Source organism: Streptomyces sp. NPDC096132 (genome assembly GCF_044763345.1).
GTDB lineage: Bacteria > Actinomycetota > Actinomycetes > Streptomycetales > Streptomycetaceae > Streptomyces.
The window spans coordinates 260,506-318,176 of record NZ_JBIWGA010000002.1 but is presented as its reverse complement, the minus strand read 5'-3'; the positions used below and the strand labels follow the sequence as shown (position 1 = coordinate 318,176).

General features: G+C 71.0%; 48 protein-coding genes and 1 tRNA gene (1 of these 49 running past the window's edge). 26 read left to right on the top strand and 23 right to left on the bottom strand.

Going from position 1 to position 57,671, the window contains the following annotated elements; genetic code table 11:
• The 3 genes from pepN to ACIRF9_RS05805 all read left to right on the top strand — a co-directional run.
• Positions 1–2,399: the 3' portion of an aminopeptidase N gene (gene pepN, locus ACIRF9_RS05815; RefSeq protein WP_403816884.1), read on the top strand. It extends 118 nt beyond the left edge of the window; 2,399 of the gene's 2,517 nt are visible here — the last part of the coding sequence; the start codon falls outside the window, past its left edge; it ends in the stop codon at positions 2,397–2,399.
• Positions 2,400–2,538: 139 nt separating this feature from the next.
• Entirely contained in the window at positions 2,539–3,897 is a 1,359-nt protein-coding gene (locus ACIRF9_RS05810; RefSeq protein ID WP_403816881.1) for a pyridoxal phosphate-dependent decarboxylase family protein, read from the top strand.
• Entirely contained in the window at positions 3,894–5,333 is a 1,440-nt protein-coding gene (locus tag ACIRF9_RS05805; protein WP_403816878.1) for a lysine N(6)-hydroxylase/L-ornithine N(5)-oxygenase family protein, read from the top strand. Before ACIRF9_RS05810 ends, ACIRF9_RS05805 begins: the two co-directional genes overlap by 4 nt.
• 27 nt (positions 5,334–5,360) lie before the next feature.
• Here ACIRF9_RS05805 and ACIRF9_RS05800 read toward each other — a convergent pair whose 3' ends face one another.
• Entirely contained in the window at positions 5,361–7,175 is a 1,815-nt protein-coding gene (locus ACIRF9_RS05800) for a bifunctional metallophosphatase/5'-nucleotidase (RefSeq protein ID WP_403816876.1), read from the bottom strand.
• Between the two features lie 163 nt (positions 7,176–7,338).
• Between ACIRF9_RS05800 and ACIRF9_RS05795 the strand changes: the two genes are divergently transcribed.
• Complete coding sequence (locus tag ACIRF9_RS05795) at positions 7,339–8,043, top strand: SIMPL domain-containing protein (protein WP_403816873.1); 705 nt, start codon at positions 7,339–7,341, stop codon at positions 8,041–8,043.
• A gap of 172 nt (positions 8,044–8,215) precedes the next feature.
• Positions 8,216–9,652 carry a pyruvate kinase gene (pyk, locus tag ACIRF9_RS05790; RefSeq protein ID WP_403816871.1) on the top strand — a complete coding sequence of 479 codons (1,437 nt, stop codon included), beginning with the start codon at positions 8,216–8,218 and terminating at the stop codon, positions 9,650–9,652.
• A 10-nt stretch (positions 9,653–9,662) separates the two neighbouring features.
• Here the strand turns inward: pyk and ACIRF9_RS05785 are convergent, their stop codons facing one another.
• Together ACIRF9_RS05785 and ACIRF9_RS05780 are read right to left on the bottom strand one after the other, a co-directional pair.
• Entirely contained in the window at positions 9,663–10,430 is a 768-nt protein-coding gene (locus tag ACIRF9_RS05785) for a helix-turn-helix domain-containing protein (RefSeq protein ID WP_403816869.1), read from the bottom strand.
• A gap of 106 nt (positions 10,431–10,536) precedes the next feature.
• A tRNA-Leu gene (locus ACIRF9_RS05780) sits at positions 10,537–10,609 on the bottom strand.
• 101 nt (positions 10,610–10,710) lie between these two features.
• On the opposite strand from ACIRF9_RS05780, the gene ACIRF9_RS05775 reads away from it, so the two are divergent.
• On the top strand, positions 10,711–11,367 hold the full coding sequence (locus ACIRF9_RS05775) for an ANTAR domain-containing response regulator (protein WP_390655926.1): 657 nt from the start codon (positions 10,711–10,713) through the stop codon (positions 11,365–11,367).
• A 77-nt stretch (positions 11,368–11,444) separates the two neighbouring features.
• On the opposite strand, the gene ACIRF9_RS05770 is transcribed toward ACIRF9_RS05775, so the two are convergent.
• The 9 genes from ACIRF9_RS05770 to ACIRF9_RS05730 form a co-directional block, all read right to left on the bottom strand.
• Positions 11,445–12,161 carry an ABC transporter ATP-binding protein gene (locus ACIRF9_RS05770; RefSeq protein WP_403816865.1) on the bottom strand — a complete coding sequence of 239 codons (717 nt, stop codon included), beginning with the start codon at positions 12,159–12,161 and terminating at the stop codon, positions 11,445–11,447.
• A complete protein-coding gene (locus ACIRF9_RS05765; protein WP_403816862.1) occupies positions 12,158–13,054 on the bottom strand; it encodes an ABC transporter ATP-binding protein in 897 nt (298 codons plus the stop codon). Before ACIRF9_RS05765 ends, ACIRF9_RS05770 begins: the two co-directional genes overlap by 4 nt.
• 5 nt (positions 13,055–13,059) lie before the next feature.
• Positions 13,060–14,883, bottom strand: coding sequence for a branched-chain amino acid ABC transporter permease (locus ACIRF9_RS05760; RefSeq protein WP_403816859.1), 1,824 nt, complete (start codon positions 14,881–14,883; stop codon positions 13,060–13,062).
• A gap of 5 nt (positions 14,884–14,888) precedes the next feature.
• Positions 14,889–15,821: a branched-chain amino acid ABC transporter permease gene (locus tag ACIRF9_RS05755; RefSeq protein ID WP_403816856.1), complete on the bottom strand. Its 933-nt coding sequence runs from the start codon at positions 15,819–15,821 to the stop codon at positions 14,889–14,891.
• Between the two features lie 112 nt (positions 15,822–15,933).
• Positions 15,934–17,163 carry a branched-chain amino acid ABC transporter substrate-binding protein gene (locus ACIRF9_RS05750; protein ID WP_403816853.1) on the bottom strand — a complete coding sequence of 410 codons (1,230 nt, stop codon included), beginning with the start codon at positions 17,161–17,163 and terminating at the stop codon, positions 15,934–15,936.
• A gap of 287 nt (positions 17,164–17,450) precedes the next feature.
• Positions 17,451–18,176 (bottom strand): Tat pathway signal sequence domain protein, encoded by a 726-nt coding sequence (locus tag ACIRF9_RS05745; RefSeq protein ID WP_403816851.1) that lies wholly within the window; start codon positions 18,174–18,176, stop codon positions 17,451–17,453.
• Positions 18,173–18,580, bottom strand: coding sequence for a hypothetical protein (locus tag ACIRF9_RS05740; protein ID WP_403816848.1), 408 nt, complete (start codon positions 18,578–18,580; stop codon positions 18,173–18,175). Before ACIRF9_RS05740 ends, ACIRF9_RS05745 begins: the two co-directional genes overlap by 4 nt.
• 85 nt (positions 18,581–18,665) lie before the next feature.
• Positions 18,666–19,130, bottom strand: coding sequence for a hotdog fold thioesterase (locus ACIRF9_RS05735; protein ID WP_403816846.1), 465 nt, complete (start codon positions 19,128–19,130; stop codon positions 18,666–18,668).
• A 48-nt stretch (positions 19,131–19,178) separates the two neighbouring features.
• Entirely contained in the window at positions 19,179–21,458 is a 2,280-nt protein-coding gene (locus ACIRF9_RS05730) for an FdhF/YdeP family oxidoreductase (RefSeq protein WP_403816844.1), read from the bottom strand.
• A 222-nt stretch (positions 21,459–21,680) separates the two neighbouring features.
• On the opposite strand from ACIRF9_RS05730, the gene polA reads away from it, so the two are divergent.
• A complete protein-coding gene (gene polA, locus ACIRF9_RS05725) occupies positions 21,681–24,407 on the top strand; it encodes a DNA polymerase I (RefSeq protein WP_403816841.1) in 2,727 nt (908 codons plus the stop codon).
• Positions 24,408–24,598: 191 nt separating this feature from the next.
• A complete protein-coding gene (locus ACIRF9_RS05720) occupies positions 24,599–25,021 on the top strand; it encodes a hypothetical protein (RefSeq protein ID WP_403816839.1) in 423 nt (140 codons plus the stop codon).
• On the opposite strand, the gene ACIRF9_RS05715 is transcribed toward ACIRF9_RS05720, so the two are convergent.
• Positions 24,987–25,853 carry a DUF4184 family protein gene (locus ACIRF9_RS05715; RefSeq protein ID WP_403816837.1) on the bottom strand — a complete coding sequence of 289 codons (867 nt, stop codon included), beginning with the start codon at positions 25,851–25,853 and terminating at the stop codon, positions 24,987–24,989. The genes ACIRF9_RS05720 and ACIRF9_RS05715 overlap by 35 nt on opposite strands.
• A gap of 336 nt (positions 25,854–26,189) precedes the next feature.
• On the opposite strand from ACIRF9_RS05715, the gene ACIRF9_RS05710 reads away from it, so the two are divergent.
• The 3 genes from ACIRF9_RS05710 to ACIRF9_RS05700 all read left to right on the top strand — a co-directional run bounded on the left by ACIRF9_RS05710 (position 26,190) and on the right by ACIRF9_RS05700 (position 29,219).
• Positions 26,190–27,932, top strand: a complete 1,743-nt coding sequence (locus tag ACIRF9_RS05710) for a lytic murein transglycosylase (RefSeq protein WP_403816834.1) — start codon at positions 26,190–26,192, stop codon at positions 27,930–27,932.
• A 138-nt stretch (positions 27,933–28,070) separates the two neighbouring features.
• Positions 28,071–28,205 carry an SPW_0924 family protein gene (locus ACIRF9_RS05705; RefSeq protein ID WP_403816832.1) on the top strand — a complete coding sequence of 45 codons (135 nt, stop codon included), beginning with the start codon at positions 28,071–28,073 and terminating at the stop codon, positions 28,203–28,205.
• A 21-nt stretch (positions 28,206–28,226) separates the two neighbouring features.
• Positions 28,227–29,219: a DUF3068 domain-containing protein gene (locus tag ACIRF9_RS05700; RefSeq protein WP_403816829.1), complete on the top strand. Its 993-nt coding sequence runs from the start codon at positions 28,227–28,229 to the stop codon at positions 29,217–29,219.
• Here the strand turns inward: ACIRF9_RS05700 and hrpB are convergent.
• Together hrpB and ACIRF9_RS05690 are read right to left on the bottom strand one after the other, a co-directional pair.
• Positions 29,209–31,767, bottom strand: a complete 2,559-nt coding sequence (hrpB, locus tag ACIRF9_RS05695) for an ATP-dependent helicase HrpB (protein ID WP_403817942.1) — start codon at positions 31,765–31,767, stop codon at positions 29,209–29,211. The two genes, ACIRF9_RS05700 and hrpB, sit on opposite strands and share 11 nt — an antisense overlap.
• 68 nt (positions 31,768–31,835) lie before the next feature.
• Entirely contained in the window at positions 31,836–32,672 is an 837-nt protein-coding gene (locus tag ACIRF9_RS05690) for a class I SAM-dependent methyltransferase (protein WP_403817939.1), read from the bottom strand.
• Between the two features lie 376 nt (positions 32,673–33,048).
• Here ACIRF9_RS05690 and rpsA point away from each other — a divergent pair, with 376 nt between their 5' ends.
• The 5 genes from rpsA (at position 33,049) to ACIRF9_RS05665 (ending at position 38,559) form a co-directional block, all read left to right on the top strand.
• Positions 33,049–34,539 (top strand): 30S ribosomal protein S1, encoded by a 1,491-nt coding sequence (gene rpsA / locus ACIRF9_RS05685; protein WP_201838872.1) that lies wholly within the window; start codon positions 33,049–33,051, stop codon positions 34,537–34,539.
• A gap of 342 nt (positions 34,540–34,881) precedes the next feature.
• Positions 34,882–36,408 carry a flavin monoamine oxidase family protein gene (locus ACIRF9_RS05680; RefSeq protein WP_403816825.1) on the top strand — a complete coding sequence of 509 codons (1,527 nt, stop codon included), beginning with the start codon at positions 34,882–34,884 and terminating at the stop codon, positions 36,406–36,408.
• A gap of 112 nt (positions 36,409–36,520) precedes the next feature.
• Entirely contained in the window at positions 36,521–37,459 is a 939-nt protein-coding gene (locus ACIRF9_RS05675) for a PAC2 family protein (RefSeq protein WP_403816823.1), read from the top strand.
• Positions 37,460–37,522: 63 nt separating this feature from the next.
• Entirely contained in the window at positions 37,523–38,128 is a 606-nt protein-coding gene (coaE, locus tag ACIRF9_RS05670) for a dephospho-CoA kinase (RefSeq protein ID WP_403816821.1), read from the top strand.
• A gap of 50 nt (positions 38,129–38,178) precedes the next feature.
• The gene (locus ACIRF9_RS05665; protein ID WP_403816818.1) at positions 38,179–38,559 is read left to right on the top strand and encodes a tetratricopeptide repeat protein; all 381 of its coding nucleotides are present in this window, start codon (positions 38,179–38,181) and stop codon (positions 38,557–38,559) included.
• Positions 38,560–38,619: 60 nt separating this feature from the next.
• Here the strand turns inward: ACIRF9_RS05665 and ACIRF9_RS05660 are convergent, their stop codons facing one another.
• Positions 38,620–38,928, bottom strand: coding sequence for a DUF6343 family protein (locus ACIRF9_RS05660; protein ID WP_403816816.1), 309 nt, complete (start codon positions 38,926–38,928; stop codon positions 38,620–38,622).
• Positions 38,929–39,180: 252 nt separating this feature from the next.
• On the opposite strand from ACIRF9_RS05660, the gene ACIRF9_RS05655 reads away from it, so the two are divergent.
• From ACIRF9_RS05655 to pip, 3 genes are all read left to right on the top strand, one after another.
• The gene (locus tag ACIRF9_RS05655; protein ID WP_403816813.1) at positions 39,181–39,864 is read left to right on the top strand and encodes a class I SAM-dependent methyltransferase; all 684 of its coding nucleotides are present in this window, start codon (positions 39,181–39,183) and stop codon (positions 39,862–39,864) included.
• A gap of 161 nt (positions 39,865–40,025) precedes the next feature.
• Positions 40,026–40,823: a uracil-DNA glycosylase gene (locus ACIRF9_RS05650; protein WP_403817936.1), complete on the top strand. Its 798-nt coding sequence runs from the start codon at positions 40,026–40,028 to the stop codon at positions 40,821–40,823.
• Positions 40,824–41,121: 298 nt separating this feature from the next.
• Entirely contained in the window at positions 41,122–42,087 is a 966-nt protein-coding gene (pip, locus tag ACIRF9_RS05645) for a prolyl aminopeptidase (protein ID WP_403816811.1), read from the top strand.
• Between the two features lie 75 nt (positions 42,088–42,162).
• On the opposite strand, the gene ACIRF9_RS05640 is transcribed toward pip, so the two are convergent.
• Together ACIRF9_RS05640 and ACIRF9_RS05635 are read right to left on the bottom strand one after the other, a co-directional pair.
• On the bottom strand, positions 42,163–43,647 hold the full coding sequence (locus ACIRF9_RS05640; protein WP_403816809.1) for a LamG domain-containing protein: 1,485 nt from the start codon (positions 43,645–43,647) through the stop codon (positions 42,163–42,165).
• A gap of 40 nt (positions 43,648–43,687) precedes the next feature.
• On the bottom strand, positions 43,688–44,386 hold the full coding sequence (locus ACIRF9_RS05635) for a GntR family transcriptional regulator (RefSeq protein ID WP_403816807.1): 699 nt from the start codon (positions 44,384–44,386) through the stop codon (positions 43,688–43,690).
• Positions 44,387–44,571: 185 nt separating this feature from the next.
• On the opposite strand from ACIRF9_RS05635, the gene ACIRF9_RS05630 reads away from it, so the two are divergent.
• Both ACIRF9_RS05630 and ACIRF9_RS05625 read left to right on the top strand, forming a co-directional pair.
• Positions 44,572–46,053, top strand: coding sequence for an NCS1 family nucleobase:cation symporter-1 (locus ACIRF9_RS05630; RefSeq protein WP_403816805.1), 1,482 nt, complete (start codon positions 44,572–44,574; stop codon positions 46,051–46,053).
• 14 nt (positions 46,054–46,067) lie between these two features.
• Positions 46,068–46,781: an aspartate/glutamate racemase family protein gene (locus tag ACIRF9_RS05625; RefSeq protein ID WP_403817934.1), complete on the top strand. Its 714-nt coding sequence runs from the start codon at positions 46,068–46,070 to the stop codon at positions 46,779–46,781.
• A gap of 8 nt (positions 46,782–46,789) precedes the next feature.
• On the opposite strand, the gene ACIRF9_RS05620 is transcribed toward ACIRF9_RS05625, so the two are convergent.
• On the bottom strand, positions 46,790–47,224 hold the full coding sequence (locus ACIRF9_RS05620) for a hypothetical protein (RefSeq protein ID WP_403816803.1): 435 nt from the start codon (positions 47,222–47,224) through the stop codon (positions 46,790–46,792).
• Between the two features lie 170 nt (positions 47,225–47,394).
• Here ACIRF9_RS05620 and ACIRF9_RS05615 point away from each other — a divergent pair, with 170 nt between their 5' ends.
• The 3 genes from ACIRF9_RS05615 (at position 47,395) to ACIRF9_RS05605 (ending at position 51,354) form a co-directional block, all read left to right on the top strand.
• A complete protein-coding gene (locus ACIRF9_RS05615) occupies positions 47,395–48,195 on the top strand; it encodes a nucleotidyltransferase domain-containing protein (RefSeq protein WP_403816799.1) in 801 nt (266 codons plus the stop codon).
• 41 nt (positions 48,196–48,236) lie between these two features.
• Positions 48,237–48,968 (top strand): hypothetical protein, encoded by a 732-nt coding sequence (locus ACIRF9_RS05610; protein WP_403816796.1) that lies wholly within the window; start codon positions 48,237–48,239, stop codon positions 48,966–48,968.
• 511 nt (positions 48,969–49,479) lie between these two features.
• A complete protein-coding gene (locus ACIRF9_RS05605) occupies positions 49,480–51,354 on the top strand; it encodes an FUSC family protein (RefSeq protein WP_403816793.1) in 1,875 nt (624 codons plus the stop codon).
• Positions 51,355–51,371: 17 nt separating this feature from the next.
• Here ACIRF9_RS05605 and ACIRF9_RS05600 read toward each other — a convergent pair whose 3' ends face one another.
• On the bottom strand, positions 51,372–52,316 hold the full coding sequence (locus ACIRF9_RS05600; RefSeq protein ID WP_403816790.1) for an endonuclease/exonuclease/phosphatase family protein: 945 nt from the start codon (positions 52,314–52,316) through the stop codon (positions 51,372–51,374).
• A 124-nt stretch (positions 52,317–52,440) separates the two neighbouring features.
• Between ACIRF9_RS05600 and ACIRF9_RS05595 the strand changes: the two genes are divergently transcribed.
• Positions 52,441–53,820, top strand: a complete 1,380-nt coding sequence (locus ACIRF9_RS05595) for an amidohydrolase (protein ID WP_403816787.1) — start codon at positions 52,441–52,443, stop codon at positions 53,818–53,820.
• 184 nt (positions 53,821–54,004) lie between these two features.
• Entirely contained in the window at positions 54,005–54,181 is a 177-nt protein-coding gene (locus ACIRF9_RS05590) for a hypothetical protein (RefSeq protein WP_099054132.1), read from the top strand.
• 4 nt (positions 54,182–54,185) lie between these two features.
• Here the strand turns inward: ACIRF9_RS05590 and ACIRF9_RS05585 are convergent, their stop codons facing one another.
• The 3 genes from ACIRF9_RS05585 to ACIRF9_RS05575 form a co-directional block, all read right to left on the bottom strand.
• A complete protein-coding gene (locus tag ACIRF9_RS05585; protein WP_403817931.1) occupies positions 54,186–56,084 on the bottom strand; it encodes an ABC transporter ATP-binding protein in 1,899 nt (632 codons plus the stop codon).
• Positions 56,085–56,352: 268 nt separating this feature from the next.
• Positions 56,353–56,793, bottom strand: a complete 441-nt coding sequence (locus tag ACIRF9_RS05580) for a hypothetical protein (RefSeq protein WP_403816784.1) — start codon at positions 56,791–56,793, stop codon at positions 56,353–56,355.
• Positions 56,790–57,311 (bottom strand): hypothetical protein, encoded by a 522-nt coding sequence (locus tag ACIRF9_RS05575; protein WP_403816782.1) that lies wholly within the window; start codon positions 57,309–57,311, stop codon positions 56,790–56,792. Before ACIRF9_RS05575 ends, ACIRF9_RS05580 begins: the two co-directional genes overlap by 4 nt.
• Between the last annotated feature and the right edge of the window lie 360 nt (positions 57,312–57,671).

Here is a 57,671-nt window from a genome sequence, read left to right as displayed (position 1 = left end):
TCAGGTTCACCGCGCGCGCCGATGGGGACACCTTCGTCGAGATCAAGCCCGCAGAGCTGCGCTCCGTCACCCTCGACGGACAGCCGATCGACGCCGAGAACCTGGACGAGAACCGGCTCGCCCTGAAGAACCTCGCCGCGGGAGAACACGAACTGCGCGTCGACGCCACGATGCGCTACTCCCGCACCGGCGAGGGCATGCACCGGTTCACCGACCCCAGCGACGGCGAAACGTACCTCTACACCCAGCTGTTCATGGACGACGTCCAGCGCGTCTTCGCCGCCTTCGACCAGCCCGACCTCAAGGCCGTCTTCGAACTCACCGTCCAGGCCCCCGAAACCTGGACCGTCCTCGCCAACGGCATCACCGAACACCTCGGCGAGGGCCGCTGGCAGGCCGCCCCCACCCCCCTCATCTCCACCTACCTCGTCGCCGTCGCCGCCGGCCCCTGGCACTCCGTACGCACCGAACACCGCGGCCTGCCCTTCGGCATCCACTGCCGCCGCTCCCTCGCCCCCCACCTCGACGCCGACGCCGACGAACTCCTCGACATCACGCGCGCGTGCTTCGACCGCTACCACGAGAAGTTCGAGGAGCCCTACCCCTTCGACTCCTACGACCAGGCGTTCGTCCCCGAGTTCAACGCCGGCGCCATGGAGAACCCCGGACTCGTCACCTTCCGCGACGAGTTCGTCTACCGCTCCGCCGTCACCGACACCGAACGCCAGACCCGCGCCATGGTCATCGCCCACGAGATGGCCCACATGTGGTTCGGCGACCTCGTCACCCTGCGCTGGTGGGACGACATCTGGCTCAACGAGTCCTTCGCCGAGTACATGGGCTACCAGACCCTCAACGAAGTCCACCCCGGGGGGTCTGGGGGGGAACCCCCCAGATGGAGGGGCACCGACACCTGGACCGACTTCGGCGTCGTCCGCAAGGCCTGGGGCTACGACGCCGACCAGCGCCCCTCCACCCACCCCGTCGCCCCCGAAGCCGTCCCCGACACCGCCTCCGCACTCCTCAACTTCGACGGCATCTCCTACGCCAAGGGCGCCTCCGCACTGCGCCAGCTCGTCACCTGGCTCGGCGAGAAGGACTTCCTCGCCGGCATCAACACCCACTTCGCCCGGCACAAGTTCGGCAACGCCGCCCTCGCCGACTTCATCGACTCCCTCGCCACCACCACCGAACGCGACGTCCACGCCTGGGCCGACGCCTGGCTGCGCACCACCGGCGTCGACACCCTCACCCCCGTCGTCACCGGCGACAACGGCGACCACCACCTCACCGTCGAACGCACCGGCAGCCGCCCCCACCGCATCGCCGTCGGCGTCTACGACCAGGACCCCGCCGACGACGGCGGCCACCTCGTCCTGCGCGAACGCCTCCACCTCGACATCCCCCAGAACGAACCCCTGCCCCTCGGTAAGCGCCCCACCCTGCTCCTCCTCAACGACCGCGACCTCACCTACGCCAAGGTCCGCTTCGACCCCCGATCCTTCCAGGGCGTCGTCTCCAGCCTCCGCGGCCTGCCCGACCCGCTCACCCGGGCCGTCGTCTGGAACGCCCTGCGCGACGCCGTCCGCGACGGCGAACTCGCCCCCGCCGCCTACCTGGACGCCGCCCGCGCCCACCTCCCGCACGAGACCGACCTCGCCCTCGTCCAGGGCGTCCTCGCCTTCGCCTCCGCCCACGTGGCCAACCGCTACATCGCCGCCGGGGAACGCCCCGCCGCCCTCGCCACCCTCACCTCCCTGTGCCGCGACCTCATCCGCCGCACCGAGGACGGCGACCACCCCGGCCTGCGCCTGATCGCAGTACGCCACTTCATCAACGTCGCCGCCCACCCCGACACCATCGCTGCCTGGCTCGCCGACGGCATCGTCCCCGGCGGACCCGAACTCGACCCCGACCTGCGCTGGCGCGTCCTCGCCCGGCTCGCCGTCCTCGGCGCCACCGACGAGGCCGCCATCGCCGCCGAACTGGAACGCGACCCCTCCGCCACCGGCCAGGAGGGCGCCGCCCGCTGCCGCGCCGCCCTGCCCGACCCCGAGGCCAAGGCGACGGCCTGGGCGGCGATGTTCGCCTCCGACGACCTCTCCAACTACCTCTTCACCGCCACCGCCCAGGGCTTCTGGCAGCCCGAACAGGCCGACCTGGTCCGCGCGTACGTCCCCCGCTTCTACGAGGACGCCGTCGCCGTCGCCGCCCGCCGCGGCCCCGCCATCGCCGACGCCGCCGGCCACTGGGCCTTCCCCGCCCACGCCATCGACCCCGAAGCCCTCCACCTCGGCGAGACCTGCCTGCGCGACGCCGACCCGATCCCGTCACTGCGACGCAAGCTGACCGACCAACTCGACGACCTGCGGCGCGCCTTGAAGGTACGGGAGGCGTAAATCAGCCTGCCCGGGTGCGGCAGCCCCAGCCGCCGCACCCGCCCCCGGTCCCACTTTCGGGTCCAATTCCCCCTGCTCCAGGGCGTGTCCCCACAGTCCTCGACAAACTGGGACTCCCGCGCCCCGCAGGAGGAGTCCCATGAGCACCCCGCCGCTCGCCTCAGGCCCCGAAGGCACGGGCGCCCTACGGCCGTTGCTCACCGCCGTCCTCGACGCGCTGGACGCGGGCGCACAGGCACGCGGCGGCCCCCTCCCGGCCGGCGGACCGGAAACGGTCGCCGCCCGCCTCAGGGCCGCCGTCGGCGACGTACTCCCCGAACACGGCGACCCGCACGCCCTGCCCGCCCTCGTCCGCGCCCTTGCCGAAGGCGCCGCCGACCCCGCGCACCCCCGATGCGCCGCCCACCTGCACTGCCCACCCCTCGCCGTCGCCACCGCCGCCGACCTCGCCGTCAGTGCCCTCAACCCCTCGATGGACTCCTGGGACCAGGCCCCGGCCGCCTCCGAACTGGAGACACTGGTCACCACCGCACTGGCCCGGCTCGCAGGCCACACCGACGCCCTCGTCACCACCGGCGGCACCGAAGCCAACCAACTCGCCCTCCTCCTCGCCCGCGAGACCCACGGCCCCACCCTCCGCCTCCTCTGCGGCGCAGGCGCCCACCACTCTCTGACCCGCGCCGCCTGGCTCCTCGGCCTGCCCGAACCCGTCGTCCTCCCCGCCCCCACCGGCCTCCTCGACCCCACCACCCTCGACGACGCCCTCACCACCCTCCCCGGCCCCCACCTCGTGGCCGCCACCGCGGGCACCACCGACGCCGGACTCATCGACCCCCTCCCCGACATCGCCGCCCTCTGCCACGCCCACGGCGCCCGCCTGCACATCGACGCCGCCTACGGAGGCGGACTGCTGTTCAGCGACCGGCAACGCCCCAAGCTGACCGGCCTCGACGCCGCCCACACCGTCACCCTCGACCTGCACAAACTCGGCTGGCAACCCGTCGCCGCCGGCCTCCTCACCGTCCGCGACCCCGCCGACCTCACCGCCCTCCACCAACACGCCGACTACCTCAACGCCGACGACGACACCGAAGCCGGCCTCCCCGACCTCCTCGGCCGCTCCCTGCGCACCACCCGCCGACCCGACGTCCTCAAGATCGCCGTCACCCTCAAAACCCTCGGCCGCCACGGCCTCGGCACCCTCGTCGACCAGGTCTGCGACCACGCCCAGGAGTTCGCCGCCCTCGTCCGCACCCGACCCGGCCTCGAACTCCACGCCCCACCCACCATCAGCACCGTCCTCTTCCGCCCCACCGGCGCCACCGACGACACCGTCGCCGCGATACGCCGCCGCCTCCTCACCGACGGCCACGCCGTCCTCGGCCGCGCCCGCCTCGACGGCCGGCTCTGGCTCAAGACCACCCTCCTCAACCCCCACACCCACCCCCACGACCTGGCCGCCCTCCTGAACCTGGTGGAAGGAACGACCCCCGCATGAACACGCCCCCACCCGCCGACACACCCCCACACCCCGACCACGACACCCCCCGCGACCTCGTCGGCATCGGCATCGGCCCCAGCAACCTCTCCCTCGCCGCCCTCGCCCACCCCCTCGCCGAACTCGACACCGTCTTCTACGAACAACGCCCCCGCTTCGACTGGCACCCCGGCCTCCTCATCGACGGCGCCCGCGTCCAGGTCCCCTTCCTCGCCGACCTCACCACCCTCGCCGACCCCACCAGCCCCTGGACCTTCCTCAACTACCTCAAAACCCACCACCGCCTCTACCCCTTCTACTTCGCCGAGCGCTTCCACACCCAGCGCGCCGAATACGACACCTACTGCCGCTGGGTCGCCGACCACCTCCCCGGACTCCACTTCCGCCACCAGGTCGACGCCGTCCGCTGGAACCCCGAACGCGACGTCTTCGAAGTCGACTTCACCCAGCTCGACACCGACGGAGAAGCCGAAGCCCTCGGGCGCACCTACACCAAGAACGTCGTCCTCGGCATCGGCACCGAACCCCACATCCCCGACCCCCTGCGCCCCCTCGTCGACGCCCCCGGCGTCCCCGTCCTGCACGCCGACGACTACCTCGCCCACCGCGACACCCTCCTCGCGGCCGGCCACGTCACCGTCGTCGGATCAGGACAGTCCGGAGCCGAGGTCTTCCTCGACCTCCTCCGCCACCGCCCCGCAGGCCGCGAACAACTCCACTGGATCGGCCGCACCGAAGCCTTCGCCCCCATGGAGTACTCCAAGCTCGGCCTCGAACACTTCACCCCCGACTACACCCGCTACTTCCACGCCCTCGCCGAACCCGTCCGCGACCGACTCGCCGCCGCACAATGGCAACTCCACAAGGGCATCGACGCCGGCACCCTCGCCGCCATCCACGACGAGCTCTACCACCGCACCCTCCACGGCGGCTGGCCCGACACCGTCCTCACCCCCGGCGTCCACGTCCGCACCGCAGGCCGCATCTCCACCACCAAAATCGAACTACACCTCGAACACACCCAGCAGAACACCCGCTCCCGCCTCACCACCGACGCCGTCGTCCTCGCCACCGGCCACCACGAACGCCCCCTCGACCGCATCCTCGCCGGCCTCGACCCCTACATGCGCCGCGACAACAGCGAACGCCCCCGCATCGACACCCACTTCCGCCTCGTCCTCGACCCCTCCGTCACCGACGCCGGCTGCAACGTCTACGTACAGAACGCCGAACGCCACACCCACGGCGTGGGCGCCCCCGACCTCGGCCTCGCCGCCTGGCGCAGCGCCACCATCCTCAACACCCTCACCGGCAAGGACAACTACCCCCTCCCCACCCGCACCGCCTTCACCACCTTCGGCCTGGAACAACGACAGCCCCAGATCCCGCCCGCACGCCAGCCGAGAACACTGACACCACTCAGGGACGGAATCTGAGGCCGCCACCTCAGACCGGCACCACGACTAGAACACCGGCGTACCAGCCCGCGTGAGCTTCCAGTCCACCGACGCGAAGTCCTTCGGGTCCAGCACACCCTTCGCGGTCACCCACTCCGCGATCCGCGTCCGGATCTCCGTCGACTCCGACCACACCTCGGTGGCGGAAGCCACGTGCGGGAACGCACCGCCGCCGTTCGCCCGGTAGTTGTTCACCGCGAACACGAACTGCTGGGCGTCGTCCAGCGCCGCACCGTTGTACGTCAGATTCCTGATCCGCGAACCCGCCGCCTGCGCGATGTCGATCTCGTACGACAGCCCCGACACATAGTCGTAGTTGTAGTCCGGCCGGCTGTTCGCGTTCGTCAGCTTCTCGACGTCCACCACGGCATCCGGCGCCGTCTGCACGAAGTACTCCGCCGAGTACTCCAGGTACGCCTTGATCTGCGCACCCGTCAGCAGCTTCGCCACCAGCGTGTTGTCGTACACGTACAGGCTCGACAGATCCCGGATCGTCACATTGCCGGCCGGGATCTCCGACGTCCGGGAGAACGGCGACGCCTGCGAGATCACCGGCAGCGACGCGTACGACGTCCCCGCCAGCGCCGCCTTGACGACATCCTCCTGGACCCTCGTGATCAGGTCGATGATCGGAGCGTCCTTGTACCGCGCCTCGACCGTCGTCAGCGTCTCCGTCGCCGTACCGACCACCTGGTTGACGTACTCCACCACCTTCGCGTGCTCGTCCGTCAGCAGCTTGGTGATCTTCGGGTCGTCGGCCACGGTGTTGGAGTTCAGCACCTTGGACGAGACGGACTCGACCGTCCACCGGCCCTTCTCGAACACCAGCGAGATGTCGAACACGGACAACCGCTCCGCATACGCCAGCGGCTCCGACAGCACGACGGTCCTGCCCGTCTTGTCGTTGACGACCTTCAGCTCCGGGATCTCCACATGCGCGTGACCGACCAGGATCGCGTCGATGTCCGCGACCTGCCTGGCCACGTTCGCCGCCGCGTTCTCGACGTACGGCAACTGGTCACCGTACGACGACGTGCCGGAGGAACCCGAGTGCGCCGAGACCACGACGACATCCGCACCCAGCGACTTCAGCTTCGGCACCCACTTCGCCGCCTGCTCCTCCAGCCCCGGGAACGCCAGCTTGCCCTGCACATAGGCCTTGTCCCAGATCGCGATACCCGGGTTCGTCAGACCCAGGACCGCGACCTTCACCGGCGGCGCGCCCTTCACACAGAACGTCTTGATGACGTAGGGCGGGAACGCCGGCTTCAGCGTCTTCGCGTCCACCGCGTTCGCACCCAGCAGCGGGAACCGCAACTGCGACTCGAACTTCCGCAGCGTCTCGATGCCGTAGTTGAACTCGTGGTTGCCCAGCGCCGCCGCGTCGTACCCGATCGCGTTCATCGCCTGCGCCATCGGGTGCACCGGACCACCCTTCGCGGTGATCGGGTCCACCTTCGCGTAGTAGTACGTCAGCGGAGTGCCCTGGATCGTGTCGCCCGCGTCCAGCAGCAGCGTGTTCTCCCGCCCCCGCTCCGCACGGAGCTGGTTGACCAGCGTCGAGATCCGCGCCAGCCCCTGAGCGTTGCCCGCCTTGTCCGTGTACTCCGCGTTCTTGAAGTAGTCCCAGTTGAAGACATGACCATGCAGGTCCGTCGTCCCCATCACCGTCAGCGCGTACCGCTTCGGCTGCTTCACGGGCTTCTTCGCCCCCGTGGCCTCCGCCGCCTGCGCCGCCGGAGCCGCAGCCGCGCCCGCGATCGCCACCCCCGCCCCGGTCACGGCGGACTTCTTCAGAAACTTCCGGCGGTTCAACGGCATGTCTCGAGCTCCTCGGGGGATGGTCAACAACGCGCGTAGACAAACGCGCGTAGATTCTGACCCGTCCATGACGGACGGCAACAGGTCCGGGAGGTTTCGATCTGGTGACCAGCCCGGTCAACTCCGGCTCCGGAAAAGGGAAAGGCGTGACAAGGTGGGGCGTATGACCGCACCGCAGAATCCGCCGTACGGCACACCCGACACCCCCCTCCTCGCAGTACGCGGCGAGGCCGAACTCGAAGCCGACCCCGACCTCGCCCGCATCGGCATCACCGTCACCGCCCGCGGCAAGGACCGCCGCACCACCCTCGACGACCTCACCCGCCGCAACACCACCGCCGTCGAACTGATCAAGTCCTACGGCGACGCGGTCGAGGACCTCTCGACAGGAGCGATGTCCCTCACCCCCGAACTCGAACCACACGGCCGCAGCGAACGCGTCCGCGCCTACCACGGCCGCGTCCACCTCACCGCCGAACTGACCGACTTCACCGCACTCGGCGAACTCACCACCCGCCTCGCCGACCTGGACCTGACCAGAGTCGACGGCCCCTCGTGGACCCTGCGCCCCGAATCACCCGTGTACCGCCGCGCCCGCCGGCAGGCGGTACGGGACGCCGTACAGCGGGCGAAGGAGTACGCCGAGGCACTGGGCACGACCGTCGGCGCGCTGATCGAACTCGCCGACACCGGAACCGGCTCGGCGCTCGGCCGCCCACGGTCCGACTTCGGCCGCCGGACGCGCCGAATGTCGGCGGCCGCGCAGGAGATCGAGCCGACGCCCGAGCCGCTGGACCTGGAACCGCAGCGGATGCGAGTACGGGCGGAGGTGAGCGCGCAATTCACGATGGTTCCGCCGACCCTGTGAATTCACGCTTACGGGGAATGCGGAGGACGGGATATGAAGACGAGACAACGATGCGCTCATCAGAGCGGCACCCCGCACAATTCAACACTTGTCAACTCCCCTTCACCCAACAGTTGTTGAGCAGTCACGTCCTCCCAATTCGCTACCGCCCGGTAAGACATAGGCTCGAAACATGCGCCGAGCAAAAATCGTCTGCACCCTGGGCCCCGCCACCGACTCCTACGACCAGCTCAAAGACCTGGTCGACGCCGGAATGGACCTCGCCCGCTTCAACCTCAGCCACGGCACCCACGCCGAACACGAGGAGCGCTACCACCGCGTCCGCAAGGCCTCCGACGAGACAGGCCGCAGCGTCGGCATCCTCGCCGACCTTCAAGGCCCGAAGATCCGCCTCGGCCACTTCACGGAAGGACCGGTACTCCTTGAACGCGGCGACACCTTCACGATCACCGTGGAGGAAGGCGTCGCAGGCGACGGCACACGCTGCGGGACGACCTACGCGGGCCTCGCGCAGGACGTGAGTACCGGGGAACGCATCCTCGTCGACGACGGCAAGGTCTGCCTCGAGGTCACGGAGATCGACGGCCCACGCGTCCACACCCGCGTGGTGGAAGGCGGCGTCATCTCCGACCACAAGGGCCTGAACCTCCCGGGCGTCGCCGTCTCGGTGCCTGCCCTCTCGAAGAAGGACGAGGAAGACCTGCGCTGGGCGCTCCGCACGGGCTTCGACGTCATCGCCCTGTCCTTCGTGAGAAGCGGACGGGACATCGTCGACGTCCACCGGATCATGGACGAGGAAGGGCGCCGCCTCCCGGTCATCGCGAAGGTGGAAAAACCCCAGGCGGTGGAGGCCATCGAGGACATCGTCGCGGCCTTCGACGGGATCATGGTCGCCCGGGGCGACCTGGGCGTCGAGATGCCCCTCGAACAGGTCCCGATCGTCCAGAAGCGAGCGATCAAGCTGGCGAAGCGCAACGCCAAGCCGGTGATCGTCGCCACCCAGATGCTGGACTCCATGATCGAACACTCCCGCCCGACCCGCGCGGAGGCCTCCGACGTGGCCAACGCGATCATCGACGGCACCGACGCGGTCATGCTGTCGGGCGAGACCAGCGTCGGCAAGTACCCCGTCCAGACGGTCCGCACCATGGCGAAGATCGTGGAAGCGGCCGAGGAGGACATCCTCGCCAAGGGCCTCCCACCCCTGACGGAACAGAACAAACCCCGCACCCAGGGCGGCGCGGTCGCCCGCGCGGCCGCGGAGATCGGCGACTTCCTCGGCGCGAAGTTCCTCGTCGCCTTCACCCAGAGCGGCGACACCGCCCGCCGCCTCTCCCGCTACCGCTCCCCGATCCCCCTCCTCGCCTTCACCCCGGAACAGGCGACCCGCTCCCAGCTCAGCCTGACCTGGGGCGCGGAGACGTTCCTCGTCCCGGGCGCCGCCTCCACGGACGCGATGGTCGACCAGGTCGACGAGCTGCTGCTCCGGTACGGCCGCTGCCAGAAGGGCGACATCGTGGTCATCACAGCCGGCTCACCCCCGGGCGTCTCCGGCGGAACCAACATGGTCCGCGTCCACCACGTGGGGGAGGACGACAGCCCCAAGTAGGCCATCGGGGTCAGTGCTTGGGGCCTACGTGGGCGTCGAGGAGGGCGACGGAGGCTTTCTTGGCGACGGAGATGTTGTACGGATTCCCGTTGCGGGTGCAGCGCGTCCACTCGACGCCCAGGTTGTCGAGGGTGTCGGTGTAGAGCTGTCTGATGTCGTCGGAGACGTTGGTGAAGAAGTAGCGGGGGTATTCGTAGCGCTTGCGTTCGCCGGCGACCATCCGGGTCGTCCAGTTGGTGATGCGGCAACCGTCGGAGTGGATGAGGCCGCGGATGAATTCCCAGGGGTAAGCGTCGACGATGGCTTGCTGCCAGCCTTCGAGGACGATCCGACGCTCGTGCTTCCTGCCAGGTCCGTGTTGGGGGAACACACAAGTCCAGTGCTTGGTAAACGACTTAACGTCGACGCAGCCTGTGCGTTGGAGGCGGGTGATGCTGGGGAAGGGCAGAACCTTGCGCATCGCTTCTTCGGCGGCGTCGATCAGGCCGGGCCACGAGGCGGTGCAGGTGACCATCAAGTAGTGCTGCCTCGGCTTGGAGATGATGTAGCCGTCGCCGAGGTAAAGACCCAGGAGATAGGCGTACGCGACGGCGTCTTCAGGGTCTCCTGGAGCCTCCCGGCATCGGAAGCAGGGAGGGGTTCGCTCAAGCGGTTCGAGCCGGTATAGCCACCGGCTGATCGACGACCGGGAAATGCCAGTCTCCCGGCTTACTGAGTTCAAACTGCGGCCTTGTGCAACGAGCGCGAGTGCCTGCTTGCGTGTGCTGACGTCGTACATATGAGCACTCTGTGAGAGTGATCGCTACGACACGCAGCAAAAAGCGGATGTTCACGAGAATGGGAACATCCGCTTTTCTTTACTGACCTTGGGAACCAAGGAAAAGTGCCCCGAGTCGGATTCGAACCGACGCTGTATGGGTTTTGAATCCATGGCCTCTACCGCTGGGCTACCGGGGCCCCTTCGAAACGAAGGTCAGCGGTCACCCGCTGTGTCACCACCTTACCGCAGCTAGGTAGGCTCTTGTCAGCAGTACCCCTGCCCTGAACGAGGAGCCCCCGTGACCGCCCCCGAGTCGCCCCAGCCCGTGGACGCGCCCGATGACGACAAGTCGCACGTGCCTCCGTTGACGACCCGTGTCGTCATCGCCGAGGACGAGGCCCTGATCCGGCTCGATCTGAAAGAGATGCTGGAGGAGGAGGGGTACAGCGTCGTCGGTGAGGCCGGTGACGGCGAGCAGGCGATCGAGCTCGCCCGTGAGCACCAGCCGGACCTCGTCATCCTCGACGTGAAGATGCCCAAGCTGGACGGGATCTCCGCCGCCGAGAAGATCGCCGAGGAGCGGATCGCCCCGGTGCTGATGCTCACCGCCTTCTCGCAGCGGGATCTGGTCGAGCGGGCCCGTGATGCCGGGGCCATGGCTTATCTCGTGAAGCCGTTCAGCAAGAGCGATGTCGTACCGGCGATCGAGATGGCCGTCAGCCGGTTCACCGAGCTGAAGGAGTTGGAGAAGGAGGTCGCCGACCTCACGCTCCGGCTGGAGACCAGGAAGCTCGTCGACCGGGCCAAGTCCATCCTCCAGACGGAGTACGGACTGACCGAGCCGGCTGCCTTCCGCTGGATCCAGAAGACCTCCATGGACCGGCGGATGTCCATGCAGCAGGTCGCCGAGGCCGTCATCCAGGACGCCGAGGAGAAGAAGGCCAACAAGGGGTAGTCGACCCCCGTACAGACGACGAGGCCCGCGCCCGGAGAAGGGGCGCGGGCCTCGTCGTATGAGAGGACCGGGAGGGATCAGTCCTCGCCGAGGTACGCCTTGCGGACGGACTCGTCGTGCAGGAGGTCCTGGCCGGTGCCGGAGAGGACGATGTTGCCGACCTCCATGACGTGGCCGTGGTCGGCGAGGGAGAGGGCCGCCTGGGCGTTCTGCTCGATGAGCAGGATGGTCATGCCCTGGGACTTCAGCTCGGCGATGGTGGCCATGATCTTCTGCATCATGATGGGGGAGAGACCCATGGAGGGCTCGTCCAGCATGAGCAGCTTGGGCTGGGACATGAGCGCGCGGCCCATGGCCAGCATCTGCTGCTCACCGCCGGAGAGGGTGCCCGCGGCCTGCTTGCGGCGCTCTCCGAGGATGGGGAAGAGGTCGTAGGCGCGCTGGATGTCCTTCTCGATGCCGGCTTTGTCGCTGCGGAGGAAGGCGCCGAGGCGGAGGTTGTCCTCGATCGTCATGCGGGGGAAGATGTGCCGCCCCTCGGGGGAGTGGGCGAGTCCCAGCGAGACGATGTTGTGGGCGGGGACCTTCTTCAGCGACTTGCCGTCGAACTTGATCTGGCCGCCGACGGGCTTGAGGAGGCCCGACAGGGTGCGCAGGGTCGTGGTCTTGCCGGCGCCGTTGGTGCCGATGAGGGTGACGACCTCGCCGGCCTCGACCTTGAAGGAGATGCCCTTGACGGCTTCGATCTTGCCGTAGGCGACCCGGAGGTCCTCGACTTCGAGCAGTGCGGTCATCGGTCGTTCTCCTTGCCGGGCGCGGCGTCCGTGGGGGCCTCGGCGTTGGCCTCGGCGGCCTCGACTTCGGCGACTTCCGCGTCGCCGGGGGCGTTCTCGAAGGGTTCGCCGAGGTAGGCGGCGACGACGCGCTCGTCGCCCTGGACGGTGGCGCTGTCGCCCTCGACGAGCTTCTCGCCCTGGACCAGTACGGCCACGCGGTCGCAGAGGTTGAAGATGAAGCGCATGTCGTGCTCGATGACGAGGACGGCGATGCCCTTGTCGCGGATGGCGAAGACGAGTTCCTCGGTGGCTCGCGTCTCCTGGGGGTTCATGCCGGCGGTGGGTTCGTCCAGGAGGAGCAGGCCGGGCTCGCTGGCCAGTGCTCGTGCGATCTCGAGCTTGCGCTGCTCGCCGTAGGGGAGGTTGCGGGCGAGGTGTTCGGCCTTCTTCTCCAGGCCCACGAACTCCAGGAGTTCCATGGCGCGTTCGCGGGAGGCCGCCTCGGCCTTGTGGAAGCCGGGGCCGCGCAGGATGGCGGACCAGAAACCTTCCTTCGTCCGCGTGTGTCGGCCGACCAGGACGTTTTCCAGGACCGTCATGTTGGCGAACAGGCGGATGTTCTGGAAGGTGCGGGCGATGCCTGCGGCGGTGACCTTGAAGGACTTGGGCGGCAGGACGGTGTCCTTGTAGCGGACCTCGCCCTCGGTGGGGATGTACAGGCCGGTGAGGCAGTTGAAGAAGGTCGTCTTGCCGGCGCCGTTGGGGCCGATGAGGCCGACGATTTCTCCGGCGTTGACGTGGAGGTCGACGTTGCGGACGGCGGTGAGGCCGCCGAAGCGCATGGTGACGCCGCGTGCGTCGAGGACCTTTTCGCCGGTGGGGGCGACCTGGGTGGTGGTGTCGGTGGTCATGGTGGTCAGGCCCCTGCCTTGGTGAGGACGGTGGGCGCTTCCGCTTCCTCGTGGAACTCGAGCTGGCGGCGGCGGTTGGGGATCATGCCCTCCGGGCGGAAGCGCATCAGCAGGATGAGTGCGAGGCCGAAGGCGAAGAGCTGGTAGTCGCCCAGGAACTGGAGCTTGTTGGGGATGAGGAAGAGCAGCGAGGCGCCGATGAGGGGTCCGCCGATGGTGCCCATGCCGCCGAGGACGACCGCGGCGAGGAGGAAGGCGGAGTTGGGCGGGATGGGGCCGGCGAAGAGGTACTGCTCGGGGGTCACGGTGTAGGTGACGTGGGCCTGGACGGTGCCGGCGAGGCCGGCGAGGGAGGCGCCGACGGCGAAGGCGATGAGCTTGACGCGGAAGCCGTTGATGCCCATGGCGAGGGCGGCGGTCTCGTCCTCGCGGATGGCGACCCAGGCGCGGCCGATGCGGGAGTCGCCGCTGCGTCGGAACACGGTCACGACGATGGCGGTGATGATCAGCATCAGGAAGAAGTAGTTGGCGAAGCGGCCGATGTCGACGCCGAGGATGTTGTGGACGACTCCGAAGTCGAACCCGAGGATGTTCAGGTTCGGGATGGAGGAGATGCCGTTGGAGCCGTTGGTGATGTCGGGTCCGGAGGTGCCGTCGAGGTTGTTGGCGGTGATCCGGAAGATCTCACCGAAGCCGAGGGTGACGATGGCGAGGTAGTCGCCGCGCAGTCGCAGGGTGGGGGCGCCGATGAGGACGCCGAAGACGAGGGACGCGGCGGCGCCGACGAGGGCGGCGGCCCAGAACGGGAAGTGCACGTCGAAGGGGGAGCTGGGGGAGCCGGAGACCATGGCCGCGGCGTAGGCGCCGACGCCGAGGAAGGCGACGTAGCCGAGGTCGAGGAGGCCGGCGAGGCCGACGACGATGTTCAGGCCGAGGGCGACGGTGGCGAAGATGAGGATGTAGACGCCGAGGGTCGCGTACTGGTCGTCGGTCTGGGTGAAGGGGAACAGTGCCGCCGCGACGAAGGCGCCGCAGATGGTGATGTTCTGGTGCCGGGCGGTGATCTGGCTGGCCTGGGCGATGAGGCCGGACTTGTTGAGGGCGGCGAAGCCGAAGCCGGCGGTGATGAGGAATCCGACGAACAGTTCGTCGTACTCGGTGCCGATGCCGTAGGTGAAGACGGTGAGGGCGAGGGCGAGGACGAGGACGATGACCAGGATCTCGACGTAGGACGGCAGGGCCGGGACGGGGCGCGGGGTGCTGGAGACGAAGGCGGCCTTGACGGTCTGCCACTGGTGGCCGAGCTTGTGCTTGGTGTGCTCCCACGACGTGTCGTCGGGGTCGATCGGGTCGGGCTCGGGGTGCTCGAACGGCAGGGCGAGGGCGCCGAGGAAGGCGGTGAGGCTCGCGAGGGCGACGATGTAGCCGCCGGGTTCGAGGTTGACGACTCCGCCGAGGTCGGCGCTGATCGCGATGACGGTGTACCAGCTGGTGGCGAAGGTGCCGAGGGCGGCGAACTTGATGGCCGCGTCGCCGCCGGCGGGGGTGACCCAGCCGAGGCCTCGGACGGCGTAGGAGGCCACGGTGAACAGGGTGGTGAGGAGGCCGCCGATGAGGACGAGGACCTGCAGTCCGCCCGGGTAGCCGTAGACGGTGAGGTCGCCGGGGAAGGCGGAGGTCCAGGTCCAGGCGAGGAAGGTGGAGATGATGGTGAGGATCGAGCCGCCGAGGGCCAGGGCGCGGGCGGCGGTCTCGGGGATGCCGATGAGGCCGGCCTGGGCGGGGGCGGTCTTGCCGAATGCTTCGGGTGTGGTGGTCTGTGTCGTCATCGGTGTCACGCCCTGTCCGCCACGCGCTCGCCGAGCAGGCCCTGGGGCCGGAACAGCAGCACGAGGATGAGGAGAATGAAGGCCCAGACGTCGGCCCAGGAGTTGCTGCCGAACTTGTCCATGCCGGGGATGTCGGCGATGTAGGCGGTGGCCAGGGTCTCGGCGATGCCGAGGACGACGCCGCCGATCATGGCGCCGTAGATGTTGCCGATGCCTCCGAGGACGGCCGCGGTGAAGGCCTTGAGGCCGAGGAGGAAGCCCATGGTGAAGGAGATCTGGCCGTACTTGAGGCCGTAGGCGACGGCTCCGACGGCGGCGAAGGTGGCACCGAGGGCGAACGCGATCACGATGATGCGGTCGGTGTTGACGCCCATGAGCTTGGCGGTGTCGGGGTCCTGGGCGGTGGCCTGCATGCCGCGTCCGGTGCGGGTCTTCATGACGAAGTAGCCGAGGAAGGCCATGCTGAGCGGGGCGGCGATGAGCAGGAAGACGTCACCGGTCTGGATGGTGACGTTGCCGATCTCGAAGGGGCCGCCGTCGATCTGGGGGAAGACGCGGGCGGACTTGGCCTCGGGGTACCAGGCCCAGACGGCCTGCTGGAGTGCCAGGGAGAGGCCGATGGCGGTGATGAGCGGGGCCAGGCGTGGTGCGTTGCGGAGGGGACGGTAGGCGAACCGTTCCGCTCCCACGGCGACGGTGACGGAGACCATGACCGCGCCGACGAGCATCAGCGGCAGGGCGATGGCCATGGAGGTGCCGTCGGGCAGTATGTATGCGTAGACCGTGAGAGCGCCGAACGCTCCGGTCATGAAGATCTCGCCGTGGGCGAAGTTGATGAGCTGGACAATGCCATAGACCATTGTGTAGCCGATGGCGACCAGGCCGTACATGGATCCCAGTAGCAGGCCGTTGACCAGCTGCTGCGGCAGTTCGTTCACCGCATGTCCTCCGAGACGGTTCGGATGTTTCGACGGGTGGGGCCGGATGCGAGTCCGCGCGGGGCGCCAGTGGAACAGCGCCCCGCGCGGCTCAGGAGTGGTGCGGGTGAGGTCAGCCGGAGTAGGTACCGGACTTGACGGCCTTCCAGGCACCGTTCTCGACGGCGTAGACGGTGAGCTGCTTGTTGGTGGCGTCACCGAACTCGTCGAAGGAGACCTTGCCGGTCACACCGTCGAAGGAGACGTTCTGGGTGGCGGCGGTGATCTGCGCGCGGGCGTCGTCGGGCAGCTTGCCGTCGTTGTCCTCGACGACCTTCTTGACGGCCTCGATGATGGCCCAGGCGGAGTCGTAGGCGTAGCCGCCGTAGGCGCCGTAGGCCTCCTTGTAGCCGCCGGCCTTGTAGTTGGCCACGAACTCCTTGGCGGAGTCGAGTTCCTCGACCGGGGCGCCGACGGAGGTGGCGAGGTCGCCGGTGGCGGTGGCGCCGGCCAGCTTGATGAAGTCGTCGGCGTAGATGCCGTCGCCGCCGATGAGCGGGATCTTGGCGCCGGCGGCCTTGATCTGCTTGCTGAGCGGGCCGGCCTGCGGGTACTCACCGCCGTAGTAGACGGCCTCGGCGCCGGAGTTCTTCACCTCGGTGGCGACCGCGGAGAAGTCCTTGGAGTCGGGGTTGATGTGCTGGGTGCCGACGACGGTGCCGCCGAGCTTCTTGAACTCCTCGGTGAAGGTGCCCGCGAGGCCGGCGCCGTAGGTCTTCTTGTCGTCGATGACGAAGACCTTCTTCTTCTTGGCGTCGTTGAAGACGTACTGCGCGGCGAACGGGCCCTGGATGGCGTCCGTGGTCGCGGTGCGGAAGTACGACGTGTACGGGCGCTTCTTGCTCGTCTGCCAGTCGGTGCCCTGGGTGAGCGCCGGGTTGGTGTTGGCCGGGGAGACCTCGACCAGCTTGGCGTCGTCGAAGACCTTCTGCATCGACTCGGCGACGGACGAGTTCAGCGGGCCGACCACGCCGAGGACGCTCTTGTCGGCGACGAGGGCGGTGGCGTTCTGCTGGCCCGCGGAGGGCTGCGCCTGGTCGTCCTTGGCGACGACCTTGAAGGTGACGCCGTCGACGGTCTTCTCCTTGTTGGCCGTCTTGGCGGCGAGGTCGACGGAGTTCTTGATGCCGAGACCCAGCGCGGACAGGTCGCCGGTGAGCGGGGCGTCGACGCCGATGGTGACGGTGGTGCCGCCTCCGCTGTCGGAGCCCTTGTCGTCACTGTCGCGCGAACCGCAAGCGGTGAGGGTGAGCGCTCCGGCGGACAGCGCGGCGGTGATGGCGATGAGCGAACGTTGACGCACGTTCCAGTCCTTTCCCTGGGCGGCCCTCCCCCCTGGAAGAGGCCGAGTACTGCGCTGAGCCGAAGGGGTATTCCAGCCGCGCGGTGACTGGGCGTGACTCTAGGCGGGTGGAGGTAACCGGGAGGAGGGTCTGAACCAGGCTGTGACGCTCTTGTTATGACACGAGGTAATGCAGAGCGGTACTTGGTGGGTGGAACAGCGAATTTCAGGCCGATTCGCCCTGTCCGCATGGTGAGAACGTGCAGGATGAACCCTGGTGGGTTCAGGCGTCTCAGGCGTTTTGGTGATTACGCGGAATCGTTGCTACAGGCTACCTGTAGGGCTCGGGAGAGGTCCTGCGCATAGCGGGTGCCCAGGATGAAACTCTGCACCTGTATTGCGCGCGCATTACGCAGCGTTACGTCGATGAAAGGTAGCCCGGCGTTCTCCGGCACTTTCCCGCATTCCGTCACATGCATGGTGATCACGATCTTGCGGGCGGCCCCTGCCTTTGTGCGGAACGGAGCGTGTGGTGCCGAGGTCAGGGAAACACCGGCGTACGGCTGGGACATGCGGGTCACGGTGACCGGAGGTCCGGATTCCACGGTCAGCAGGACCTCGAAGGCGAGGGTGTGGGGCCGGGTGCCGGGCGGGACGGTGCGCCCGCCGAGATAGGTGACGTCGACGACCTGGGCGGGGAACGGCGGTCTCGGGGTGGCCTGTTCACGCTCCTGGGGGCGGGTCGCGTACAGCAGCCCGCCGCCCACCAGGAGGCCGGCGGCGGTGAGGGCGGCGAGCGCGGCCCTGCGGTGGGCGGCGTAGAGGGGGGCGAGCCGGGCGAGCCGGGCGAGGGGGTGGTGCGGGGCGGCGGGGGGTGCGTCGTGGGTGCCGGTGGGGGAGTCCTCGTCGGGGGCGTCCCACGCGCGCGTGCCCGCGCGGGCGTTGGCGTCCCCCGTGCGGGTGCCTTCGCCGGGGGTGTGGGCGTCCCACGCGTGCGTGCCCTCGCCGGGCTCGACCGGGCCGATGCCGCTCACTGCCAGGGGCCTTCGCCCGGGCCGCCGGAGCGGTACCAGTCCACGCAGCCCGCGTGTGCCTCGCGGTCGATCAACGCGTCGGCCGCGTCGGCCCCTTGGCGTTTCTTCTCGGCCCGTGCGGCGTCCACCACGTTCCGCAGGATCTCGTACTGGCCGTTGGACAGCCCCATCGACTGGTAGTCGCCGTAGGTGCCGCTGTCCAGGACCTCCCGCGACCAGTGGGCGACGATCCGGGTGCACAGCTCTTCGGGCGGGGTGGCGGAGGCGGAGGCGGAGGGGGAGGGGCTCCGGGCGGTGTCGTGCCCGGAGGGGTCGCCGCAGGCGGTCGCCGACGCCCCTGCGAGCAGCGCCAGTCCGAGCAGCCGCGCCACCGCCCGCGCCCCGGGCGCCCTTCCCCTTGTCATGGTCCGACGCTAGGACGCCGGGGCGTCAGGGGGCAACGGGCACCCGTACGCGCTCTCTTGGGGCGCCGGGGCCGTCGGCCCGCCCTCAGCGCGCCGTGGGGGCGTCCCGCAGCAGACAGGTCAGCCGGGCGGTGCACACGCGGTGCCCCTCCTCGTCGCTGATCACGATCTCGTACGTCGCCGTGGACCGCCCCTGGTGCAGGGGTGTGGCCACGCCCGTGACCAGGCCGGAGCGGACGCCCCGGTGATGGGTGCAGTTGAGGTCGACGCCGACGGCGATCTTGCCGCTGCCGCCGTGCAGCATCGAGCCGACCGAGCCGAGGGTCTCGGCCAGCACCGCGGAGGCGCCGCCGTGCAGCAGCCCGTAGGGCTGGGTGTTGCCCTCCACCGGCATGGTGCCGACGACCCGGTCGGCCGAGGCCTCGACGATCTGCACGCCCATACGGGCGCCGAGGTGCCCGGCAGAGAACAGGGCCACGATGTCGATGCCGAGCGCGGCGTACTCCTCGATGACCTCCGGTGGGAACTTCACGTGCTGCTGTTCGCCCATGGGGCCGGGCTCCGTTCGTCGATCCGGGTCCAGTCACTGAGCAAACGCTCAGTCGGTCGACGATTGTTCCAGACGGACCACGACGGACTTGCTGGCAGGGGTGTTGCTGGTGTCGGCGGTGGCATCCAGCGGGACCAGCACATTGGTCTCCGGGTAGTACGCGGCCGCACAGCCCCGCGTGGTCGGGTAGACCACGACCCGGAATCCGGGCGCCCGCCGCTCCACGCCGTCCTCCCACTCGCTCACCAGGTCCACGTACGACCCGTCCGCGAGCCCGGCCACGCGCGCGTCCTCGGCGTTGACGAGGACGACCCGGCGACCGTTCTTTATGCCCCGGTAGCGGTCGTCGAGGCCGTAGATCGTGGTGTTGTACTGGTCGTGCGAGCGCAGCGTCTGCAGCAGCAGCCGGCCCTCGGGCAGCTTCGGGTACTCGACCGGCGCGGCGGTGAAGTTGGCCTTTCCGGTGGCCGTCGGGAAGCGGCGCTCGTCGCGCGGGGCGTGCGGGAGCGTGAAGCCGCCGGGGCGGGCCACGCGCGTGTTGAAGTCCTCGAAGCCCGGGATGACGCGGGCGATGCGGTCGCGGATCGTGGCGTAGTCCTTCTCGAACTCCTCCCACGGCACCTTGCTGTCCTCGCCGAGGACCCGGCGGGCGAGCCGGCAGACGATGGCCGGCTCCGACAGCAGATGGTCGCTCGCGGGTGCCAGGCGCCCGCGCGAGGCGTGCACCATGCCCATGGAGTCCTCGACGGTCACGAACTGCTCGCCGCTGCCCTGGACGTCGCGCTCGGTGCGGCCCAGCGTCGGCAGGATCAGGGCACGCGCGCCCGTGACGACGTGCGAGCGGTTGAGCTTGGTCGACACGTGCACCGTCAGCCGGGCGCGCCGCATGGCCGCCTCGGTGACGTCGGTGTCGGGGGAGGCGGCGACGAAGTTGCCGCCCATGGCGAAGAACAGCTTCGCCTCGCCGTCGCGCAGGGCGCGGATGGCCCGTACGACGTCGAAGCCGTGCTCGCGCGGGGGCACGAACCCGAACTCCTTCTCCAGGGCGTCCAGGAAGGCCGGGGCGGGGCGCTCGAAGATGCCCATGGTGCGGTCGCCCTGCACGTTCGAGTGGCCGCGCACCGGGCACACGCCCGCGCCCGGGCGACCGATGTTGCCGCGCAGGAGGAGGAGGTTGACCACCTCGCGGATGGTCGGCACCGAGTGCTTGTGCTGGGTGAGGCCCATGGCCCAGCAGACGATGGTGCGCTCGGAGGCGAGCACCATGCGCAGGGTCTCCTCGATCTCCGCGCGCGTGAGGCCGGTCGCGGTGAGCGTCTCGTCCCAGTCGGCGGCGCGGGCGGCTGCGGCGAACTCCTCGAAGCCGTGGGTGTGCTCGGCGATGAACGCCTCGTCGAGGGCGCCGTCCGTCTCGAGGACGAGCTTGTTGAGGAGCCGGAAGAGGGCCTGGTCGCCGCCGATGCGGATCTGCAGGAACAGGTCGGTGAGCGCGGCGCCGACGGTGAGGCCCTTGGGGTTCTGCGGGTTCTTGAAGCGCTCCAGGCCCGCCTCGGGCAGCGGGTTGACGCTGATGATCCTCGCGCCGCCCGCCTTGGCCTTCTCCAGCGCGGAGAGCATCCGCGGGTGGTTCGTGCCCGGGTTCTGGCCGGCGACGATGATCAGGTCGGCCTTGTAGAGGTCGTCGAGCAGGACGCTGCCCTTGCCGATGCCTATGGTCTCCGACAGGGCCGAGCCGGAGGACTCGTGGCACATGTTGGAGCAGTCGGGCAGGTTGTTGGTGCCGAGCTCGCGCGCGAAGAGCTGGTAGAGGAAGGCGGCCTCGTTGCTGGTGCGGCCCGAGGTGTAGAAGACGGCCTCGTCGGGGGAGGCGAGCGCGGCCGTCTCCTCGGCGATGATGTCGAAGGCGCGCTCCCAGGTGACCGGCTCGTAGTGCGTGCCGCCCTCGGGGAGGTACATGGGGTGGGTGAGCCGCCCCTGCTGGCCGAGCCAGTAGCCGCTGCGGCCGGCGAGGTCGGTGACGGGGTGGGCGGCGAAGAACTCCGGAGTGATCCGGCGCAGGGTCGCCTCCTCGGCGACCGCCTTCGCGCCGTTCTCGCAGAACTCGGCCGCGTGCCGGTGGTCCGGTTCCGGCCAGGCGCAGCCCGGGCAGTCGAAGCCGTTCTTCTGGTTGACCCGCAGCAGGGTCAGCGCGGTGCGCTTGACGCCCATCTGCTGCTGGGCGATGCGCAGGGAGTGTCCGATGGCCGGCAGGCCCGCCGCCGCGTGCTTCGGCTGGGCGACCTGCGGTGCGTCCTGGACCGGATCGGCCTTGGGCGGCTTCGTTGCCATCGCTGCGCTCTCCTTCGCCGGCACCTGTGCACCACGGGGCTGTGTCTCCGGGATCCTCGCACGCGGCGCCGACAGCGAAGGCGGCCGGGGTGTGCGGGGCCCGGACCCAATGGTTGCGCAATAGGCAATCGTTGCGGAAGGGGCAACCCGGTGAGTCCTTGGCAACGGTCGGGCGACGGAGCCCGGGGCCGGGTGTCAGTGGGGCGTGGCAGGATCGGGGGCGTGGCAGAGACAGCATCGAAGAAGACCGACACCTCCTCCGGCGGCAGCCGCCCGCGCCTGATGCTCATGGACGGGCACTCGCTGGCCTACCGAGCGTTCTTCGCGCTGCCCGCGGAGAACTTCACCACCGCGACGGGCCAGCCGACGAACGCGATCTACGGCTTCGCGTCGATGCTGGCCAACACGTTGCGTGACGAGGCGCCCACGCATTTCGCGGTCGCCTTCGACGTCTCCCGCAAGACCTGGCGCTCCGAGGAGTTCACCGAGTACAAGGCGAACCGCTCGAAGACCCCCGACGAGTTCAAGGGCCAGGTCGAGCTGATCGGCGAGCTGCTCGACGCGATGCACGTCTCACGGTTCGCCGTCGACGGCTTCGAGGCCGACGACGTCATCGCCACGCTCGCCACCCAGGCCGAGGCCGAGGGCTTCGAGGTGCTCATCGTCACCGGCGACCGGGACTCCTTCCAGCTCGTCAGCGAGCACACGACCGTGCTGTACCCGACCAAGGGCGTCTCGGAGCTGACCCGGTTCACCCCGGAGAAGGTCTTCGAGAAGTACGGGTTGACACCCGCCCAGTACCCCGACTTCGCGGCGCTGCGCGGTGACCCGTCCGACAACCTCCCGGGCATCCCGGGTGTCGGCGAGAAGACGGCCGCGAAGTGGATCAACCAGTTCGGTTCGTTCGCGGAGCTGGTCGAGCGCGTCGAGGAGGTCAAGGGCAAGGCCGGGCAGAACCTCCGCGACCACCTGGAGGCCGTCAAGCTCAACCGCCGCCTCACCGAGATGGTCCGCACGGTCGAGCTGCCCAAGGCGGTCGCCGACCTGGAGCGCCCCCCGTACGACCGCACGGCCGTCGCGATGGTCCTGGACACCCTGGAGATCAGGAACCCCTCCCTGCGCGAGCGGCTCCTCGCCGTCGACCCGGGCGGCGCCGAGGCCGAGACGACCCCGGTGATCACCGCTGGCGTGGAGCTGGACGGCACCGTGCTGAGCACCGGCGAGCTGGCCGGCTGGCTCTCCGAGCACGGCGCCGAGGCGCTCGGTGTCGCCACGGTCGACACCTGGGCCCTGGGCGCCGGTTCGGTCGCCGAGGTCGCGCTGGCCACCGCCGCGGGACCGGCCGCCTGGTTCGACCCGTCCCAGCTCGACGAGGCGGACGAGACGGCGTGGGTGGCCTGGCTGGCCGCCGAGGACCGCCCCAAGGTCCTGCACAACGCCAAGGGCGCCATGCGGGTGTTCGCCGAGCACGGCTGGCCCGTCGCCGGCGTCCGGATGGACACCGCCCTCGCCGCCTACCTGGTCAAGCCGGGCCGCCGCTCCTTCGACCTGGACGCGCTGTCCCTGGAGTACCTGGGCCGTGAGCTCGCCCCCGCCGCCGCGGCCGACGGCCAGTTGGCCTTCGGCGCGGACGACGGCGCCGAGGCCGAGGCCCTCATGGTGCAGGCCCGCGCGATCCTCGACCTCGGCGAGGCCTTCCGCGGCAAGCTCGAGGAGGTCGGCGCGGCGGACCTCCTCCAGGACATGGAGCTGCCCACCTCCGCCCTCCTCGCCCGCATGGAGCGGCACGGCATCGCCGCCGACCGCGCCCACCTGGAGGCCATGGAGCAGATGTTCGCGGGCGCCGTCCAGCAGGCGGTGAAGGAGGCGCACGCGGCCGCGGGGCACGAGTTCAACCTGGGCTCGCCCAAGCAGCTGCAGGAGGTCCTCTTCGGCGAGCTGGGCCTGCCCAAGACCAAGAAGACCAAGACCGGGTACACCACCGACGCCGACGCCCTGGCCTGGCTCGCCACGCAGACGGACAACGAACTGCCGGTGATCATGCTGCGTCACCGCGAGCAGGCGAAGCTCCGCGTCACCGTCGAGGGCCTGATCAAGACGATCGCCGCCGACGGCCGCATCCACACCACGTTCAACCAGACGGTCGCCGCGACCGGCCGCCTGTCGTCCACGGACCCGAACCTGCAGAACATCCCGGTCCGCACCGACGAGGGCCGGGCGATCCGCCGCGGCTTCGTCGTCGGCGAGGGCTTCGAGTCCCTGATGACCGCCGACTACAGCCAGATCGAACTGCGCGTGATGGCCCACCTCTCCGAGGACGAGGGCCTGATCCAGGCGTTCACCTCCGGCGAGGACCTGCACACCACGGCCGCCTCCCAGGTGTTCGGCGTCGAACCCACCGCGGTGGACGCCGAGATGCGCCGCAAGATCAAGGCCATGTCCTACGGCCTGGCGTACGGCCTGTCGGCGTTCGGCCTGTCCCAGCAGCTGAACATCGAGGCGGGCGAGGCGCGCGCCCTGATGGACGCGTACTTCGAGCGCTTCGGCGGCGTCCGGGACTATCTGCGCCGGGCCGTCGACGAGGCCCGGGCGACGGGCTACACGGCGACGCTCTTCGGCCGCCGCCGCTACCTCCCCGACCTCAACAGCGACAACCGCCAGCGCCGCGAGGCGGCCGAGCGCATGGCCCTCAACGCGCCGATCCAGGGCACCGCGGCCGACATCGTCAAGATCGCCATGCTCAAGGTGGACGGCGCACTGCGCGCGGCGGGCCTCGCCTCCCGCATGCTGCTCCAGGTCCACGACGAAATCGTCCTGGAGATCGCCCCCGGCGAGCGCGCGGCCGTGGAGGAACTGATCCGCCGTGAGATGACCGGCGCCGTCCACCTCAGGGCCCCCCTGGACGTCTCGGTGGGCGCGGGCGCGGACTGGGAGTCGGCGGCGCACTAGCCTCCGGCGGAGGAGCGGGGGTTGTTCTCCGGGTGAGCTGCGAGGGGTCCTGTCGGCGGCGACAGGGCCCCTCTCCCGTGCCGGAGAAGTCCTCGCCCCACCGTCACCCCCGGTGATCCCCCCGAAGGGCCCTCACCCACCTGGCCCCCGAGAACACGCCCCTGCCCGCCTCCGCCCGCCAGGATGCCGCCATGGGTATACGCATGCACCACCGCCGGACGGGCACCGCACGCGTTCACGCCACGGCGACCGCAGACATTCAGATCGGCCTCGACACGGCTCCTCCGACGCGACCGCTCCCCGCCTTCGCGCCCGCCGCGTCCACGCCCCGCATCCCCGCCACCCGGGCCACCGCCCTGCGCGCGGCCGCCGCACGTCTCGTCCACCCGCGCCTGCTCCGGCCCGTGACCCGGCTCCTGGCCGGGCTCGCCCGGCTCGTCCCCCGGGGGAGCGGCGGCCTGCGGCTGTGGGCCGAGCAGGCCCGCGGCTATCTGTGCCTCGCCCTCGGCGCCCTGAGCCGGCTGCGCAGATCCCGGCTGGACCGCCGTATCACCGTCTTCGTCGCGACGGCGGAACCCGTCACCGCACGCCCTGACGGCTCCGCCCGACGCTGACCTCCGCCGGCTGTCCGGCGGCGGCATCCCGGGCGGCCGGACGCCACACGCGCACGCCGACGGCGTACAGCAGCAGTCCCACTGCCAGACCCGCGCCCGCGCCGAAGCAGACCGTGGGGATCACCTCCCACGGTCTGGAGTCGCGCGCCCCCCGGTACTCCCACCACCGCGCCACGCGCTGCGCGGCTCCCGCGAGCGCGCAGCCGCCGGTCACCGCCGCGGCCCACCACCGGTCCCGCGCGGACAGCGACGGCACCCCGGCCGGCTCGCCCGCGGGCGCCCGGCGCAGCGCGTACCCGACGAACACGGCGATCACGACGGCTGCCACGGCGGAACCGCCGTACTGCAGATACCAGTACAGCGGTGAGCCCGCGATCTCCTCGCCCAGGACCGGGAACAGCCGCATGCCCCAGCGGTCGAGGTGCGTGAAGGCGTCCCAGACGACGTGCGTCAGCGCGCCGAGTACCGCGGAGACGTACCACCACGCCACGGTGGCCGGCCGCACGCGCGCGCGGGGCGTTCCGCAGCGGGTCAGCGCCGCCGTCCGTGCCTGTCGGGACGACGGCAGCAGCGCCACCAGCGGTTCGCGCAGCAGCAGCCAGAGCCCCACCAGCGTCCAGGCGATGAGCACGTCGACGGTGACGACACCGGGGAAGGAGTGCGTGACGTCGCCGAACTCCATGGCCCCGGACAGCACGCTCGCCGCGTAGTACGTCATGTCGGGGGCGAACGAACCCGCCACGAGGACGGCCGGAACCAGTCGTCCCCGGCCGGTTCCGTCGGTGCGCAGCGCGGGCAGGACCGCCGCCGCGTGGCTCAAAGTGAACGGCAACGCGGCTCCTTGCGGCGGATGTCGGGCGTCTGGGCGGGCACGGTGACCGAAGACGTCCAGTATGCGGGAGTGGTTCCCGGACGAACGGAACCCGGCCAACCGATGAAATCGGGGTTCGAACGGGTGCCGGTGTAAAAGAAGTTGTCGTAGGGTCGCTGGGGTTGTCGTGCCGTCGGATGCAGTCGAACAAAAGAACAGACAGGTGCGGTCCCTCCGAGTGCAACCCTCGGGGCGGGTCGATCGTCACAACAGCCACAGGCATCTCACAGCGGCCACAGGCGTGTGGTGGCGGACAAGGACACGGGCGCCCGGGCGTCCACGGGAGGGGTTCACTTCATGTCGTCGGCGCATTTCGGCAAGAGGCTGCGCAAGGGAGCGGTCAACACGACCGTGGCCGCACTGGCGGTCGCGGCCCTGGCCGCATCCCAGGCACCGGACGTCACGGCCGGCGGCGTGAGCGGAAGCGGACAGGCCGCCGCCGACACCCCGGCCGCCGCGGACGCGAGCACCGACGGCAGCGCCACCGGCAACTCCCCGTACTACACGGACCTGCCGCCGCTCAACAGCCCGAACCCCGCGCCGAGCAGCAGCGCCACCACCACCCCGGCCGGCACCGGAAGCTCCGAGGCGGGCATCCCGGCGACCGTCCTGGACGCCTACAAGAAGGCCGAGGCCGAGCTGGCCGCGTCCAAGCCCGGCTGCAACCTGCCCTGGCAGCTCCTCGCCGCCATCGGCAAGGTCGAGTCGGGCCAGGCCCGCGGCGGAAACGTCACCGCCGACGGCACCACCATCACGCCGATCCTCGGCCCGGTCCTCAACGGCAACGGCTTCGCGAACATCAGCGACACCGACAACGGCGCCTACGACGGCGACAGCACCTACGACCGTGCCGTCGGCCCCATGCAGTTCATCCCCTCCACCTGGGCGTGGGCCGGCCGCGACGGCAACGGCGACGGCAAGAAGGACCCCAACAACATCTACGACGCCGCGCTCGCCGCCGGCCACTACCTGTGCCGCAACAGCTGGGACATGTCCACCACGTCCGGCATGCGCAGCGCCATCCTCAGCTACAACAACTCGACGGACTACTACAACACCGTCATGTCGTGGCTGGAGTACTACCGCAAGGGCACCCACGAGATCCCCGACGGCACCGGCACCGTGCCGACCAACCGCAGCGACGACGACACGGACTCCACGCCGTCGACCCCGTCGACGCCCAGCACGCCGTCGACCCCGAGCACCCCCAGCACCCCGTCGACGCCGAGCACCCCGACCCCCACGCCGACCGACACGGTCGACCACCTGGAGGACGCGGGCACGGCGAAGCTCACCGCGATGGCGGGCGACGCGTTCTCCACGAAGGTCAGCACCCGTGCGGAGACGGAGGCCGGCAAGGCCGTCGCCAAGGTCAGGGTCCGCTTCACCATCGTCGGCGACACCGACGCCACCTTCACGGGCGGCGAGAGCGTCGCCACGGTCGCCACCAACAGCAAGGGCGTCGCCGTGGCACCCGCGCTGCAGGCGGGCGAGAAGACCGGCACGTTCACCGTCCGCGCCACGATCGTGGGCCGCACGATCACCGCCTTCGACTACAAGGCCACCGTCACCGCGCGTGCCGCCGACGCCCTCGCCCGCACCGGGGACACCGCGCTGACCTCCGTCGCGGGCGGCGAGTTCGCCGACCAGGTCCAGGTGAAGGCCACCTACAAGGGCGCCGTCGCCGACAAGGTCGCCGCCACCGCCACCCTGATCAAGTCGGCCGACGACCCGACCGCCAACGACAAGGGCCCCTACTTCAAGGACGCCTCCGGCAACCCCGTCCGCACCCTGACGGACCTCCGGACCGACGCCAACGGCGCCCTGCAGCTGCCGAAGCTGTACGCGGACGACACCACCGGCACGTTCCTGCTGCGCATCACCACCACGGGCGGCGCCACCCTGACGATCGAACTGACCGTCACCGAGCCCGAGACCACGACGCCCGAACCGACGCCCAGCGACTCGTCGAGCGCGAGCGCGTCCCCGAGCGCCGACGCCAGCGCCTCGCCCAGCGAGTCGTCCACCTCCGGCTCGTAGCCGAGCGTCTTCCGTACGACCCTTGCGGCGCCCTTCCTGAGGGAGGGGCGCCGCAGTCGTGTCCGACGTGTTCTCATCTCACCCACCCATTGCTACGGTGCCGCCACCTGACGTCCCGTCAGCTTAGGGAGGCCCGACATGCGCGCCCTGATCGCCGCCGCGACCGGCCTCGCCGTCGCGCTCGCCCTCGTCCTCACCGTCTCCGCGCTGGGCACACCCACCGGCAAGACGTCTCCGAAACCCCTACTGACGACGGTGCCCGCACACCCGTAACCGCCCCGGAGGGAGGCCGAGATGCACCGCAAGGCAAGCCTGGTCCTGCTCGCCCTCGCCGTTTTCTGCGCGGCGCTGTCCCCGCTGCTGCGCTGGTACGCCTTCCCGCGCCTGGCCAAGATCCCGGCGAACGAGTACCAGACGATGGTCCTGGAGGCGAAGAACGCCACCCTCCTCGACTACGGCACCATGACCGCCCGCACGGTCCCCAAGGTCACCATCGTGCAGACCCTCAAGGGCGACGTGGCGGCCTCCGAGAAGATCGAGAAGACGGCGGGCCGGGACGTCGTCGTCTGGGACGGCCTGTCCTACATCCAGGGCCCCGACGGCAAGATGGTCTCCAAGGTCCCCGAGCGCTACATCTTCGACGCCCACACCCAGGAACCCGTCCACGCCACCGGCGAGTCGGTCGACGGCGACCCGGTCCGCCGCGAGGGCATCGAGTTCAAGTGGCCCTTCCTCACGGAGAAACGGGACTACGAGTACTTCGACGCCCAGACCCGCACCACCGCCCCCATCCACTACAAGGGCACGCAGAACTTCCGCGGAGTGAAGGTCTACTACTTCGAGCAGACCATCCCCTGGACCAAGGTCGCCATGCCGAAGACGATGCCCGTCGCCGGCATCACCCCCGAGACCGTCGCCAAGACCGGCACCACCCGCTGGTACACCACGGTCCGCAAGTTCTGGGTGGAGCCGCTGACCGGCGCGCCCGTCTACGGCGAGGAGATCCACAAGGAGGAACTGCGCGGCGGCTCCCTCCTGGGCGGCCGCGCCAAGGTCACGGCGTTCGCCGGCCACGTGAAGATGCGCGAGGACTACATCGAGCACACCGTGGACCTGGTCGCGCACAACCGCACCCTGGTCCTGCTGATGACGTCCTACCTGCCCTGGGGCCTCCTCACCCTCGGCGTCCTGCTGCTCGCCCTGTCGCTCTACCTGGAGGCCCGCGGCCGACGCCCGGCCGGCCCGCCCCCGGCCAGAACGCCCGAGCGGGAACCGGTCACCGCCTGAGCCGCGCGTTGGTGTGCCGCGTCGGCTCGGCGGACGCCGGATCCTCCGGCCACGGATGCTTCGGGTACCGGCCCCGCAGCTCCGCCCGCACCCCCCGGTAGCCGTCCTTCCAGAAGGACGCGAGATCGGCGGTGACGGCGGCCGGGCGCCCGGCGGGCGACAGCAGGTGCACCAGCAGCGGCACCCCCGCGACCCGCGGCGACTCCTGCAGCCCGAACATCTCCTGCAGTTTCACCGCGAGAACCGGCCGCTCGGGATCCGTGTAGTCGATCCGGATTCCGGACCCACTCGGCACGGTGATCCGCTCCGGCGCCAGCTCGTCCAGCCGGGCCGCCTCCCCGGACGCCCAGGGCAGCAGCCGCCGCAGCGCCTCCCCGGCGTCTATCCGCGCGAGATCGGCCCGCCGCCGGGCCCGGCCCAGCTCGGGCTCCAGCCACTCGCCCACGCGCGCGTGGAGCGCCGCGTCCGACACATCGGGCCACGGCTCACCCAGCTGCAGCCGCAGAAACGCCAGCCGCCGCCGCAGCACGTCCGCCTCCGGCGACCACCGCAGCAACCGGAACCCCTCCTGCCGCAGCCCTTCGAGCAGCGCGTCGCGTACGAGGCCGCCGTCGGCGTCCCTGAGGGGCCGCACCGCGAGCTCCACGGCCCCCAGCCGCTCGACCCGCCGCGCGACGACGTCCCCGCCCGCCCAGTGCACCTCGTCCCGCTCGTCCAGCAGAGCACCGGCGGCGACCCGGGCGACCTCCTCGTCGACCACCGCGGCGAGCTGCACCCGCGCGTGCCCCTTCCCAAGAGGCCGGTCGGCGACGGCGACGGCGAGCCAGGGCGCCGATCGCAGGGGCGAGCCTTCGCGGAGTTCGGCGCGGGTGCCGGAGACCATGAGGTACGAGCCGCCGTCGGCTCGGGCGAGCCGCTCGGGAAAGGCGAGGGCGGCGACGAGTCCGGCGAGGCTGTCGTCGGTGGCGCCGGCTGCGCCGACGCCCTTGGCGTTCACCTTTGTCGAATGTGTCGAAAGAGAGTCAGGGGCGGGTGGGTGGGACATGTCAGCGAGGACGGCCCGAAGTCGCCGAACCTCCGCACGCCACCTTCCGGCATAGGCGTCACCCCCACGCCGGACACTCCGCAAGGCGGCGCCCAGATCATCCCCGTACTCCCGCGGAGCCTCCTCGCTCAACAGGGCGACGACCTCCGCAGCGTGCTCCGCCCCCACCAGCGAGGCTCCGTCCAGCAACGCCCGCCCCAGCCGGGGGTGCAGCCCCAACCGGGCCAGCCGAACCCCCTTACCCGTGGCCCGACCGACGGAGTCGACCGCCTGCACAGCGGTCAGCAGACCCCGTGCCGCCGCCATCGCCCCGCCCGGCGGCGGATCCAGCAACGCCAGCGAGGACGCCTCCGGGTCGCCCCAGCAGGCCGCCTGAAGGGCGAACGCGGTGAGGTCGGCCACCTTGATCTCCGGCGCCGGGAAACGCGGCAGACGGGCGTCCTCCGCCTCCGCCCAGCACCGGTACACCGCACCCGGCGCCTCACGCCCCGCCCGCCCGGCCCGCTGCCGCGCCGCCGCCTGTGAGGCCCGTACGGTCGTCAGCGCGCTCAGCCCGCGCGCGTGGTCCACCCTCGGTTCCCGCGCCAGCCCCGAGTCGACGACCACCCGCACCCCGGGGACGGTCAGCGAGGACTCCGCGACGGAGGTGGCCAGCACCACCCGGCGCCGCTCACCCGGTGCGAGCACCGCGTCCTGCACGGCGGCCGGCGCCCGCCCGTGCACCTGGAGCACGTCCACCCCGTCCAGACCCCCCAGCTGCGCCGCGACCCGCGCGATCTCCCCGACGCCCGGCAGGAAGCACAGCACGTCCCCGGACCGCTCGGTCAGCGCCCTCCGCACCACGGACGCCACGTGCGCGAGCAGCGCCGGATCGACCCGCATGCCGTGCGGCGGCCGTACCGGGCGGGCCGGGGGAGCCCAGAGCACCTCCACGTCGTACGAGGACCCGTGGGCCGCCACCACCGGCGCCCCGCCCAGCAGCCTCGCCCACCCCTGCGTGTCGGTCGTCGCGGAGGCGGCCACCAGCCGCAGCTCGGGCCGCAGCGTCTCCCGTACGTCCCACAGGAAGGCGGCCGACGTGTCCGCGTCGAGATGCCGCTCGTGGCACTCGTCGAGCATCACGACGTCGACGCCGGTCAGCTCCTGGTCGCGCTGGAGCCGTTGCAGCAGCACACCGGTCGTGACGACCTCCACGCGCGTGTGCCGGCCGACGGCCCGCTCGCCGCGCACGGTGAAACCGACGCTCTCGCCGACCCTCTCGCCCAGCAGCCACGCCATCCGCCGGGCCGCCGCCCGCGCCGCGATCCGCCGAGGCTCGGCCACGACCACCCGCCGCGCGGGCTCCCCGCCCAGCAGACCGGCGAGCGCGAGCGGCACCAGCGTCGTCTTGCCGGTGCCGGGCGGCGCGGCCAGGACGGCGGTGCCGTGCCCGTCCAGAGCGTCGTTCAGGGCGGGCAGGGCGGCGCGCACGGGCAGCGCGTCCAGGGCGTCGTGGCGGAGGATCACGCCCCCAGTGTCGTACGCCTCCGCACGCGCGCCCCACGCGCGCGTGCGTCACCGCGACCTACGGCTCAGTCCCGCTCGCAGACGAAGATCGCCGTGCCCGGGATCAGGTTCCCGCGCATCGGGGACCAGCCGCCCCACTCGGAGGTGTTCCAGGCCGGCCACTCCGGCTCGGCCACGTCGAGCAGGCGGAAACCGGCCGTCACGATGTCGCGGACCCGGTCGCCGAGCGTGCGGTGGTGCTCGACGTACACCGCGCGGCCCTCCTCGTCCACCTCGACGTACGGCGTCCGGTCGAAGTACGAGGCAGACACGGACAGCCCCTCCGGCCCCGGCTCGTCGGGGAACGCCCAGCGGATCGGATGGGTCACCGAGAAGACGAACCGGCCGCCGGGCCGCAGCACCCGGTGCATCTCCTTCAGCACCAGCACCGGATCGGCGACGAAGGGCAGCGCCCCGTACGCCGAGCAGGCCAGGTCGAAGGAACCGTCCGCGAAGGGCAGCGCGCCCGCGTCGGCGCACACCAGAGGAAACCCCCCGCCGATGCGCAGCGCGTGCTGGAGCTGGCGGTGGGAGAGGTCCAGGGCGACCGGACGCGCGCCCTGGGCGGCCAGCCAGCGCGAACACTGGGCCGCGCCGGCGCCGATCTCCAGGACGTCCTTGCCCTTGAGGTCCTCGGGCGGGCCGAGCAGCTCGGCCTCCACCTCGTCGAGACCCTCGGGACCCCATACGAAACGGTCGTCGCCGAGGAACGACCCGTGCTCGATCTGGTACTCGTCCGCGTTGCGGTCCCACCAGCCCCGGTTGGCCCGGGAGCTCTCCGTGACGTCGGCGTCGCGCCGGGTGGCCTCGGGCTCGAAGGCGGGCTCCGGGACCTGCGCGGACGATGCGGGCTCTTGGATGATCGGCTCCCTCGTCGTACTCTTCCGTGCAACCCGCCCGACGGTGCCACCGAGGTGTCACCGGAGGGGCTTCCTGCGGCCTGCGTGACCTCAGGAGAAAGGTTGTGTGCCGGATATGCGGGGTTCTGCCCCGGGTGTGCGCCTTCGCGCATTGACCCTGCCCGGCTGCCCCCGTATGCTACAAGTTGCGCTGCGGGCCTGCGCACCTCAGACGGAGCAGGCTGCGCTCGCATCTGTTGTATGTCCCCTCGGTTGTCGAGGCGCATCACCGGTTCACCGGTGGGGCGCTTCCTAGGCTGTCCGGCTTCATCAGAGCGATACGGGCTCCCGGCGTAGCAGTACCTACGACTTTCTGTCCGTAACCGGAGCCCTTTCCCACATGACGAGCAGCACCGAGACCACCGCCACCACCCCGCAGGTTGCGGTCAACGACATCGGTAACGAGGAAGCCTTCCTCGCCGCGATCGACGAGACGATCAAGTACTTCAACGACGGCGACATCGTCGACGGCGTCATCGTGAAGGTCGACCGGGACGAGGTCCTGCTCGACATCGGTTACAAGACCGAAGGTGTCATCCCGAGCCGCGAGCTCTCGATCAAGCACGACGTCGACCCCAACGAGGTCGTCGCCGTCGGCGACGAGATCGAGGCCCTCGTCCTCCAGAAGGAGGACAAGGAAGGCCGCCTGATCCTCTCGAAGAAGCGCGCCCAGTACGAGCGTGCCTGGGGCACCATCGAGAAGATCAAGGAAGAGGACGGCATCGTCACCGGTACCGTCATCGAGGTCGTCAAGGGTGGTCTCATCCTCGACATCGGCCTCCGTGGCTTCCTCCCGGCCTCCCTGGTCGAGATGCGCCGCGTCCGCGACCTCCAGCCCTACGTGGGCAAGGAGCTCGAGGCGAAGATCATCGAGCTGGACAAGAACCGCAACAACGTGGTCCTGTCCCGCCGTGCCTGGCTGGAGCAGACCCAGTCCGAGGTCCGCCAGACGTTCCTCACGACCCTCCAGAAGGGTCAGGTCCGTTCCGGTGTGGTCTCCTCGATCGTCAACTTCGGTGCCTTCGTGGACCTGGGTGGCGTCGACGGTCTGGTCCACGTCTCCGAGCTGTCCTGGAAGCACATCGACCACCCCTCCGAGGTCGTCGAGGTCGGCCAGGAGGTCACGGTCGAGGTCCTCGACGTCGACATGGACCGCGAGCGCGTCTCCCTGTCGCTGAAGGCGACCCAGGAAGACCCGTGGCAGCAGTTCGCCCGCACCCACCAGATCGGCCAGGTCGTGCCCGGCAAGGTCACGAAGCTGGTTCCGTTCGGTGCGTTCGTCCGCGTGGACGAGGGCATCGAGGGTCTGGTCCACATCTCCGAGCTGGCCGAGCGCCACGTGGAGATCCCGGAGCAGGTCGTCCAGGTCAACGACGAGATCTTCGTCAAGGTCATCGACATCGACCTCGAGCGCCGTCGCATCAGCCTCTCGCTGAAGCAGGCCAACGAGTCCTTCGGTGCCGACCCGGCCTCGGTCGAGTTCGACCCGACCCTGTACGGCATGGCCGCGTCCTACGACGACCAGGGCAACTACATCTACCCCGAGGGCTTCGACCCCGAGACCAACGACTGGCTCGAGGGCTACGAGAAGCAGCGCGAGGAGTGGGAGCGCCAGTACGCCGAGGCGCAGACCCGCTTCGAGCAGCACCAGCAGCAGGTCATCAAGTCCCGCGAGGCCGACGCCGCTGCCGCGGCCGAGGGTGGCGAGGCTGCGGCTCCGGCCGCGACCGGTGGCTCGTACTCCTCCGAGGGCGCGGACACCTCCGGTGCGCTCGCGTCGGACGAGGCGCTTGCCGCTCTGCGCGAGAAGCTCGCGGGCGGCCAGAGCTGAACGCCGCTCACTGAGCTGTAGCTCCTGACTGAGGGGCCGTACCTTTCGAGGTACGGCCCCTCAGCGTTTTCGGCTGCCGGGCCGGTGGGGGCCGGTCGCGCCCACGCGGCGGAGCCGCATAGTGATACAGCCCCGCGCCCCTGAGGTGCGCTGCCCTCGCGCCTCTCGAAACGTGTGGGATACACGAGTAGCCGTCGCGCCGTAACCCGGGATTGGGACGCTTCCCCGGTCTTCGTTCAAGATCGAGAGGGGATAGCGGTCATGCCACAGCCTCAGCCCAGGTCGGGAACGAGTCGGCGGGCGTTCTTACGGAACGTCGGTCTCACCGGGGGCGCCGGGACCATGTTCGCCACCATGGGAGCCCTCGGGCTCGCGCCCACCGCGCAGGCGGCCGCGCGCGAGACGCCCTTCCGCGCGCTCAGCGCGAGCGACTTCCACCTCACCGGCCGTGCCGCGGCCAAGGTCGTCATCGTCGGAGGCGGTATCGCCGGCCTCACCGCCGCCTACGAACTCGGCAAAGCCGGCTACGACTGTACGGTCCTGGAGGCCCGGGAGCGCACCGGCGGCCGCAACTTCACCGTGCGCGGCGGCGACACCACCACGGACCTGTACGGCAACGCACAGACCGCCCGCTTCGCCGACGGGCAGTACATGAACGCCGGGCCCGCCCGCATCCCGCAGTGGATGGTCACCCTCGACTACTGCCGCGAACTCGGCGTGCCCATCGAGGTGTTCACCAACGTCAACGCGGACGCCTATCTGTACAACGAGTCCGCCGGCATGACGAAGCCGGAGCGGTACCGCACCGCCAAGGCCGATGTCTACGGCCATGTCTCGGAGTTGCTCGCCAAGGCCACCGACAAGGGCGCCCTCGACGCGGAGTTGACGGCCGAGGACCGGGAACGGCTCGTCGACTTCCTCAAGGACTGGGGCGAACTCGGCGACACACTGACGTACGAAGGTGGCGAGCGGCGCGGGTACACCACCGTCCCCGCCGCGGCCGGGACGCCGGGTGTGCCGCTCGGGGACGTTCCCACCGCCTCCGCGGTCTTCGCCAGCGGCGTCGGACGCTACTTCTCCTTCGAGTTCGGCTTCGACCAGGCCATGCTGATGTTCCAGCCGGTAGGCGGCATGGACCAGATACCGAGGGCGCTCACGCGCGCGATCGGCGCCCGCCGGATCCGTACGGGGGCGGTGGTCTCGAAGATCACCGACACGGGGAGCGGCGTCACCGTCACGTACACCCAGGGCGGCCGTACGAGAGCCGTCGAGGCCGACTACTGCGTGGCCGCCCTCCCGCCCAACATCCTCGCCAAGGTGCCCCACACCCTCGGCTCCGGCGTGCAGGGCGCACTGGAGGCGATCACCCCGTCGTCCGCGGCCAAGATCGGCCTGGAGTACAGGTCGCGCTGGTGGGAGCTGGACCACCGCATCTACGGCGGCATCACCGAGACCGACCAGGACGTCACCCACATCTGGCATCCGTCGTACGGCTTCCACGGCGAACGCGGCATCCTCATCGGCTACTACAACTACGGCAGTAACGCCGACTCCTACGCGAAACTCACCCCCAAGGGGCGCGAGGAACGGGCGGTGGCCGCCGGAGTGAAGATCTACGGCGCCAAGTACCGCACCGAACTGGCCTCCTCCTTCTCCCACCACTGGCGCCAGACACCACACCTGGAGGCGGCCTGGCACAGCACCCCGGGCGGCCCCGACGCGCCCCGCTACCAGCCCCTCAACGAGCCCACCGGACGCGTCCACTTCGCCGGCGACTGGCTCAGCTACACCGACGCCTGGCAGCACGGCGCCTTCACCTCCGCCCGCAGGGCCGTGACAGCCCTCCACGCGCGCGTGCTGGCCTCCTGACCCGGCCCGCCACGAGACGCGCGTAAAAGTCACCTGATCAGGGGGCGTGGGCCGGGAATGCCCACGCCCCTACGCGCGTTGTGATGTACGAACACGAGGAGGAGCGGTCCAAGTGCTTGATCCGCAGGGTTTGTACGCATGGGAGCCGAAGGGGCTGGCCGTCGTCGACATGGCGCTGGCCCAGGAGTCGGCCGGACTTGTCATGCTCTACCACTTCGACGGATACATCGACGCGGGCGAGACCGGCGACCAGATCGTCGACCGGCTCCTCGACTCGCTGCCCCACCAGCTCGTCGCCCGCTTCGACCACGACCGACTGGTGGACTACCGCGCCCGCCGGCCGCTGCTGACCTTCAAGCGCGACCGTTGGACGGAGTACGAGGAACCGGCCATTGAGGTGCGGCTCGTCCAGGACACCACAGGAGCCCCCTTCCTGCTGCTCTCCGGCCCCGAGCCGGACGTGGAGTGGGAGCGCTTCGCCGCGGCCGTCCGGCAGATCGTGGAGCGGCTGGGCGTGCGCCTGTCCGTCAACTTCCACGGCATCCCGATGGGCGTCCCGCACACCCGCCCGGTGGGCCTCACCCCGCACGGCAACCGCACCGACCTGATCCCGGGCCACCGCAGCCCCTTCGACGAGGCGCAGGTCCCCGGCAGTGCCGAGGCGCTCGTCGAGTACCGCCTCATGGAGGCCGGCCATGACGTCCTGGGCGTCGCCGCGCACGTTCCGCACTACATCGCCCGCTCCGCGTACCCGGACGCGGCCCTGACCGTGCTGGAGGCGATCACCGCGGCGACCGGTCTGGTCCTGCCGGGCATCGCGCACGCCCTGCGCACGGACGCACACCGTACGCAGACGGAGATCGAGCGCCAGATCCAGCAGGGCGACGAGGAGCTCACCTCCCTCGTCCAGGGCCTGGAGCACCAGTACGACGCCGCCGCGGGCGCCGAGACCCGGGGCAACATGCTGGCGGAGCCGGCGGACATCCCGTCGGCCGACGAGATCGGTCTGGAGTTCGAGCGCTTCCTGGCGGAGCGCGAGGGCGACAACTGAGGCGCACAACCCGCGTCGGGCCTGCCGGGTGCGTCGTCGGTGGCAGGCCCTAAGCTTCCGCTCATGCTGAAGGTGGGCCTGACCGGCGGGATCGGCGCCGGCAAGAGCGAGGTGTCGCGGCTGCTCGTGGAGTGCGGCGCCGTGCTGATCGACGCGGACCGCATCGCACGCGAGGTCGTCGCGCCGGGAACACCGGGACTCGCGGCGGTCGTCGACGCCTTCGGGACGGACGTACTCGCTGCCGACGGCAGCCTCGACCGCCCGAGACTCGGCTCGATCGTCTTCGCCGACCCGGACAGGCTCGCCGTCCTCAACTCGATCGTGCATCCCCTCGTCGGCGCCCGCTCCCGCGAGCTGGAGACCGCCGCCCCCGAGGACGCCGTAGTCGTCCACGACGTCCCGCTCCTCACCGAGAACGGCCTCGCCCCGTTCTACGACGTCGTGGTCGTCGTCGATGCGGCCCCCGAGACCCAGCTCGACCGGCTCGTCCGGCTGCGCGGTATGACCGAGGAGGACGCCCGCGCGCGGATGGCCGCCCAGGCGACCCGCGAGAAGCGCCGCGATATCGCCGACATCGTGATCGACAACGACGTACCGCTGCCTCAGCTGGAACGACGCGTGAAGGACGTGTGGGCCGAGCTGCTGCGCAGGGCACAGTCCTCGGAATAGGGGTCCTCGCTCCGCGCGTTGAACCCTCCCAGCAAGGGAAGGATTTTTCCGTGCCCGATACCAGCGGTTCGACCGGACGTACTCCGGAGACGCATGTCATCGACTTCCGTGCCGCGGAGCAGCTGCTCGCCGCGCGGGACCCGCGGGGCGCGGTGAAGCTGCTCGACCGGGTCATCGCCGCACACCCGGAGAACACCGCCGCCCGCCTGCTGCGCGCCCGCGCCTTCTTCGCCGCCGCGCAACTCAGGCCCGCCGAGCTGGAGTTCGCCATCGTCCTGGAGCGGGAGCCGGACAACGCGTTCGCGCACTTCGCGCTCGCCCGCACCTACGAGCGGCAGGGACGCGGCGACCAGGCCAAACGCCACTTCCGACTGGCGGCCGCGCTGGACCCCAACCCGCAGTACCTCAAGGCGGCCCGCTTCGAGACCTGAGCGAGGCCCGGCCCCCGGACTGCCGGGCCTCACGGGTGTCGGCTCCCGGACCGAGGGGCCTCACGGGTGGCGGTGTTCCGGCGGCCGGTACGGCGGTCGGTACGGCGGGACGTGGTGGTCGGGCGGCGGGTACGGCGGGATGTCACGGCCCGGCTGGTAGTGCGGGCCCTGCCGGATGTGCTTGAGGATCAACGACAGATCCACGGTGACCACCAGCCAGAGAACCCCGCAGGCGGCCGCCCACCCGGGACGGCCCACGAGGGCGAACGCGGCCGTCCCGAAGATCGCCCAGGCCAGCCCCCACAGGCTCAGCCACAGACGCATCCGCAGCGCACTGCGCGCGGTCGACGGCTCACTGCCCGTACGCATCGGGATCACCACTCCTCCCTTGAAACGTACTCTTCGGCCTGGACGTTCTCCAGGGGAGTCCCGAGTCCGTGGAAGGGGGTCGGTGCCGTGCTGCCGCACGCCGACGAGCCGGCCCTCCCAGAGTTCCCAGGTGTCTCGGGGCCGGCGGCCCGCGGACACGGCCGGCTGCCCTTGTAGCTCGAACGGGTGAACCGCGGGCGGGGTGGGAACGACTGTCCGAAGCCTGGCCGTTGGGCGGGCATGAGGCTGGACATGCGAGAGGGACACGAAGGCACGGGACCCGGAGCGATCACCCCGGACGGCTGCGCGGTGGAGTTCTATTCCCGTCTGCCCGTGGGGGACGAGCCGGATGTCATCTCGGCGGCGGTGCCCGCCGGAGCGCACATCCTCGAATTGGGCAGCGGGGTGGGGCGGGTGACCCACGCCCTCCTGGAGCGCGGGTTCACCGTCACGGCGGTGGACGAGTCCGCCGAGATGCTGGAGCGCGTCCGCGGGGCGCGCACGATCCGCGCCTCGATCGAGACCCTCGACCTGGGCGAGACCTTCGACGTGGTGATGCTCGCGTCGTACCTCGTCCACAGCGGGGACCTCGAGGTCCGACGGGGCCTGCTGCGCACCTGCGCACGGCACGTCGACGACGGCGGGTACGTGCTGATCCAGCGCGAGGGGGCGGACTACCACACCAACCTGCCCCGCGAACGCGTCGACCCGAGCGGCTTCACCCTGCGGATGGTGTCGTCGGAACCGGTCGGCGACGGAGTCAACTCGGTGCGCGCGGAGTACGAGTTCCCGGACGCGGTGTGGACCCAGACCTTCCGCGCCAGACCACTGACCAAGGAGCAGTTCGAAGAGGCGCTGGCGGAGGCGGGCCTGAGAGTCGACCGGTATCTGACGGAGGACGGGATCTGGGTGAGGGCGATACGGGTGGAGGCATAGGCGGGAAGCGGACGGGGTCCCCTCTCCGGGGATCGGCTGCTCGAACTGGCCGTGCGGTCGCCTTGTTGGTCCCGCTGCTCCAGTCCGTGGCGGCGGTGGCGCTGACCGGGCTGATGGTGGGCGCGTTCGTCGGGGCGAACGGCCGGCCGTACGGTGGAGGCATGGACGCCCCACACCGCTCCGGGCCTTCGGGCTCCGCGGGTCTCGTCGGTCTCGTCGGTCTCGACCGGCGGGTCGCCGGCTGTCGGGCGTGCCCCCGGCTGGTGGCCTGGCGTGAGGAGGTGGCCCGTACCAAGCGGGCGGCTTTCGCCGACTGGACGTACTGGGGCCGTCCGGTCCCCGGCTTCGGCCCGCCGGACGCCCGGCTGCTGATCGTCGGACTCGCCCCGGCGGCGCACGGCGGCAACCGCACCGGCCGGATGTTCACCGGCGACCGCTCGGGGGACGTGCTGTACCAGGCGCTGTACGACGTGGGGCTCGCCTCACAGCCCACCTCCGTTTCCGCCGACGACGGACTGGAGCTGTACGGGGTCCGGGTGACCGCGCCGGTGCACTGCGCACCGCCCGCCAACAAGCCCACCCCCGAGGAGCGGGACACCTGCCGGTCCTGGCTGGTCCAGGAGCTGCGGTTGCTGCGGCCGACACTGCGCACGGTCGTCGTCCTCGGAGCCTTCGGCTGGCACGCCGCACTGCCGGCGTTCGCCGAGGCGGGCTGGACGGTACCCCGGCCGCGGCCGGTCTTCGCCCACGGGACACGGGTGTCGCTGGAAAGGGCGGAAAGGACGGAAGGGGAAGACGGAGAGGACGGGGAGGACCGGCGGGAAGAGCAGGTAGGGCTGGAGCTGTTCGGCTGCTTCCATGTCAGTCAGCGCAACACCTTCACCGGTCGGCTCACCTCCGAGATGCTGAGGCATGTGCTGCGGGGGGCGGGGGAGACCGCGGGACTGCTGCCGGACTGAGGGCGGGTCTCGAGCGGCGCCGGTCAGGGCAGACGCGGCCCAGTGAGCGCGGTTTCGAGGGCTTCGCCCGTCAGCTCGATCACCACGGCGTCTTCCCGCAGGGCCCGCCGGTAGGTGCGCGCGTTCTTCGGCCCGGCACACGACTCCGGTGCCGCTGGGGTCGATCACGACCGCGGCCTCGCTGCCGTCGGACGCCCGGACCCAGAACTCGAGGCTCCCGCTCATGAAGATCCTTTCCCCCGGCGGTGGTGGCGTTAATTGGCGCGACGCCGTCGGCACACGGCCCTAGGGTGCCCGGATGAGTGCGTATCCGGAGATCGAACCGTACGACCACGGCATGCTCGATGTCGGGGACGGCAACCGCGTCTACTGGGAGACCTGTGGGAATGCGCGGGGCAAGCCCGCGCTGGTGCTGCACGGGGGGCCGGGTTCGGGGGCGAGCGCCTGGGCGCGGCGGCTGTTCGATCCGGAGGCGTATCGGATCGTGCTGCTCGACCAGCGCGGATGCGGGCGTTCCACGCCGAGCGCGAGCGCGTACGACACCGACATGAGCGTCAACACGACGGCTCATCTCCTGGCCGACCTGGAGCTGCTGCGTGAGCGGCTGGGGATCGGGCGATGGCTGGTGTGGGGCGTGTCGTGGGGGTCGGTGCTGGCGCTGCGGTACGCGCAGACGCATCCCGGTGTGGTGAGCGAGTTGGTGCTGACCGGAGTCGCGACCGGCTCCGACGCGGAGGTGGAGCTGCTGACCAGGGGGCTCGGGCAGATCTTCCCGGAGGCCTTCGAGCAGTTCCTGGCCGCTCTGCCGGAGGCCACGGCGCGGGAGGGGAATCTCCCTGCCGCGTACAACCGCCTGCTGGAGTCGCCCGACCCGGAGGTGCGGGAGCGGGCGGCGCGGGCGTGGACCGACTGGGAGACGGCGATCATCCCGGCGCCGCCGAGGTCGGTGGAGCGGTTCGAGGATCCGGCGTTCCGCATGGGGTTCGCCCGTACCGTCACGCACTACTGGGGCAACGGGCACTTCCTGGGCGAGGCGGGGGAGGAGGGCGTGGTCCTGCGGGACGCGCGTCTCCTCAAGGGCATACCCGGCACGCTCGTTCAAGGCAGCCTCGACTTCGGCAACCTCCTCGGCATCGTCTGGCGGCTCCACCATGCCTGGCCGGGCAGTGAGTTGGTGGTCGTGGACCAGGCCGGGCACAACGCGAGCGCGCCGGGCGTGGCGGAGGCGCTGGTGGCGGCCACCGACGCGTACGCCCGGCGCTGACCCCGGCCCCTTCGCACGGGGCGGGTCACACCATGGGACCGGCCCCGTGCGACAGGGCCGGTCACCGCAGGCGCGTCACACGATGCGGGCCGCCGAGACCGGCCGGTCGGACACCGGCCAGGTGTTCGTCGTCTTCGCGGAGTTGACGCTCCACCGGTACCGGGAGAACTCGCCGGTGGCGTCGGAGGTGTAGAACATCATGTGGCCGATGCCGACGCCCTCGAAGTTCGCCCCCTCGACGTCGCTGACCATGCGGGTGTCGGGATACTGGGGGTAGTTGGGCTTCCCGTACACGCCGTGCGCGTCGGAGGTGCAGTCGACGACCTCGACGGCGTACTGGGTCTCCCCGGTGAAGTCGGCGCTCCCGCTGAAGACGCCCTTGACCTCGCGGACCATGACGATGTGGCCGGTGTTGTCCTCGACGGTGCCCAGGTAGTCCACGGCGATCAGGTCGCCCGGCCGCAGGTCGGCGACCTTGCGGACGCGCTGGAAGCGGGGGCCGGCGGTGCCGTCGGTGAACGCCTTGCGGTAGTCGGCGGCCTCGGGGATGCGGTCCTGGAAGTACTGGCGGAAGTAGTCGTCGGTGGCCCAGCCGTAGGTGTGCTTCAGCACCCAGGTGAGGAACGACGAGCAGCGCGCGTGGGAGATCCAGCTCGTGAGGTCGTCGGGGGTGCCCCAGGTGACGGTCGACGCGGAGCCGACCAGGTAGCGGTTGTTGTCCCGGGCGGTCTGCCCGCTGATCAGCGCGATCTCGGCGGCGGTCAGGGCACGGCCGTAGGCACGGACGTCGTCGATCGCGCCCTTGAAGCGGTTCACGTACGCGCCGTCCCAGCGGGCCCGGCCGATGTTGAAGCCCTGGGTGGCGGCCCAGGAGAGGGCCGCGTCGGCGCTGCTCTGCAGCGCACCGTTCACATACAGGTGGATGCGGGCGCCGTCCCAGACGCCGGTCAGATGGGTCCAGACGCCGAGAGCGGTGACGGGGGTGGTGGCCGCCGCCGAGATCTTGACGCTCTGGTCCTCGCTGCGCACCTTGAACGCCCAGGTGCCGAGGGTGTCGTCGTACTGGAGGAGGAAGCGGCTGCAGTTGCCGCCGTCCTGGCTGACGGCCGTGTACATGTTCGTCAGATCGGCGGGACTGGCGGGATCGTCCGCCAGGCGCACCCAGGCCGACACCGTGAACGGGGCCGTGGTGTCCAGTACGGAGGTCGTCGCGGCGTACGAGGCCGAGGTGCCGCCGAAGCTCAGTTCGCCGCCGGCCCGCAGGGCGCTCCAGGAGGTGCCGGTGCCGAGGGTGAGGGGCTGCTCACGGCCGGAGCGGTCGGCGCCCGAGCCGTCCAGCGGCCAGTGCCCGGCGAGTCCGGCGGGCAGATACCCGGCCGCCAGCATCCGCTGGTACTGGACCATCCGCTCGGCCTCGACGAGGTGTGGTACGGCGACCGGGGTGAACGGGGTGTCCAGCGGGGCGTCCGCGGCGGCACTCCCCGCACCGCCGATCACCCCGGTCATCGCGCTCGCCCCCACGAGTGCGGCTCCGCTCAACAGCCCGCGTCTGCTGACCATGCTCGTTCTCTCCTCCCGTTGTGTACAGCGTCGGGAGAGTCTATTCATACGATTGTTCGGATGCTGGGGGGTTCCGCGGCTCGGCGGTGTCTCCGAAGAGATGGCGGACGGTGGAGCGGTAGTTCGCCTGGACGTGCCGCAGTGCGTGGGCGCGGGCCCGGTCGGGGTCGCCGGAGGCGATGGCGTCGTACAGCTCGCGGTGTTCGGTGAGGAGCTGGGGCCACTCCTCGTTCTGCCGGGTGAGCCAGCGCAGCCGGCCGTCGACGGGTTCCATGACCGAGATCAGCAGGCTGTTGCCCGCCATGGCCAGGATGCCGTCGTGGAAACGGGTGTTGACGTCGGTGATCGTCTCGGCGTCCCCGGCGGCGGTCGCCGCGGCCGTCTGGTCGAGCAGCCCGCGCAGCTCCGCGAGCGCCTGCGGGGTGGCCCGTGAGGCGGCCAGTCCCGCCGCGTACACCTCCAACGCCTCGCGCAGCTCGAAGAGTTCCTTGACGTCACCGGGAGTCAGCCGGCGGACGACGGTGCGGCGCGCCGACTCGAAGAGGACGAAGCCCTCGGAGACCAGGGAGCGGATCGCCTCGCGGACCGGTACCCGTGAGACGCCGAACCGCTCGGCCAGTTCACGCTCGACGAGCCGGTCGCCGGGGCGCAGGCGGCCCGCGATGATGTCCTGCCGCAGTGTGGCCAGGACGCGTTCGCGCACCGCTCCGAGGGGTTCGATCTTCGCCGTGGAGCTCATGGGTGCCATCTTCGCCGACCCGGAGGTGCTTTTACGGAGCCGTAACGGGACGGACATCGGTCGGAACGCTTGACGGGAGGACCATGACCGCAGTTTGGTATACCAAACGGTGTTGACCAAACGACTCGGAAAACCGCCCTCCGCCACCCCCCGGCCCTTCCCGCCCCGTCGCTCATGGAGGCCCCGTGTCCCTCGCCGACAGCGCCGAAGCCACCGGCGCACCAGCGTTCGTCCCCGACCCCCGGCTCACCAACGAAGACCTCGCCCCCGCCGGTAAGCGCAACTGGAAGGTCTTCGACCTCTTCGCCATGTGGATGTCCGACGTCCACAACCTGGGCAACTACACGTTCGCCGCCGGCCTGCTGGTCCTCGGCATGAATGTGTGGCAGGTCTTCACCTCCCTGCTCGTCGGCTTCGTGCTCATCTACATCGGCATGAACTGGATGGGCAGGGTCGGCCAGCGCCACGGCGTGCCCTTCCCGGTCGTCAGCCGCATCAGCTTCGGCGTCTGGGGCGCCAACATCCCCGCCCTCATCCGGGCCGTGATCGCCATCATGTGGTATGGCATCCAGACCTATCTGGCCTCCGTCGCCGTCAACGTCATGCTGCTGGCGGCCTGGCCGGGCCTGGAGTCCTGGACGCACAGCTCCTTCCTGGGCCTGGACGCGCTCGGCTGGGTGTCGTTCGTGTCGTTGTGGCTGGTCCAGGCGCTGATCATCAGCCAGGGCATGGAGTCGGTGCGCAAGTTCCAGGACTTCTGCGGCCCCGCGATCTGGCTGGTCATGATCGCGCTCGCGGTCTGGGTCCTGGCCAAGGCCGACTGGACCATCTCCCTCACCACCACCCCGCACCCGGTCTCCGTGGGCGAGCAGTGGCGGCAGTGGTTCGGCGCGATCGGACTGATCCTCGCCACCTACGGCACGCTGATGCTCAACTTCTGCGACTTCTCCCGCTTCGCACCCGACTACAGGACCGTCCGCCGCGGCAACTTCTGGGGTCTGCCCATCAACTCCACGGCCTTCGTGGTCGTGTCCGTCATCGTCACGGCCGGTTCGCTGGAGGTGTTCGGCGAGGCCATCACCGACCCCGCGGAACTGGTCGCCAAGGTCGGCAACACCTGGGTGCTGGTCCTGGCCGCGCTGACCTTCGCCATCGCCACCATGGGCGTCAACATCGTCGCCAACTTCGTCTCCCCGGCGTACGACCTCGCCAATGTCTGGCCGCAGAAGATCACCTTCAAGGTCGGCGGCATGATCAGCACCGTCGCCGCCCTGGTCGTCACCCCCTGGAACCTCTTCTCCAACCCCACCGTCGTCAACTACTTCCTCGGCGGCCTCGGCGCCTTCCTCGGCCCGCTGTTCGGCGTGATCATGGTCGACTACTACCTGATCAAGCGCGGCCGCGTCGATGTGAACGAACTGTTCGACGCCACCCCCGGCTCCCGCTACTACTACCGCAAGGGCGTCAACCCGAAGGCCCTGTGGGCGTTCCTCCCCTCCGCCGCGGTCGCGGCCGTGCTCGCGCTGGTGAAGACCTTCAGCGACGTCGCCCCGTACTCGTGGTTCATCGGTACGGCCCTCTCGGCCGGCCTGTACGTCCTGCTCTGCCGTGGCGAGCGGGCGGCCGGAGCCGAGGCCGCAGCTCCCGAGAAGCCCGTGGAGGTCTGACCAGCGTGCGGAACGTGCGGATCGTCGTCACCAACTGCAACACCACGCAGGAGATGACCGAGGAGATCGTGCGAGGTGCCCGGGCCGCGGCAGGCCCGGGCACCACCGTGACCGGACTGACCCCCGCCTGGGGGCCCGAGTCCGCGGAGGGCTGGCTCGACAGCTATCTCTCGGCCGCCGCGGTCATCGATCGCCTGCGCACCTACGACGGTCCGCCCTACGACGCCGTCGTCATGGCCGGTTTCGGTGAGCACGGCCGCGAGGGCGTACGGGAACTCGTGGACGTCCCCGTCGTCGACATCACCGAGGCCGCCGCCCACCTCGCCTGCCTCCTGGGCCGCCGCTACGGCGTCGTCACCACCCTCGAGCGGTCCTGCGGCCAGATCGAGGACAGCCTGGAACTGGCCGGCGTGGGCCGCAACTGCGCCGCCGTCGTCGGCACCGGCCTGCGCGTCCTGGACCTCGGCGACACCGACCGCACGCAGAAGGCCTTCCTCGCCGCCGCCGAACGGGCCCGGGACGCCGGAGCCGAGGTCCTCGTCCTGGGCTGCGCCGGTATGACGGGCCTGCAGCGCGTCATGGGCGACAAGCTGGGCCTTCCGGTCGTCGACGGAGTGGCAGCGGCGGTGAAACTCGCGGAGGCACTGGTGGGGCTGGGACTGAGGACGAGCAGGGCGGGCAGCTTCGCCAAGCCGGTGCCCAAGCGGAGGGTGTGGGGCGCGAGCTGAGGCCGGCCTCATGTGTCCGGCTCCTCCGCCGCCCCGTGCCCGGGGTCTCCACTCAGGAGAGACCGCGCCGCGATCCGGGCCAGCAGCTTCCGCCGCCGGCGCCGTACGGCCCTCCGCGCCGCGGTGGAACGGCGCCCGAGAGCGGCCGAGACGGCCCGGAACTCGGCGCCGCGCTCGGCGGCCTCGACCCGCTCGACGCGGTAGAGGCGGATCTGCGGGGCGGCCCGGACGTAGGGGTTGGGGCGCAGCAGATCGGGCTCGCCGAGCAGCCGTCGCACCATCGCGGCCGTCCATCCCCGCGCACGCAACCCGGCCCCCGAGAGATGCGTACGGGCACGGGCGGCGCCCCCTTCCACCGTCTCGCCCCGTTCCACCGTCCCGCCCCCTTCCGCCCTCTCGCTCCCGCCCGCCTGGTCCCGTCGATCCCGTCCATGCGTCGTCATCACGACCTCCCCCGTCGTCACGTCGAGTGACGACTTCATTGATAACGCGCGCCACTGACAACGGCCCCGGCCCGACCGTCCTCCCCCGATAACCGGTCGACAGCGGACGCAGTGCCCGGCCACCCTTGCCTCCCGCCACCGTCGCCTCGACCGCCGGGAGAACCGAGCCGATGCCCGTGCCCGTCCGCAGCGACAGCGAGTTCCTCGACGCCACCGCCGACCGCCTCGCCGCCCTCCCCGGAGTCCGGGCCGTGGCGCTCGGCGGTTCGCGGGCCGAGGGCACGCACCGGCCCGACAGCGACTGGGACCTGGCCGTCTACTACCGGGGTTCCTTCGACCCCGACGACCTGCGCGCCGTCGGCTGGGAGGGCGAGGTGTCGGAGCTCGGCGGGTGGGGCGGCGGGGTCTTCAACGGGGGCGCCTGGCTCACGATCGACGGGCGGCGGGTCGACGTGCACTACCGGGACCTCGACGTCGTCGAGCACGAGTGGGCGGAGGCGGAGGAAGGGCGGTTCCGGGTGGAGCCGCTGATGTTCCATCTCGCGGGGATCCCGAGCTACCTCGTCGTCGCCGAGCTGGCCGTGGACCGGGTGCTGCGCGGTGAGCTGCGGCAGCCCGCCGCATACCCCGGAGAGCTCCGCCGTACCGCCCCCGCACGCTGGTACGGAACCGCCCGCGCCACCCTCGCCTACGCCAGGGCCGCCCACGCGGCGGCCGGACGGCGTACCGAGGCCGCGGGGGCGCTCGCCGTGGCGGCGGCCCAGACGGGGCACGCGGTGCTGGCGGCACGCGGAGAGTGGGTGACGAACGAGAAACGGCTGCTGGAAAGGGCGGGACTGCGAAGTGTCGACGAACTCGTCTCCCTTCTCGGGAACGCCGAATCCGGTGAGGTCGTGACCGCACTCGAACAGGCCGAGGTTCTCTTCGAGGAAAGCGTGCGGGAAGCCTCCGTGAATCAGGCGCTCGAATAATCGTTGGAAAAGGGTGAGTTGCCGTTGCTACGGTCCATCTCGTGGCGAAACTCAATCAGATCATCGCAGTCGAGAAGGGCATCAAGTCCAAGGCGCACCAGGACCTGACCGCGGCCCACCACGGGCTGCAGAAGCCCGCGCTGCTGGCCGGAATCTCGCGGACCTACCAGCCCAAGGACGAGGAGGGCGAGCAGCTGCCGCCCGAGTCGACGCGCGTGCAGGTTCAGGCCGAGGACGTGCTGCGGGAGACCGCGGCCACGCTGACGCGCCTGTTCGACGTGACCGCCACGAAGGACTGGGCCAACTGCACCGCGCGGGCGGACGTGAAGGTGGACGGGCGGGTCCTCGTGGCCGACGTGCCCGTGTCCTACCTGCTCTTCCTCGAGAAGCAGCTCGTCGACCTCAACACCTTCGTACGGAAGCTGCCCGTGCTCGACGCCTCCGAGGCCTGGGTGCAGGACCCGTCCGCCGACGCGTGGAAGACCGAGCCGGTGCGGACCCTGCGCACCAAGAAGGTGCCCCGCAACCATGTGAAGGCGGAGGCGACCGACAAGCACCCGGCGCAGGTCGAGGTGTACTACGAGGACGTGCCGGTCGGTTACTGGACGACCGTGAAGTTCTCCGGAGCCCTTCCGGCCCGCCGGGTCAACGAACTCCTCGCCCGCGTGGAGAAGCTGCAGCAGGCCGTGAAATTCGCGCGGGAAGAGGCGAATGGCGTCGAGGTCGTCGACCAGCGGGTCGGTGACGCGGTATTCGGTTACCTCTTCGAGTAACCATTTCAGACCCCCCGGCCCACTGCGGCCGGGGTGCGCGAGGAGCGCAAGCTGAAGCTGAAGCTTGTCGTGATGATCGCCAATAATCGGTGATCGTTGAATCTCAGACTCTTGCTCCAGACTCAGCATTCGCCGCCGATCGCCGGATCGACCGGGCCCAGGCCCCCGGACGTCGAAATGCCGGTTCAAGTCCGGCCCGTGCAGCTCGATGCACGGTGGTCCAAAGGCAGGACGCGACGACATCACGACTGACCTGGGTCCTCAAGCGTGCCGGCGTGCCACTTGGGCGGCATCGACAGGGGCCGGGGGCAGGCTACGCCTCCGGCCCCGCTCCCGTTCCGGCGTTGCGTTCATAAAGAAAGCGGGATCCGGCCCAGCCGTCACCTCGCCGAAACGCAACCGTCCCACTCCCTCCAGGACCGCCCCGTACCGTGGACACCACAGCTCACCACTGACCGCCCCGGCCACCGTCGCCCGAAGGCCCACCGCCCTCGAACACGACAGGAGCCCCGTGTCCCCGCGTTCCGCCGTTGCCGTTCGCACAGTTCTTCCGCCCTGGCTCGCCCATGCCCTGCGTGCCCAGCGCGGGCCCGTCCCCTGGAGTGCCGTCACGCGCGGTGCGCTGGCCGCCGGGCCGCTGTTGCTGGTGGCGGTGCTCGCCGGGCGGGTCTCCCTCGGGGTCGTCGCCGCCATCGCCGCGATGCTCGCCGGGATCAACGACCGGCCCGGCAGCAGGCGGGCCGCCGTCAAGCGGCTCGGCGGGCCCGCGCTCGCGGGAGCGGGCGGGATGCTCGTCGGGACGTACGTCGGGGACCACGTGGGCGCCGTCGCGCTGACGGCCGTACTCACCGGGCTGGGCCTGCTCGCCGGCGGGATCAGCGCCATCGGGCCCGTCGCCTCCGGGGCCGGGACGCACCTGCTGGTCGCCGCGGCCATCGGCGCGGGGATGCCCGTGCCGGAGGCCGGATGGACGCGGGCCCTCGCCTTCGTCGCGGGCGCCGGATGGCTCCTCGCGCTGCGGCTCGCACTGCCCACACCCGGCGCCATGACCGGCGACTTCCGCTTCGACGGCGAGCGCGACGCGGTCGCCGGCGTGTACGACGCCGTCGCAGGCCTCCTCGACGCCACCGGCACCGAGCACGCCACCGCCCGCCGCGCCGCCCTCACCGCCGCACTCGACCACGCCCAGGACGCCCTCACCGGCCCCCGCCTGCGCCGCTACGCCAGCTCCTCCGCCGAACGGCGGCTGCACGCCCAGTACGCCGCCGCCCTGCCCCTCGCCGAGGCCGCGACCGCCCTCGCCTGGGCCGGGGAACCCGTCTCCGCACGGGCCGCCGAAGGCCCCCGGCGACTCGCCGCCGCCGTACGGGAGAACACCCCCACCGGGCCGCTGCCCGCGCCCACCCGGTCCGCGCCCGCGCTGCGCGCCCTCGACGACGCGCTGCTGCACGCCGCCGAGGCCTTCGACCAGGGCGGCGGAGGCGATCTGCACACCCGTCGGCGCGGCGCACGCGACCTGCTGCGGACCGCGTTCGGGGCCGGAGGGCGCGAGTACGGGCTGCGGGTCGCCCTCTGCTTCGGGGCCAGCGCCGGCATCGCCCAGGCCCTGCACCACTCCCACTGGTACGGACAGCACACCCACTGGTACTGGCTGCCCGCCACCGCCGTCTTCCTGGTCAAGCCCGACCTCGGGCCCCTGGTGTCCCGGGTGCTGTGCCGGGCCGCCGGGACCGTGCTCGGGGCGCTCCTGTTCGCCGGGTTCGCCGCCGTGCTGCCCCGCCCGGAGGGGCTCATCGCGCTGGTCGCCGTCTGCGGGGCGCTCGTCCCCGTCTCCACCCGGCACTTCGCCGCGCAGACCGCCGTCGTCACCGTCCTCGTGCTGTCCCTCGTGATGGTCGGCGGCGAGCCCCAGGCCTCCGTCAGCCGGATCGCGGAAACCCTGCTGGCCTGCGCGATCGTGCTGATCGTCGGGCATCTGCCGATGCCGGGGGAGCGCGGCGGCCAGGTGCGCGCCCGGCTCGCCGCGGCCGGTGGCGCCGCGCACGCCTACCTCACCCACGTCCTCGACGGCTCCGACGACCGCGCCGCCCGCTGGACCCTGCGCCGCGAGGCCTACCGCACCCTCGCCGAGGCCCGTACGGCCATCGCCCTCGCCGCCCACGAACTGCCCGCCCTCGCCCGGCACACCGAGGGCACGGACGAGGTCGCCGCCGTCCTCGAACGGCTCGTCGACACGACCACCGCGTGCGCGGTCCACCTCGACGACAGCGGTCGGCTCAGCCCCGGGCATCGGGCTCAGCTGGCCGAACTCCTCGGTGAACTCGCCGTACGGAGAGACCGACTGGGCCTGACGACTCCGGTGCCGACGCTGCCGCTCGCGGTCTGACCGTCCCGTCCTTCGGCTCAGCCGATCCGCACCCACACCGGTGCGTGGTCCGAGCCCGGTTCGTTCCGGCGCGTCGCCGGATCCGCTCCCACCGACGGCAGCCGCAGCTCCCCCTCGGTCCCCGTCCCCGCCTCCGTCACCCGGTGGACCAGGCGGTGGCTCGTCAGGATGTGGTCGATCAGCTCGCGGCGCCCGGAGTTGATCCGCGAGTACCGCCGGTCGGCGGGGATCAGCGGGGCCACGTCCCAGAGGCGGGCGGCGTCGCCGTTGTCGGGTGTCTCGAAACCCCGCGTGCCGATCTCCGAGCCGGGCGGGCCCAGCAGGATCTGCGTGGTCGCCGCCTGCACCTCGTCGTTCAGGTCGCCCAGCACCGTCACGTCATGTGCCCGGCCGTCGCCGGCCAGCAGGTCGTCGGCGAGCGCCCGCAGCGCCGTCGCCTCGGCGGCCCGCCGGTAGAGCGCGTAGGCGCCGTAGCGGGCCCGTTCGCCCTCGTCACGCGGGAAGAAACGATCCCCCGGATACGACAGCAGCTTCGACTTCAGATGCGCCACCGCCACCCGCAGCGGCCCGGCCTCCGTCACCGTCTCCACCGCGAGGAACCCCCGGCCCGCCCCGTCCACGGTCGCGCCCGAGTCGTCCGACTGCACCGGCCGCACCTTCGGCGCGAACGCGCGGGTGTCCGCCAGCACCTCCAGCGGCGTACGGCTGATCACACCGACCCGGATGCCCCGGCCGTCGGGGAGCGCGGACAGCGCGACATGCCAGGTCCCGCCCACCGTCTCCAGCAGGTCCGCCAGCGCCTCGGGCTCCCCGACCTCCTGCACCCCGAGCACACCCGGATCGAGCGCGGTGACCACGGCGGCGAGCGCGGCGAGCTTCGTCTCGTACGCGGCCTTGTCCTTCGGACCGAACGGTCCTCCGGGCCGGTACAGGTTCTCGAGGTTCCAGGTGCCGAGGAGCATGCCGGGCTCCCTCCAGGAGGTGTCGTGGCGCCAGGGTGCCCGCCCGCCACGCCGGGCGACAGCTTCGCGACACAAAGCGGGCCAGGGCTCACACGGCGGCACGACACCGTCGTACGTTGACGCAATGACGCCTTCTCCGACGCCCGCCCCGGAGCCCGCCCGCGCCGCCGATCTCGTCATCACCGGCTGCACCGTCCTCACGCACGACGAGGAGGAACGCGTCGGCTTCCGGGAGGACGCCGCGATCGTCGTCCGGGACGGAATCGTCGACCGGGTCGCCGACGCCGCCGAGGCCGAGGACCTCCCCGCCGCCGAGCGTCTCGACGCACGCGGGCAGGTCGCGATGCCGGGGCTCGTCAACTGCCATACGCACGCCCCGATGGTCGCCCTGCGCGGCCTCGCCGAGGACCTGCCCACCGAGGAGTGGTTCAACGACGTCGTCTGGCCCGTCGAGTCCAACCTCACCGCGACGGACGTCGAACTGGGCGCGCGGCTCGCCTGCGCGGAGATGATCCGCGGCGGTGTCACCTGCTTCGCCGACCACTACTTCGCGATGGACGCCGTCGCCGCCGTGGTCGCCGAGTGCGGGATCCGCGCCCACCTCGGACAGGTGTACTTCTCCTCCCAGGGGCCCCAGGGGCGGGAGGACTCCCTGGAGTTCGCGCTACGGCACCGGGGCGGCGCCGACGGCCGCATCACCACCGCCCTCGCCCCGCACGCCCCCTACACCGTGACCGACGACGACCTCGCCGCCACCGCCGCCCTCGCCCTCGAACACCGCCTCCCCGTCCATCTGCACGCCTCCGAGAACCGCGACCAGGCCGACACCAGCCTCGCCCGGCACGGCGTCACCCCCATCGAGGTCCTGGAACGCACCGGCATCCTCGACACCGACGTCCTCATCGCCCACGGCACCGGCATCCTGGAGCGCGACCTGCCGGTCCTCGCCCGCGCGCGGGGCCGTACGGCCGTGGCGAGCGCGCCCCGCGGCTATCTCAGGTTCGCCTGGCCCACCACCACCCCCGTCCGCGCCCTGCGCGAGATCGGCGTCCCCGTCGGACTCGCCACCGACGGCGCCGCCTCCAACAACTCCCTCGACGTGTGGGAGTCCATGGCCCTCACCTCGCTCCTCCAGAAGTCGACCACCGGCGACCCCCGCTGGCTGACCTCCCGTCAGGCCCTCCACCACGCCACGCTCCAGAGCGCACGAGCGGTCTCACTGGAGGACCGCGTGGGGAGCATCGCCCCCGGCCGACGCGCCGATCTCGTCCTCGTCGACCTCACCGGCCCGCACACCCAGCCCGTCCACGACCTCGCCGCGACCCTGGTGCACAGCGCCCGCGCCGCCGACGTACGCACCACGATCGTCGACGGACGGATCCTGATGCGCGACCGCGAGCTGCTGACCATCGACGTACCGGAGGTGGTACGGGAGCTGGGCCGACGGCTGCCCGCCCTCCTCGACCGCAGCCACGGCAGACGCATTCAGCGGTACGACACATGAGTCCACTGTCACGACGAGTACGACCTCTGACACGCGCGGTGCGTGCGATGTCCGGAAAGTGACCGGATCCTCACGGTCCGCACCGAACCCGTGTCAGCTACGTCTCAGTAGCGCAACTGGGCGAGGCTTTCGGCCTCCCGAAGGCGTTAACTCCTACAAGCACAACGCTGTCTGGAGGTGCGAGATGGTGAACGGGCGTACCGTGCTCGAGCGCTTTCCCGCAGGTGGGCCGCGCGGATCGTGGCCCGCGGAGGAGTTCGCGCACGCGCGGCGCATGGAGGGGCTGGCCGCCGAGGTCGTCATGGACCTCGCGACCGACACGTTCCTGGTGATCGTGCGGGGCGGCGACGCGGCCGACTGAGCCCTCAGCCGACCTTCGACGTGGGCACCTTATCCGGGACCGGCTTCGGGCCCTGCGCCGGCACCGGAGCCGTGAACTGCTCCGCCTGCAGCGCGTACAGCTCCGCGTAGACACCCCCGCGGGACAGCAGCTCCTCCGGCGCCCCGGACTCCACCAGCCGGCCCTGGTCCAGCACGTGCACCAGGTCCGCGTGCCGCACCGACGCCAGCCGGTGGGTGATCAGGACGACGGTCTGGCCGCTGCCCGCCAGCGCGCGGATCTTCTCGAACACCTCCAGCTCGGCCCGCGCGTCCAGAGCCGCCGTCGGCTCGTCCACGATCAGGATCCGGCCGCGCCGGTACGCGGCCCGCGCGATGCCGAGGCGCTGCCACTGGCCGCCGGACAGCTCGTGCCCGCCGCTGAAGTGCCGTGCCAGCAGGGTGTCCAGACCGCGCGGCAGGTCCGCGACCACCTCCTCGGCGCCCGCCTCGGCGATCGAGCCGGCCAGCCGTTCCTCCGTCAGCGGCGTCGACGAACGGCCCACGGCCACGTTCACCCGTGCCGTGAACGGCCAGCGCTTGAAGTCCTGCGCCACCATCGCGATGCGCTCGGCCAGCTCGTGCCGGTCCGCGTCCGCCGCGTCCACGTCGTCCCACAGGATCCGCCCCCGGTCCGGCCGGTACAGCCCGGCCAGCAGCTTCACCAGGGTCGTCTTGCCGGAGCCGTTCTCACCGACCAGCGCGACGATCCGGCCGAGGGGGAGGGACAGCGAGACGTCGTCCAGGGCGGGCCGCGTCGACTCGCCCGGGTAGCCGAACGTGACGTTCTCGAAGCGGACCTCCCGCGGGTCGTCCGGCAGGGCCGCGCCGCCCACCGGGATCGCCCGTTCGGCCGCCTCGACGTACAGGCGCTGCAGATCGCCCACGAACAGGGCCTCCTCGTGGAGCTGGTTGACCTCCAGGACGAGGGTGTTCAGGCTCGCCGAGCCGCTGCGGATCGCGATCACCGCGGTGCCCGCGACCGCCAGCGCCATCGTCCCGCTGAGCAGCAGCCCGCCGAGCGTGGCGTACGTGGCCACCGTCGCCAGTCCCGTCCAGGTGGCCGCGATCAGGCCGGTGCGGGCGGCGAGCCGGGCCAGCCTGGCCTGTTCCGCCTCCGCGGTCTCCGACATCGCGCGGAAGTGCTTCAGCAGGAACGGCCCGACCCCGTGCACCCGGATCTCGGGCGCGGCCGCCGGTTCGGTGAGGAGACTGGCGATGAGATGCCCCGCGCGCGCGTGCTGCACCCAGGTGTGGAACGACTCGTAGCGGCGCCGGGCGTTCGTCAGGGCGCTCCAGGCGCTGGGCAGGGTCATCGTGACCAGGAGCGGCAGCAGCAGCGGGTGCAGCACCGTCAGCACGCCCGCGGCCGCCGCCAGCGAGATCATCGCGTTCACCACGCGCGTGCCGTACATGATCATCCGGCGGGCGGACGCGGCGCCGTACTGCGCGGTGTCCAGCAGTTTGTGGAAGGCGTGGTCCTCGATCGCGGCCAGCTCCACCGCCGCCGCCCGCTCCAGGTACAGCTCGGTCGCCACCCGCTCCACCTTGGGCTCCAGACGCCCGGTGGCGTACGTCGACGCGGCCCGCAGCAGTGCCGCGACGAGGAGTACGGCGGCCATGACGACCAGGGCGGGGAGGGCACCGCGCAGCCGGTCCTCGATCGGGCCGCCGGCGATCAGCCGGCCCAGCACCGAGTTCACCGCGAGCAGACTCACCGCCTGGGCCGCGCCGCGGCCGATCTCCGCGGTCAGCACGATCCGGGCCGCGCGTGGATCGGCCTGCCGGGCCAGCCGCAGGCTCACGGTCAGCAGGGAGGGCAGCCGGGTCACCATCGCGCGGAAGCTCAGCTCCAGGAAGGCGTCCCGGTGCTGGTTCCAGCCCATGTCGTAGCGGAGGGGGCCACCGAAGAGCAGCCGCTCCGACTCGGACACGTCGCGTTCGTCGGGACCCTTCGGTTTGTGCGCCTTCCCCACCTTTTCCGCCTCCCGGGATCGTGGACGAACGGCCACTATTGCGGGAGGCGGTGGGTGAGGACAGGGCGCGGGACGCGGAAGAGGGATGCGCGCGGGCGTACGCCGGGGGAGGGGAAGGGGTTCGGCCGAGGGTGGCGGTCGGTGCTGCCGGGGGCGTCGGTCTCCGTGGGGCCCGGGGCTATGCGCTGATCGGTCGCGACCAGGTGGGCGTCGTGCCGGTGAGCCGGCACAGGGCCAGGTAGAGGGGGATCGGCGGGGTGTACGGAAGCGTGCCGTCCGGCCGGTGGATGAGATCGGGGACGGGCACGGAGTCCGGGACGATCGCACCCGGTGTGTAGCGCGCCGGGGCGGGCCATTCCAGGGCGTAGTCGGAGTCGGACGGGACGAGCCACCACCAGTGGCCCTCGTCGGCGTAGACACAGCCCATCCGGGGCAGCCGGGGCATGAGCAGCGGGCCGATGCCGACGGGGACGGCCACGGCGTCGCAGCCCAGCGGGGCGGTCATGCCGTCCGGCACGGCGAGGCGGCGCGGGGGCTCCGGGGCCGTGCCCAGGTCGCGCCGCAGACGGACGAGGGTGTCGAGGGAGCGCACCGGCCTCCGGCCGGGCGCGCCGCTCATGCCCTCCCTCGCTCTCGGCTTCTCTCGAGCGGAGGGAGCCCAGCGCCGCCCTGCCCGGCCCCGAGGCCGGGGAACGGGCGCGGCACGGGGGGCTCGCCGACGGTGGCGGCGGACTGGCCCGGGACCTGGTGGGCCGGGGTGCGGTGCTCCGCACCGAGCTGGTCCGCGCCGTGGTGGTCGAGGGCGCGATGATCCGCTGCGCGGTGGTTCAGCTGGGGGTGGCCGAGCGAGGTGTGGCCGAGCGAGGTGTGCCCGTAGGGGGTGTGGTCCAGGGCGTGGTGGCTCGGTCCGTGGTGGTCCAGGACGCAGAGATCGGGCACGTGCTGGTCCTGGCTGCGCCGGTCCGGACCGAAGGGGTTGAAGGCGCGGTGGTCCGGGGCGAGAGAAGCCGTGCGGTGGTCCACGCCGTGACGGTCCGTGCCGACGACGTCCAGGGGGCCGGGATCCGTGTCGCGGTGGTGCGTGCTGTGGGGGAGCGGGCCGTGGTGTTCCGGGCCGGAGTGCCGCTGGGGGGCCACGCTCGGGGTCCGGCTGCCGGGCTCCGGCGCGGGACGGGGCGGCCGGGGCGCACGGGCCTCGGCTTCCGGGGCGCCGGGAGGTGCGGGGTGTGTCGGCCGGGCAGCGCGGGGCTGTGCCTCAGGTGCGGGGCGTGTGGCGTGGGTCGTGCGGGGCTGCGCCTCGGGTGCGGGGTGCGGAGCGTGGGTTGCGCGGGGCTGTGCCTCCGGTGCGGGGCGTGTGGCGTGGGTCGTGCGGGGCTGCGCCTCGGGTGCGGGGTGCGGCGCGTGGGTTGCGCGGGGCTGTGCCTCCGGTGCGGGGCGTGTGGCGTGGGTCGTGCGGGGCTGCGCCTCGGGTGCGGGATGTGTCGCGTAGGTTGCGCG

Coding starts and splice junctions, on each gene's coding strand:
- ACIRF9_RS05810 (WP_403816881.1), top strand. CDS start 2,539: ATGAGCACCCCGCCGCTCGCCTCAGGCCCCGAAGGCACGGGCGCCCTA.
- ACIRF9_RS05805 (WP_403816878.1), top strand. CDS start 3,894: ATGAACACGCCCCCACCCGCCGACACACCCCCACACCCCGACCACGAC.
- ACIRF9_RS05800 (WP_403816876.1), bottom strand. CDS start 7,175: ATGCCGTTGAACCGCCGGAAGTTTCTGAAGAAGTCCGCCGTGACCGGG.
- ACIRF9_RS05795 (WP_403816873.1), top strand. CDS start 7,339: ATGACCGCACCGCAGAATCCGCCGTACGGCACACCCGACACCCCCCTC.
- pyk (WP_403816871.1), top strand. CDS start 8,216: ATGCGCCGAGCAAAAATCGTCTGCACCCTGGGCCCCGCCACCGACTCC.
- ACIRF9_RS05785 (WP_403816869.1), bottom strand. CDS start 10,430: ATGTACGACGTCAGCACACGCAAGCAGGCACTCGCGCTCGTTGCACAA.
- ACIRF9_RS05770 (WP_403816865.1), bottom strand. CDS start 12,161: ATGACCGCACTGCTCGAAGTCGAGGACCTCCGGGTCGCCTACGGCAAG.
- ACIRF9_RS05765 (WP_403816862.1), bottom strand. CDS start 13,054: ATGACCACCGACACCACCACCCAGGTCGCCCCCACCGGCGAAAAGGTC.
- ACIRF9_RS05760 (WP_403816859.1), bottom strand. CDS start 14,883: ATGACGACACAGACCACCACACCCGAAGCATTCGGCAAGACCGCCCCC.
- ACIRF9_RS05740 (WP_403816848.1), bottom strand. CDS start 18,580: ATGACAAGGGGAAGGGCGCCCGGGGCGCGGGCGGTGGCGCGGCTGCTC.
- ACIRF9_RS05735 (WP_403816846.1), bottom strand. CDS start 19,130: ATGGGCGAACAGCAGCACGTGAAGTTCCCACCGGAGGTCATCGAGGAG.
- ACIRF9_RS05730 (WP_403816844.1), bottom strand. CDS start 21,458: ATGGCAACGAAGCCGCCCAAGGCCGATCCGGTCCAGGACGCACCGCAG.
- ACIRF9_RS05720 (WP_403816839.1), top strand. CDS start 24,599: ATGGGTATACGCATGCACCACCGCCGGACGGGCACCGCACGCGTTCAC.
- ACIRF9_RS05710 (WP_403816834.1), top strand. CDS start 26,190: ATGTCGTCGGCGCATTTCGGCAAGAGGCTGCGCAAGGGAGCGGTCAAC.
- ACIRF9_RS05705 (WP_403816832.1), top strand. CDS start 28,071: ATGCGCGCCCTGATCGCCGCCGCGACCGGCCTCGCCGTCGCGCTCGCC.
- ACIRF9_RS05700 (WP_403816829.1), top strand. CDS start 28,227: ATGCACCGCAAGGCAAGCCTGGTCCTGCTCGCCCTCGCCGTTTTCTGC.
- rpsA (WP_201838872.1), top strand. CDS start 33,049: ATGACGAGCAGCACCGAGACCACCGCCACCACCCCGCAGGTTGCGGTC.
- ACIRF9_RS05680 (WP_403816825.1), top strand. CDS start 34,882: ATGTTCGCCACCATGGGAGCCCTCGGGCTCGCGCCCACCGCGCAGGCG.
- coaE (WP_403816821.1), top strand. CDS start 37,523: ATGCTGAAGGTGGGCCTGACCGGCGGGATCGGCGCCGGCAAGAGCGAG.
- ACIRF9_RS05660 (WP_403816816.1), bottom strand. CDS start 38,928: ATGCGTACGGGCAGTGAGCCGTCGACCGCGCGCAGTGCGCTGCGGATG.
- ACIRF9_RS05655 (WP_403816813.1), top strand. CDS start 39,181: ATGCGAGAGGGACACGAAGGCACGGGACCCGGAGCGATCACCCCGGAC.
- ACIRF9_RS05650 (WP_403817936.1), top strand. CDS start 40,026: ATGGACGCCCCACACCGCTCCGGGCCTTCGGGCTCCGCGGGTCTCGTC.
- pip (WP_403816811.1), top strand. CDS start 41,122: ATGAGTGCGTATCCGGAGATCGAACCGTACGACCACGGCATGCTCGAT.
- ACIRF9_RS05640 (WP_403816809.1), bottom strand. CDS start 43,647: ATGGTCAGCAGACGCGGGCTGTTGAGCGGAGCCGCACTCGTGGGGGCG.
- ACIRF9_RS05635 (WP_403816807.1), bottom strand. CDS start 44,386: ATGAGCTCCACGGCGAAGATCGAACCCCTCGGAGCGGTGCGCGAACGC.
- ACIRF9_RS05620 (WP_403816803.1), bottom strand. CDS start 47,224: ATGACGACGCATGGACGGGATCGACGGGACCAGGCGGGCGGGAGCGAG.
- ACIRF9_RS05615 (WP_403816799.1), top strand. CDS start 47,395: ATGCCCGTGCCCGTCCGCAGCGACAGCGAGTTCCTCGACGCCACCGCC.
- ACIRF9_RS05600 (WP_403816790.1), bottom strand. CDS start 52,316: ATGCTCCTCGGCACCTGGAACCTCGAGAACCTGTACCGGCCCGGAGGA.
- ACIRF9_RS05595 (WP_403816787.1), top strand. CDS start 52,441: ATGACGCCTTCTCCGACGCCCGCCCCGGAGCCCGCCCGCGCCGCCGAT.
- ACIRF9_RS05590 (WP_099054132.1), top strand. CDS start 54,005: ATGGTGAACGGGCGTACCGTGCTCGAGCGCTTTCCCGCAGGTGGGCCG.
- ACIRF9_RS05585 (WP_403817931.1), bottom strand. CDS start 56,084: ATGGGCTGGAACCAGCACCGGGACGCCTTCCTGGAGCTGAGCTTCCGC.
- ACIRF9_RS05580 (WP_403816784.1), bottom strand. CDS start 56,793: ATGAGCGGCGCGCCCGGCCGGAGGCCGGTGCGCTCCCTCGACACCCTC.